At 57.9% G+C, this 57,671-nt stretch carries 42 protein-coding genes and 12 pseudogenes (1 of these 54 running past the window's edge); 19 read left to right on the top strand and 35 right to left on the bottom strand.

The features are described from left to right. Both EN925_RS00265 and EN925_RS00260 read left to right on the top strand, forming a co-directional pair. Positions 1–1,667: the 3' portion of a potassium transporter Kup gene (locus EN925_RS00265; RefSeq protein ID WP_063169287.1), read on the top strand. Its footprint begins 265 nt before the window's first position; only the last 1,667 of its 1,932 coding nucleotides appear in the window; its start codon lies off the left edge, out of view; its stop codon occupies positions 1,665–1,667. Between the two features lie 307 nt (positions 1,668–1,974). Further along, positions 1,975–2,435 (top strand): annotated as a pseudogene (locus EN925_RS00260) (OB-fold nucleic acid binding domain-containing protein); the annotation flags it as partial. A gap of 512 nt (positions 2,436–2,947) precedes the next feature. On the opposite strand, the pseudogene EN925_RS39545 reads toward EN925_RS00260, so the two are convergent. Next, positions 2,948–3,444: pseudogene (locus tag EN925_RS39545) on the bottom strand (aldehyde dehydrogenase family protein); the annotation flags it as partial. A gap of 611 nt (positions 3,445–4,055) precedes the next feature. Here EN925_RS39545 and EN925_RS00245 point away from each other — a divergent pair. Both EN925_RS00245 and EN925_RS00240 read left to right on the top strand, forming a co-directional pair. Continuing rightward, positions 4,056–4,394, top strand: coding sequence for a helix-turn-helix transcriptional regulator (locus EN925_RS00245; protein WP_063169282.1), 339 nt, complete (start codon positions 4,056–4,058; stop codon positions 4,392–4,394). Next, positions 4,384–5,700 carry a HipA domain-containing protein gene (locus EN925_RS00240; RefSeq protein ID WP_063169281.1) on the top strand — a complete coding sequence of 439 codons (1,317 nt, stop codon included), beginning with the start codon at positions 4,384–4,386 and terminating at the stop codon, positions 5,698–5,700. The genes EN925_RS00245 and EN925_RS00240 overlap by 11 nt, the downstream gene beginning before the upstream one ends. A 569-nt stretch (positions 5,701–6,269) precedes the next feature. Here the strand turns inward: EN925_RS00240 and EN925_RS00235 are convergent. Next, complete coding sequence (locus EN925_RS00235) at positions 6,270–6,629, bottom strand: hypothetical protein (RefSeq protein ID WP_126066776.1); 360 nt, start codon at positions 6,627–6,629, stop codon at positions 6,270–6,272. Between the two features lie 516 nt (positions 6,630–7,145). On the opposite strand from EN925_RS00235, the pseudogene EN925_RS40450 reads away from it, so the two are divergent. From EN925_RS40450 to EN925_RS39540, 6 genes and pseudogenes are all read left to right on the top strand, one after another. Next, positions 7,146–7,679 (top strand): annotated as a pseudogene (locus EN925_RS40450) (IS21 family transposase); the annotation flags it as partial. 10 nt (positions 7,680–7,689) lie between these two features. After that, positions 7,690–8,003 (top strand): annotated as a pseudogene (locus EN925_RS40445) (ATP-binding protein); the annotation flags it as partial. A 192-nt stretch (positions 8,004–8,195) separates the two neighbouring features. Continuing rightward, positions 8,196–8,825, top strand: coding sequence for a hypothetical protein (locus EN925_RS00220; RefSeq protein ID WP_127371024.1), 630 nt, complete (start codon positions 8,196–8,198; stop codon positions 8,823–8,825). Positions 8,826–9,527: 702 nt separating this feature from the next. After that, positions 9,528–13,061, top strand: coding sequence for an autotransporter domain-containing protein (locus EN925_RS00215; RefSeq protein ID WP_082826570.1), 3,534 nt, complete (start codon positions 9,528–9,530; stop codon positions 13,059–13,061). Positions 13,062–13,304: 243 nt separating this feature from the next. Then, positions 13,305–13,988 (top strand): annotated as a pseudogene (locus tag EN925_RS40440) (integrase); the annotation flags it as partial. A gap of 116 nt (positions 13,989–14,104) precedes the next feature. Continuing rightward, a complete protein-coding gene (locus tag EN925_RS39540) occupies positions 14,105–14,341 on the top strand; it encodes a hypothetical protein (protein WP_063169293.1) in 237 nt (78 codons plus the stop codon). A 161-nt stretch (positions 14,342–14,502) separates the two neighbouring features. Here the strand turns inward: EN925_RS39540 and EN925_RS00200 are convergent. Together EN925_RS00200 and EN925_RS00195 are read right to left on the bottom strand one after the other, a co-directional pair. Further along, positions 14,503–14,703, bottom strand: a pseudogene (locus EN925_RS00200) (SMC-Scp complex subunit ScpB); the annotation flags it as partial. Between the two features lie 93 nt (positions 14,704–14,796). Next, positions 14,797–15,057, bottom strand: coding sequence for a hypothetical protein (locus tag EN925_RS00195; RefSeq protein ID WP_095769041.1), 261 nt, complete (start codon positions 15,055–15,057; stop codon positions 14,797–14,799). A gap of 217 nt (positions 15,058–15,274) precedes the next feature. Here EN925_RS00195 and EN925_RS00190 point away from each other — a divergent pair, with 217 nt between their 5' ends. Beyond that, entirely contained in the window at positions 15,275–17,437 is a 2,163-nt protein-coding gene (locus EN925_RS00190; RefSeq protein ID WP_082826571.1) for a prolyl oligopeptidase family serine peptidase, read from the top strand. Positions 17,438–17,475: 38 nt separating this feature from the next. Next, the gene (locus tag EN925_RS00185) at positions 17,476–18,174 is read left to right on the top strand and encodes an OmpW family protein (protein WP_063169295.1); all 699 of its coding nucleotides are present in this window, start codon (positions 17,476–17,478) and stop codon (positions 18,172–18,174) included. A gap of 307 nt (positions 18,175–18,481) precedes the next feature. Here the strand turns inward: EN925_RS00185 and EN925_RS00180 are convergent, their stop codons facing one another. The 8 genes and pseudogenes from EN925_RS00180 to EN925_RS00145 form a co-directional block, all read right to left on the bottom strand. Then, positions 18,482–18,682, bottom strand: coding sequence for a hypothetical protein (locus tag EN925_RS00180; RefSeq protein ID WP_244514237.1), 201 nt, complete (start codon positions 18,680–18,682; stop codon positions 18,482–18,484). A 905-nt stretch (positions 18,683–19,587) separates the two neighbouring features. Continuing rightward, positions 19,588–20,243: pseudogene (locus EN925_RS00170) on the bottom strand (IS630 family transposase); the annotation flags it as partial. 68 nt (positions 20,244–20,311) lie between these two features. Next, a pseudogene (locus EN925_RS00165) lies at positions 20,312–20,546 on the bottom strand (aldehyde dehydrogenase family protein); the annotation flags it as partial. A gap of 308 nt (positions 20,547–20,854) precedes the next feature. After that, positions 20,855–21,103 carry an aminotransferase class III-fold pyridoxal phosphate-dependent enzyme gene (locus tag EN925_RS41405; RefSeq protein ID WP_063169297.1) on the bottom strand — a complete coding sequence of 83 codons (249 nt, stop codon included), beginning with the start codon at positions 21,101–21,103 and terminating at the stop codon, positions 20,855–20,857. Further along, the gene (locus EN925_RS41400) at positions 21,064–21,291 is read right to left on the bottom strand and encodes an aminotransferase class III-fold pyridoxal phosphate-dependent enzyme (protein WP_263485461.1); all 228 of its coding nucleotides are present in this window, start codon (positions 21,289–21,291) and stop codon (positions 21,064–21,066) included. The genes EN925_RS41405 and EN925_RS41400 overlap by 40 nt, the downstream gene beginning before the upstream one ends. 221 nt (positions 21,292–21,512) lie before the next feature. After that, positions 21,513–23,495, bottom strand: a complete 1,983-nt coding sequence (locus tag EN925_RS00155) for an argininosuccinate synthase-related protein (RefSeq protein WP_063169298.1) — start codon at positions 23,493–23,495, stop codon at positions 21,513–21,515. Beyond that, the gene (locus EN925_RS00150; protein WP_082826572.1) at positions 23,492–24,436 is read right to left on the bottom strand and encodes a DMT family transporter; all 945 of its coding nucleotides are present in this window, start codon (positions 24,434–24,436) and stop codon (positions 23,492–23,494) included. Before EN925_RS00150 ends, EN925_RS00155 begins: the two co-directional genes overlap by 4 nt. A 657-nt stretch (positions 24,437–25,093) precedes the next feature. Further along, positions 25,094–25,312, bottom strand: coding sequence for a helix-turn-helix transcriptional regulator (locus tag EN925_RS00145; protein WP_029354714.1), 219 nt, complete (start codon positions 25,310–25,312; stop codon positions 25,094–25,096). A 109-nt stretch (positions 25,313–25,421) separates the two neighbouring features. On the opposite strand from EN925_RS00145, the gene EN925_RS00140 reads away from it, so the two are divergent. After that, complete coding sequence (locus tag EN925_RS00140; protein ID WP_063169299.1) at positions 25,422–25,688, top strand: DUF2285 domain-containing protein; 267 nt, start codon at positions 25,422–25,424, stop codon at positions 25,686–25,688. 438 nt (positions 25,689–26,126) lie between these two features. Here the strand turns inward: EN925_RS00140 and EN925_RS00135 are convergent, their stop codons facing one another. Then, on the bottom strand, positions 26,127–26,360 hold the full coding sequence (locus EN925_RS00135; RefSeq protein WP_082826573.1) for a helix-turn-helix transcriptional regulator: 234 nt from the start codon (positions 26,358–26,360) through the stop codon (positions 26,127–26,129). A gap of 115 nt (positions 26,361–26,475) precedes the next feature. Here EN925_RS00135 and EN925_RS00130 point away from each other — a divergent pair, with 115 nt between their 5' ends. Together EN925_RS00130 and EN925_RS00125 are read left to right on the top strand one after the other, a co-directional pair. Then, entirely contained in the window at positions 26,476–26,757 is a 282-nt protein-coding gene (locus EN925_RS00130; RefSeq protein ID WP_063169301.1) for a DUF2285 domain-containing protein, read from the top strand. 438 nt (positions 26,758–27,195) lie between these two features. Beyond that, complete coding sequence (locus tag EN925_RS00125) at positions 27,196–28,152, top strand: IS481 family transposase (RefSeq protein ID WP_063169302.1); 957 nt, start codon at positions 27,196–27,198, stop codon at positions 28,150–28,152. 175 nt (positions 28,153–28,327) lie between these two features. Here the strand turns inward: EN925_RS00125 and EN925_RS00120 are convergent, their stop codons facing one another. The 10 genes and pseudogenes from EN925_RS00120 to EN925_RS00075 all read right to left on the bottom strand — a co-directional run bounded on the left by EN925_RS00120 (position 28,328) and on the right by EN925_RS00075 (position 40,880). Next, positions 28,328–29,065, bottom strand: a complete 738-nt coding sequence (locus EN925_RS00120; protein ID WP_082826574.1) for a LuxR family transcriptional regulator — start codon at positions 29,063–29,065, stop codon at positions 28,328–28,330. A gap of 870 nt (positions 29,066–29,935) precedes the next feature. Continuing rightward, complete coding sequence (locus EN925_RS00115; RefSeq protein ID WP_063169303.1) at positions 29,936–31,342, bottom strand: aminotransferase; 1,407 nt, start codon at positions 31,340–31,342, stop codon at positions 29,936–29,938. Between the two features lie 190 nt (positions 31,343–31,532). Then, positions 31,533–31,953: pseudogene (locus tag EN925_RS40435) on the bottom strand (transposase); the annotation flags it as partial. A 483-nt stretch (positions 31,954–32,436) separates the two neighbouring features. Further along, positions 32,437–32,943: a TIR domain-containing protein gene (locus tag EN925_RS00110; protein WP_063169304.1), complete on the bottom strand. Its 507-nt coding sequence runs from the start codon at positions 32,941–32,943 to the stop codon at positions 32,437–32,439. 9 nt (positions 32,944–32,952) lie between these two features. Further along, the gene (locus EN925_RS00105) at positions 32,953–33,813 is read right to left on the bottom strand and encodes a DUF4231 domain-containing protein (protein WP_063169305.1); all 861 of its coding nucleotides are present in this window, start codon (positions 33,811–33,813) and stop codon (positions 32,953–32,955) included. Between the two features lie 1,402 nt (positions 33,814–35,215). Continuing rightward, positions 35,216–35,713: an Lrp/AsnC family transcriptional regulator gene (locus tag EN925_RS00095; RefSeq protein ID WP_063169306.1), complete on the bottom strand. Its 498-nt coding sequence runs from the start codon at positions 35,711–35,713 to the stop codon at positions 35,216–35,218. A 493-nt stretch (positions 35,714–36,206) separates the two neighbouring features. Next, the gene (locus tag EN925_RS00090; RefSeq protein WP_063169307.1) at positions 36,207–37,730 is read right to left on the bottom strand and encodes a fumarate hydratase; all 1,524 of its coding nucleotides are present in this window, start codon (positions 37,728–37,730) and stop codon (positions 36,207–36,209) included. A gap of 27 nt (positions 37,731–37,757) precedes the next feature. Further along, positions 37,758–39,191 (bottom strand): NAD-dependent succinate-semialdehyde dehydrogenase, encoded by a 1,434-nt coding sequence (locus EN925_RS00085; RefSeq protein ID WP_063170369.1) that lies wholly within the window; start codon positions 39,189–39,191, stop codon positions 37,758–37,760. Between the two features lie 193 nt (positions 39,192–39,384). Continuing rightward, on the bottom strand, positions 39,385–40,311 hold the full coding sequence (locus EN925_RS00080; RefSeq protein WP_063169308.1) for a LysR family transcriptional regulator: 927 nt from the start codon (positions 40,309–40,311) through the stop codon (positions 39,385–39,387). A gap of 167 nt (positions 40,312–40,478) precedes the next feature. Continuing rightward, positions 40,479–40,880, bottom strand: a complete 402-nt coding sequence (locus EN925_RS00075) for a hypothetical protein (RefSeq protein WP_063169309.1) — start codon at positions 40,878–40,880, stop codon at positions 40,479–40,481. 1,485 nt (positions 40,881–42,365) lie between these two features. Here EN925_RS00075 and EN925_RS00070 point away from each other — a divergent pair. Next, on the top strand, positions 42,366–42,713 hold the full coding sequence (locus EN925_RS00070; protein WP_063169310.1) for a transposase: 348 nt from the start codon (positions 42,366–42,368) through the stop codon (positions 42,711–42,713). 48 nt (positions 42,714–42,761) lie between these two features. Here the strand turns inward: EN925_RS00070 and EN925_RS40430 are convergent. Further along, positions 42,762–42,898, bottom strand: a pseudogene (locus EN925_RS40430) (IS3 family transposase); the annotation flags it as partial. A 528-nt stretch (positions 42,899–43,426) separates the two neighbouring features. Here EN925_RS40430 and EN925_RS40425 point away from each other — a divergent pair. After that, a complete protein-coding gene (locus EN925_RS40425) occupies positions 43,427–43,801 on the top strand; it encodes a zinc ribbon domain-containing protein (RefSeq protein WP_063169311.1) in 375 nt (124 codons plus the stop codon). A gap of 55 nt (positions 43,802–43,856) precedes the next feature. On the opposite strand, the pseudogene EN925_RS00060 reads toward EN925_RS40425, so the two are convergent. From EN925_RS00060 to EN925_RS00015, 10 genes and pseudogenes are all read right to left on the bottom strand, one after another. Further along, positions 43,857–43,981: pseudogene (locus EN925_RS00060) on the bottom strand (integrase core domain-containing protein); the annotation flags it as partial. A gap of 24 nt (positions 43,982–44,005) precedes the next feature. Then, a complete protein-coding gene (locus tag EN925_RS00055) occupies positions 44,006–44,908 on the bottom strand; it encodes a CoA ester lyase (RefSeq protein ID WP_210326668.1) in 903 nt (300 codons plus the stop codon). 133 nt (positions 44,909–45,041) lie between these two features. Then, positions 45,042–46,193: a CaiB/BaiF CoA-transferase family protein gene (locus EN925_RS00050; protein ID WP_063169312.1), complete on the bottom strand. Its 1,152-nt coding sequence runs from the start codon at positions 46,191–46,193 to the stop codon at positions 45,042–45,044. A gap of 11 nt (positions 46,194–46,204) precedes the next feature. Then, a complete protein-coding gene (locus EN925_RS00045) occupies positions 46,205–47,458 on the bottom strand; it encodes a methylaspartate ammonia-lyase (RefSeq protein ID WP_063170371.1) in 1,254 nt (417 codons plus the stop codon). Between the two features lie 453 nt (positions 47,459–47,911). After that, entirely contained in the window at positions 47,912–48,907 is a 996-nt protein-coding gene (locus EN925_RS00040) for a succinylglutamate desuccinylase/aspartoacylase family protein (RefSeq protein ID WP_063169313.1), read from the bottom strand. A 319-nt stretch (positions 48,908–49,226) separates the two neighbouring features. After that, positions 49,227–49,400 carry a hypothetical protein gene (locus tag EN925_RS00035; protein ID WP_164548525.1) on the bottom strand — a complete coding sequence of 58 codons (174 nt, stop codon included), beginning with the start codon at positions 49,398–49,400 and terminating at the stop codon, positions 49,227–49,229. Between the two features lie 93 nt (positions 49,401–49,493). Next, entirely contained in the window at positions 49,494–51,272 is a 1,779-nt protein-coding gene (locus EN925_RS00030; RefSeq protein WP_063169314.1) for an ABC transporter permease subunit, read from the bottom strand. 20 nt (positions 51,273–51,292) lie between these two features. Beyond that, positions 51,293–52,381 carry an ABC transporter ATP-binding protein gene (locus EN925_RS00025; protein WP_224570037.1) on the bottom strand — a complete coding sequence of 363 codons (1,089 nt, stop codon included), beginning with the start codon at positions 52,379–52,381 and terminating at the stop codon, positions 51,293–51,295. Positions 52,382–52,571: 190 nt separating this feature from the next. After that, positions 52,572–53,678, bottom strand: coding sequence for an ABC transporter substrate-binding protein (locus EN925_RS00020; protein ID WP_063169315.1), 1,107 nt, complete (start codon positions 53,676–53,678; stop codon positions 52,572–52,574). Positions 53,679–53,740: 62 nt separating this feature from the next. Continuing rightward, positions 53,741–54,904: a M20 aminoacylase family protein gene (locus EN925_RS00015; protein ID WP_063169316.1), complete on the bottom strand. Its 1,164-nt coding sequence runs from the start codon at positions 54,902–54,904 to the stop codon at positions 53,741–53,743. A gap of 443 nt (positions 54,905–55,347) precedes the next feature. On the opposite strand from EN925_RS00015, the gene EN925_RS39535 reads away from it, so the two are divergent. Both EN925_RS39535 and EN925_RS00010 read left to right on the top strand, forming a co-directional pair. Next, positions 55,348–55,518 carry a hypothetical protein gene (locus EN925_RS39535; protein WP_164548526.1) on the top strand — a complete coding sequence of 57 codons (171 nt, stop codon included), beginning with the start codon at positions 55,348–55,350 and terminating at the stop codon, positions 55,516–55,518. A gap of 85 nt (positions 55,519–55,603) precedes the next feature. Further along, a pseudogene (locus EN925_RS00010) lies at positions 55,604–56,235 on the top strand (IS5 family transposase). 2 nt (positions 56,236–56,237) lie between these two features. Here the strand turns inward: EN925_RS00010 and EN925_RS00005 are convergent. Further along, positions 56,238–57,413, bottom strand: a complete 1,176-nt coding sequence (locus tag EN925_RS00005) for a Xaa-Pro peptidase family protein (RefSeq protein ID WP_063169317.1) — start codon at positions 57,411–57,413, stop codon at positions 56,238–56,240. Between the last annotated feature and the right edge of the window lie 258 nt (positions 57,414–57,671).

Below are 57,671 nucleotides of genomic sequence, written 5' to 3'. Positions count from 1 at the left end.
TCGTGCTCCGCGCCGACAATCGAGGCGAGGGCGGAGTGCTGTCGCTTATGGCGCTGGCGCGCAACAGTTTCCCGACCTGCTCTGCGGTGATCCTCGGCATCGGCATCGGCATCGGCATCGTCGGCGCGGCGCTTTTTTTTGGCGACGCCGTCATTACGCCGGCAATCTCGGTACTGTCGGCGGTCGAAGGTATGAATGTCGTCACGCCGACGTTCCAGCCCTATGTGGTGCCGCTGACACTGGCCATCCTGGCGATCGTGTTTGCGGTACAGCGGTTTGGCACCGGCGGCGTAGGATTGGTGTTCGGACCCGTTACCGCGCTGTGGTTCCTGGCCATCGGCCTTTCCGGGCTCAACCACATCATGGACGACCCGGAAATCCTGCTGGCAATCAGCCCGCATTACATCGTGTCGTTCCTGGTCAACTCGCCTGACGTCGCCTTCGTTACGGTTGGTGCAGTCTTCCTCGCCGTCACCGGAGCCGAGGCGCTCTACGCCGACCTCGGCCATTTCGGCCGCAAGCCGATCGTGCTCGCCTGGCTGGCGATCGTGTTCCCTTGTCTGTTGCTCAATTATGTCGGGCAAGGCGCCTTCGTGCTGGCAAATGGCGGCGTTGTCGGTCATCCGTTCTTCGAGATGAACCAGGGCTGGACGCTTATTCCGATGGTCGTGCTTGCCACGGCGGCGACCGTGATCGCCTGCCAGGCGGTGATCTCCGGCGCCTTTTCGCTGACCAGGCAAGCGGTACAGCTCAACATGCTGCCGCGTTTCGTCATCCAGCACACGTCGGAAAAACAGTCGGGCCAGATCTATCTGCCGCGCATCAACCTGATGCTGGCGCTGGTGGTGATGCTGCTGGTGGTCGGCTTCGGCGAATCCAGCCGGCTGGCCTCGGCCTACGGTATTTCGGTGACCGGCAATATGCTGGTGACGAACATACTGCTTTTTGTTGTGATGACGCGCATCTGGAAATGGCCGCTCGGCGTCGCGATAGCCTTAATGGCGGTGTTCGTCTTCATCGATACCGGCTTCTTTGCAGCTAACATCGTCAAGGTATTCGAAGGCGGCTGGGCCTCGCTTGCCATTGCCGCAGTGATCGTGATGACCATGTGGACTTGGATAAGAGGCAGCAGGTATCTATTTGACAAGACGCGCAGGAACCAGATTCCGCTCGATTTCCTTGCGGGCAATCTGTTGAAGAAGAAACCGCAGCTGGTGTCCGGTACGGCCGTGTTCCTGACCAGCGATCCCGCCAGTGCGCCGACCGCGTTGATGCACAGCCTGAAGCACTACAAGGCGCTGCACGAACAGAACGTCATCCTCTCTGTGGTGACGGCGCAGCAGCCCGTGGTGCCCGACAGCGAGCGGATCAAGATGGAAACGATCAATGAGCTGTTCATGCGGGTGACACTGACCTTCGGCTACATGGAACAGCCTAACATCCCGCGTGCGCTGGCGATCTGCCGCAAGCAGGGTTGGAAGTTCGACATCATGACGACGTCCTTCTTCCTGTCGCGTCGCTCGCTCAAGGCGTCACCCAACTCCGGCATGCCGGTGTGGCAGGACAAGCTGTTCATCGGCTTGGCGCGCACGGCCGCCGACGCGACGGAGTATTTCCAGATCCCGACCGGACGTGTGGTCGAGATCGGAACGCAAGTGGCCGTTTAGGTATGCCCGGTTAAGCAGAATCAATTGGCATTTCGCGAGCCGGTGAATGCCTGACCGGGCGGAGGCCACGATGCTTGCGCCAAACTGGGGTCCGGTTCCAGGCCTGAAGCTTCCGGCCCCGAAAGCCGTCCTTTACGCCTGCGATCATTTCCGTTCCGCATTGTCTTGCCGACCCACCAGTCGAGATGCGCTGAAACGACCTCGCCGGGCAGCAACTTATCATTTGAACCTAATCGATGTGCCGCAAGTCCGACCTTCATTCTTCAGTTCACAGGCTAGCGTTGCCAAAATCGGCGTGCCGCCTAACCGGCGCCGCACCGTGACCTGTCAGGATGCTATGCAGGCGCGAGGCAGAAGCTGGCTCGAGGCCGCCGGCCTGGTGCTGGTCCGGCAGCGGCCGGGCTCGGCCAAAGGCTTCATGTTCCTCTGGAGGATGAGACGGGTGCGGCAAACGTCGTCGTCTGGGTCAAGATCTCTCGAGAAATTCCGGCGCGTGCTTCTTGCTTCGGCCATGCTCGGCGTCCGCGGACGCATCCGACGGAAGAGGAGGTGGTGCACCTCGTCGCCCACGAGCTGACCGATCTGTCGGCCGGGCTGGCCAGCGTGGGAAACCGCAAGACGCCGTTTCCGTTGCCGCACGGCCGAGGGACGAGGCTCATCACGGCGGATCGGGCATCGATCCGCGCGGCATGCCGAAGGGGCGCGACATCGTCGATGCAGTATGACCATATCGACCCTATCAAGTTCAAGACGCGTAACTTCCGGTAGCGCTTCCGGAGGCCACTTCAGCAGCATGTTGTGCACACTTTTGTCGGACCCTGTTAACTGCCGATTGGCAGCAGGTCACCCCGTGCCGGATCCCAAATGTCGTCGCTCTCAAGCGCAACGACTGCCCGCACCCTTTTTAAGTCAGCGAGCACCTCCACCGCCGGACGCCGCCCCGTTTCCTGAGCCGCGGCGTAACGGGTGTATTTGTGACTGTCCGGCTCAAACCACTTCAACGATTCCAAAGTAGCCATGGCATCGCCCTTGCGGCTGCGCGTGATGCGAATGATCGTGATCCCATCCTAAGCGCTCGCGTCGAATGGAGACACGCTGCCAACGCTTCATCTGCTCTACCCCATCTTTGTTCCAAGGCGGTCGGATCATCTCAATGAGCCCTGCCTCGGGGTGGCCAAAGCATGCATATTTATCGTTCGGCCCCGCATCGAATTATCATCTGCGATGTGGGACTCGATCTTGGGTTGGCGACGGCTTCGCTCCGGGAGTAGACGTCGGACCACTGATAAGTGCCGGACCTTCTCCACAATTTCTCGGCGGACTCATCGTGAACGCTCGATTGGACGTAAATGCGGTTCGCGGAAACGCAGGTCTGGCCGGCATTGCGGAACTTCGCCTGGACCGCACCGTCAACAGCACCGTCAATGTCGGCATCATCGAAGATGATGAAAGGTGCATTGCCGCCGGTTTCAAGGCTGACCTTCTTGATCTGGTCAGAGCACTGACGCATCAGCAGCCGTCCGACCTCGTTCGAACCGGTAAAGCTGATCTTTGGAATTGGTGCAGAGTTCACGGCCCACGCGATCACCTTCGGACGCATAGATCAGGTTGACCACGCCATCGGGAAAGCCGGCCTGATGGCGAGAGCAAACATTGCACCTAGCCACGCCACGATAAGATCGAGCGCGGCTTCGTTGCGTGCGGGTCTGTGGTCAGTGGAGGGCGGAGGAAAAGCGCTCGGCGTGCTCGCCCTCGCGATACCACTGGTTCGCGCCGGCAAGCGCCAGTTTCTGAGGCAAATCGCCGAACAGCTGGTAGAGCCTTACTCTCAGGGCTTGGCATCTATGTCGCCTACGACCGCCACATGCAGCCCGTCGCGTGCGAAAGCGGCTTTGTGGAAGGCGCTTAGATCGGAGGGCGTTACGCTAGTCAGCCTCCCTTGGGCGGTCTCGAATACGGATGCGTGCGTAGATTCCGCGCCGCCAGGCCAGCTCGGCGATCGCATGAGGTTCGCGCTCATTGGCAATGATTTCGGAGAGAAGCTGGGCGCGTATGCGGTCGAAAAGTGCTGGTGTAGCCGGATGCGGGTCCCGCCGCCGAGAATGTCGGCCAGCAGTCGAGCGCCGCGGCCCCGCACCAGGGACCGCCCATGAATGACTCATGCGAGGCGTCTCAAGGCTGTCCGCGATCCAGCGCCAGATCTCCGCCTCGCCCGAGACGCGCAGAGCTGGCCGGTTGTGCAGGAGCCGTCGGCAATATCCGCCTTCCTCGTTCGGATGGGTAACGCTTGCGATACGGAGTCTTGACTTTGGCAGTCGCTCTGTGACATTACCTATATAAAGTTCGAAAGAAGGCGATATGGATCATGCATAGGTCACAGAGACCCGAATGAAGGCAACGTATAAACGCACCTATTCGCGCTACGCGATGGAAGCGCTTGGCCTTTTCGGTAAGACCATCCGGCTTGGCCGGATGCAGCACCGGTTAACCGCACAGGAGTTAGCCGAGAGAATCGGTGTTTCACGCAGCACCCTGCAGCGCATCGAGAAGGGCGATCCCAAAGTCGAAATCGGACTGATGTTCGAAGCTGCTGCCATTGTCGGTGTGAAGCTGTTCGATGCCGACGGCAATGGCATCACAGCCCTCACAGGCCGCATGGACGATCGCATCGCGCTGCTGCCGAAGCACGTCTACAAGGCCGGCAAGCAGATCGTCGATGAGTTCTAAGGTCCCCAAGTACGACGAAGCCTATGTCTGGGTCTGGCTGCCGGGCGAGACCGCGCCGGTTGTCGCCGGGCGGCTATATGCCCATGACGGACTCGTCAGCTTCAACTATGGCAGGAGCTTTCGTGAACTGGGAAGCGCGATCCCGCTTTATCTCCCGGAACTGCCCCTGAAGGCAGGCGAATTGCCTTTGCTTCCTGGCCTAACCATGCCGGGATGCATCCGCGATGCTGCCCCTGATGCCTGGGGACGACGGGTTATCCTAAACCGCAAATTCGGTGTGAAGGGCGATGAAATCGCGCGGCTCGATATTTCAGAACTGACGTTCTTGCTGGAATCAGGCTCGGACCGCATCGGCGCGCTCGATTTTCAGTTTTCGCCAATGCATTACGAGCCGCGCGCACTGGCCAATGCCACTCTCGAAGAGCTTGTCCAATCGGCGGAGCGGGTAGAGAAAGGTATTCCGCTCACCCCCGAATTAGATCAGGCGCTGCATCACGGCAGCTCGATCGGCGGCGCAAGGCCAAAGGCGCTGATCGAGGGTGACGCCGTCAAGCATGTCGCGAAATTTTCCTCGTCTGCCGACCTTTACAGCGTCGTCAAAGGAGAATTCATAGCCATGCGGCTTGCCGCCTTGTGCGGCATCAGAGCGGCATCCGTCTCGCTCGTTCGCGCCGCAGGCAACGACGTGTTGCTCGTCGAGCGATTCGACCGGATCAAGGTCACGGGCGGCTGGCAACGCAAATCCATGGTCTCAGCGCTGACGATGCTCGCGCTCGATGAGATGATGGCGCGTTACGCCAGCTACCAGGATTTGGCGGAGATCATTCGCCACCGATTCACCGCGCCGTCGGAAACTCTGCGCGAGTTGTTCAGCCGCATTGTCTTCAACATACTTTGCGGCAACACCGACGATCATGCCCGCAACCATGCGGCATTCTGGGACGGCGCTAAGCTCACCCTCACGCCTGCGTACGATATTTGTCCGCAGGCCCGCAGTGGCCAGGAGGCCAGCCAGGCCATGCTCATCAGCGGCAATAACCGCATGAGCCGGATAGCGTCCTGCCTTGAAGCGGCGCATCACTTCCTGCTCAGCGCGCCGGAAGCTCTTGCGATTGTTGAAGGCCAGCTCCGATGCATTGCGGAGAATTGGCCGCGTGTCAGCGAGGAAGCTACGCTATCCGGCACAGATCGCAATCTGTTCTGGGGCCGACAGTTCCTCAATCCCTACGCTTTTACGGCGCTGGAAGGAAGCGCCGACGTTCTCCGCGCTCTGGCTGACGAACTACGCAACAGTGTTCACGCCTGATCCGGCGCTGGATTTCGGACAAGCTCGGCAAGCGCAAGACGCCCACAATATCGACAACCCTTGCCGTGCCAGGACGAAGATTGAACAAACGGCTCTTCAACAGTGACAACGTGCACTGCGGAGAGATGTGGAGCTGACACCGCAAAAGCCCAAGACGCGCGACTTCCCGCGATACAACTCCACATAACTGAGCGTCTACAAGCGGTGCAGCCAGCCAAACATCCAGCCATCAAAGCGATGATCGTCTGATCTTTTGCCGATGACATCACGTCGGGGAAGCCTTGTTCGAGCGCTTGCCGCTTCATATCGATACCGGCCTGGGCGTAGCGCATCGTTAGTTCAGCCCGAGTGGCCTGGCCATCGACTGATGGTGGCGATGTCAACACCCGCCTTGACGAGGTGGATGGCCGTCGTGTCCCGCAAAGGGCGATGATGGATGCTTTTTTCCGCCATGGTGGTTCCTTCGCCCGCAGCCATGTGTGCGCAGCAAGTATGGAACACCGAACCGGGTGAGCAGTGTGGGGCGGTCGTTGCTTTGCTCGGCGGGACAGGGCGATACCAGACGAAGGTCACAATCGAAGATTCAGGATCCCTGAACTCGTGCATCCGTATTGAACATCAGCGAAAACAGAGCGTAATCCCGCTGTCCAGAAGGCGTGCGGCGGACGATACGCGCCAGGACGCTCTTGATTTCCGGGCTCATCGAGATATTCGACAGGTGCCACCCACGCGCCCTCTTGAAGGGAAGTGTCACCACCAGTTGCAGCGTATCCTAATATTCGGGGTGCTCCGAAATCAGGAACCGCGCAAAGGCATGCATCGCCGCCAGCCTTGCATTGCGGGTCGCAACTGCCACGCTCGACCTCAAGTGATGTGAGAAAGCTGCCCATCCTGTCGGTATTGATGTCGGAGACCGCTTCTTCTTTCAAGAATATCTTCCCGCTCTCCCGCGGCATGAGCCCGTGGCATGCTTCGGCCCAATGCTGTGGATTGATGTTTCTTCATGCCACAACCTCGCTGACGAGACCGCCGAAAGCCCCTTCAAAGCGGTCGGTGGCGATCTCTCGCAGCTTTGGAAGGTAGTGCATTGATTTTTCGTGGAATGGGGACCCTGTTTAAAGGGTGATTTTCGTCCAAACGGGACCCCTTAACGATGGGGTCATCAAGATGCCTCCGGCTTGATCGGAGGCATTTGTGTTTTGGATGTTGGTTTTAGAGACGATTGCAAAGATACGTCGGCTGTCGCTGGTCCAGGGGAAGTCGATCAAAGCGATCTGCCGTGAGCTGAAGATCTCGCGCAAGGTGGTGCGCAAGGTCCTGCGTTCTGAGGAGACGCAGTTCCGCTACGAGCGCAAGCACCAGCCCTATCCCCGCATGGGAGCTCGGCGTGAGACGCGGGACCGGCTGCTGTCGGCGAATGCGGCCAAGCCGCAGCGGGAGCGGCTGCCGGTCGCTTCGACGGCTTCCATTGCATTCCCCCGTCGGTGTCGAAGACCTGCACGGTGCGCTTCGACAACAACAAATACTCGGTGCTGTCGAGTGCCGTCGGTCGGCCCATCGAGATCCATGCTTATGTCGATCGGATCGCATCCGCCAGAGGATGGCGTGGTCGTGGGAGAACACGTTCGCTCCTTTGGCCGCAACGAGGTCGCCTACGATCCCTGGCACACGGCGCGCGCCGTTCCTTGGCTGGGTCGTGCGGTCGGCAATGGAGAAGGTGCGGCGCAGCTCAAGGCGGTTGATGACGTCGACCGGCAGATGGTGTTGATCCTCACCTGGGTGCTGACCGACGGATTGAGCGCGGTCGAGGCCGCCTGTCAGGAAGCCATCGAGCACGGTGCATCGTCGGCGCCGGTGATCCTCAACATCCTGGCCCGCAGCCGCGATCCGGCGCCGGGCACGATCCTTTCCATTCCCCAAGCGCTGAAGCTAGCTCACGAGCGGTCGCCGACTGCACCCGCTATGACAGTCTCAGGAGGACAAACAGCCATGGAACGCACCGAGGTACTGGAACTGATGGGAGCGCTGAAGCTCTACGGAATGCGCAGAGCCTATGACGAGATCATGGGCGCGTCGCCATCAAGCGACGGCACGAGCCGCCCAGGATTGTCGGTGATCTCTTGCAGGCCGAGATATCGGAGAAGCAGGCCCGCTCCATCAAATACCAGTTCGCTGTCGCCAAGTTGCCGCTGGCCAAGGACATCGACGACTTCGACTTCGCCGACACGCCGGTCACCCCCTGATGCGCGATCTCGCCCGGCCGCGCCTTCGTCGCCGATCAGCGCAACATCGTCCTGGTCGGCCGCCTTCACGGGTCACCCAACTCGCGCGGAAGGTCGACCGCATTGCGACGGGCGCGTGTCGACTTCCCAACAATGTCAGACAGGAGACGCAACGCTATCGGAGCGATCGCATTGCCCGAAACGATTTTCCCAGTTGGCACGACAATTGCGGTCCTATGCGCAAAAGCAAACTAGACCTGAGAGCCGCACCGCATGAATGTAGCCTCCCAATATCTGCCGCTTGTGGCGCATCACGAAGCCGGGCACGCGGTGGCCGCCATCGTTTTGCACCGTCAGACGTTCGACGACGACCGTGAACTCCCTGCTTTCTCAAGTGTTAGTATTTACCCCGACGTCGGTGACGGAGAGTGCGGTGGTGTTGTCGAAGGCGCGGGTTTTTATTCAGCGCAAGGATTCACCTCGAAGCGAAAGCCGATTTTCGAGGACGATATGGATCGATGTTTGGAACGCGATGATGCGATCCGGGAGATAGTTGCGTGTCTGGCAGGTCCTTTTGCAGAATCCGCATTCGAAGGCTATCTGGACCCGCGCGATATGGCGATGAATGCGTCCGATGGGAATGAGGGGAGCAGCGACTACGCGGATGCCAAGCGAATCTATGGTGAGTTGCGGTTCCTGATGCCGCGCCGCCCCCGTTGGAGGCGGATCGAAGATCGCACGGCCCGGCTAGTACTCGATCACTGGTCAGCCATCGAAGCATTGGCCGCGCATTTGCTGGTCAAGCATGATCTCCAATTCGATGAGGCTCTGACGATTGTTGCGCCGCATCTTCCGCCCATGCCAGCAGCTACGCCGCCAGAGCGTCATCCGCAGCCTGCTTGATCAGCCATTCGATGTGATTTGACCACATCTGCAACACCTCGCGCTTCTCCTTGACGTTGCTATAGAGATCGTAGATTTCGCCAATGTCTCCGGTGCGGGCTCACAGCCCGTCCATATAGCCGCCAGTCTGCTGCCTTCGAGTGGCCCATGTTGGCCGCGGCCAGGAAGTGGCGACGATTGAAAGGACAAAATCAGTTGCCGAAACTCATCGCAGGTGACGGTCTGGTGGCAATTTGGGCACATCTTGTGTCTCGTCGCCAGTAAACACGGATGCCCGGCAGGAGCTGAGCTCGCTGCCGGCGGAAATCGTAGAGCGCCAGCGACGCATTCTGATCTTTCGTCAGGCAGTCGACCGCCTTGGCATACGCCTCGGCCTCCATCTCGATCGACCTGAACCGGTATCTTGTGCGCCATCCGGACGATCTGGGAAAGCTTGGCCGGGCCGGCGCCTTCCCAGGCGCACGGGAAGCGCGACGACCCATGTGGACCTTGGATTTCACTCCGCACTTACGCTGCTTTGGCCTTGTCAGCAGCCTGAGCATAAAGCGTGCTCAGCTTTCAGGCCGAGCACTCATCCATTGTTGACAGCACCTGTCGTCATTCAGGATCGCCCCATTCTCGCAGGCCGCTTGCAGCTTTCAGGCTGTTGTCAGCCAGGGCCGCCATAAAGGGTCTCGTTAAACAATTCAGGAGGCCGTTCCAATGAACAATCAGTTTGCGAGACTTTTTCGAGGACCAGGTATGCAGGCTTGTTTCAGGACAAAGAACTTTCTGGCGGCAACCACCGCGATGACGACGGTATTCCTGCCGGCTGTGTCTCTCGGGGTGGGTCTGGTAGCATTTCCAACTGGAGAAGCGTTGGCCGACGACCCGATTTCGATCCCGCTGGAGTATGTCGGGGAAGGCCATGACCGCCTGGGCATCTGGGCCAAGATCAACAATGGCAACGCGCAGCGATACGTATTCGACACGGGCTCGGACCAGCTCAACACGCAGATCGGGTCAGAGGTGACCGGGGTCCGCCCGATTGCCGACACGCCTTACGTATATACGTACGGGGACGGAACGTATGGTAATAAGCTTCAGAACGTGGAAATTGATAAATTTACATATGTCGATCCAGATCAAAAGATAACAATCGACGGGCCGTCTGTAAGCGATAAGAAATACCGGGCTGCTCGCATTCTCGATTTTGTCTATACCCATGCGTATTGCAAGGACAACAATCTTAAGTGCACGCCGGGATCCGTGACGGATGGACTTAAAGATATGTATGGTCAGGATCTCCAAGAACCTTATCACGCCGATAAGGAGCAGCGGGCGAAAATGACCGCTGGCAAGATGGCAGACGAAGGCGGCGATTTCGCAGGTACATTCGGGGCCGGCGATTTTCTTGGCAAGACAAGTGTCTGGGGCATGATGGGCAGTGTCACCAGGTCTGGCTACGTGGTCTCCGCCAATGTGAATCCGGATTCCGAGAGCGACCAAACGCCTGGCTGTTCCCCCTGCACGATTGTCAACCTCAATCCAAGCCTCCGGGCCCAATATACTAATGCCATGCCATGGGGAGAACCCGAGGAAAAAGATCAGGATTCTTATCAGAATTTTCCTGGCTCTGGCGCCAATGCCTCGACCGAATACGAAGGCAGCTACAATCTGCAGTACACGGTTAAGGATGGAGCCCCACCAATCACCGACCCCAACAAGACCGCGGTATTGCTCGACACCGGCACACCGGGCGGTGGCAGTCTGGAGATCAGTGATGCGATGCTGAAGCAATTTCAGGATGCGGGCGTCAAACTTAAAAATGTTCGGAGAAATGAGCAACGCGAGATCGTAAGCGCATCGGGCAACATCCCGAGCGTTACAATCGCAGGAACGGATGGCGATCCGGTAAGGCTGGACAATATCGACTTCACCTACACCAGCGGCACGACGGAACAACCCAATGACCAGACCAGTTTTGTTGCCGGTCTTGACTTCTTCAAAAACAGATCGGTCATTTTCGATCTGGAGAAGAAGTATACCGCTTATACGTCACATTTCGTCACTGCCAGCAACTTCTCTACCGATTCATCCGCACCCGAAGGGACCGGTCTGAGCAGGATCACGACGAGCATGGGGAATGAGGGCGGGTTCGGCATAGCGGGTGTCGTCTCCGGCTCCGGATCGCTGACGCTTGATACAAAGACGGTGGTCCGGATGACGAATGTCAACACCTACACCGGCGAGACGAATATTGCTCAGGATGCCTATCTCTCGCTTGCGGGGCTCGGCAACATCCAACGGTCAGCGAAAGTCGTTGCAGACGGCACGTTCGATATCTCCGAACATGGAAATGGCAGCGACTATTGGGGAATCTCCGACGCCTACAACGATGCCCGTATTCGTAGCCTGAGTGGCAGCGGAACGGTCGAACTGGGCAAGCGTACCCTGGTGCTAACGGATTCGAACGACACGTTCGCCGGCAGCATCAACGACCTCGACGTTGATAACAATAATATGGGCGGCAAACTATTCGTTGCCGGTGGCGTGCAAACGCTGAGCGGAAAGAACAATTTTTCCGGCATGACGACGGTCGGTTCCGGCGCGGGATTGCTGCTTGCCGATACAGGTGTGCTTTCCCATGATGCGACCACGTCCGGCTTTCTCGGGAATGACGGGCAGATCGGGGGCACGGCTATCGCAAACAGCGGCGGTGTCGTCGCAGGCGGCGGCACCTACGGTGCGGTCACCATTTCCGAGGGCGGCACGGTCGCTCCTGGCAGTGCGACCGATCCGAGCAGGATCGTCACCACACTGACTGTCACGGGCGATTTCGCGCAGCAGTCCGGATCGATCTATCAGGTCGACCTCGCAAGGTCGTCCGATCTCATCGATGTTGGCGGAGCAGCGGCGATCGACAGCGGCGCGCAGATCGAGCTGCTGCGGCAGGGAACGCTATCGGTCGATGCCCGATATACTCTGCTCTCCGCAGCAGGCGGCGTAAGCGGCACCTATGGCGGGCTGACGGGGGCTCTGGCGACAGACGCGACGCCCTTCGTCGATTTCCAGCTCGTCTACGATGCCAACAATGTCTATCTCGATATCAGCCGCACATCGACGGCGTTTGCCGATGTAGCCAGCACCTTCAATCAACGCTCGGTCGCCGCAGCGGCTCAGGCGCTTGGAAGCGGTAATCCGATCCAGGACAACATCCTGTTCCTGACGGCGCCGGAAGCCCGCAACGCTTTCGATATGCTATCAGGCGAGGTTCATGCTTCCATTCATAGCGGCCTCATCGAGGACAGTCATTCTGTACGCGATGCCGCGAGCGAACGGATCCGTGCGGCGTTCGACGGCGTCGGTGCCTCCAGCGTTCCGGTGATGACTTATGGGCTGGGTGGTCTGGAACTGGCCCCGGCAACGAGTGAGAATTTCGCCGTATGGGGCCGTGGCTTCGGCGCCTGGGGTCATCTCGACAGCGACGGCAATGCCGCCGGTCTCGATCACTCGACAGGCGGCTTTCTGGCTGGCGGTGACGCGGCTGTCGGCGAAAGCTGGCGGCTCGGCCTCATCAGCGGCTACAGCCATACCTCCTTGGAGGCGGACGATCGCGCGTCGTCGGGCTCGAGCGAGAATTACCATCTCGGTCTTTTTGCCGGCACGCAGAACGGCAATCTCGGTTTTCGTTCCGGCCTTGCCTATACCTGGCACAGCATCGAGACCGGCAGGTCCGTGGTCTTTCCAGGCTTCGCCGACAGCCTTTCGGCCGATTACGACGCCGGCACGTTCCAGGCCTTTGGCGAGCTCGGCTACCGTATCAATACGGCTTCGGCTTCCTTCGAGCCCTACGCTAATCTCGCTTATGTGAATTTTGACGCCGATGGCTTCACCGAGAATGGCGGCGCAGCCGCCTTGTCGAGCGGGGATCGCTCGAGCGACACGGCGTTTACCACGCTAGGTCTGCGTGCGTCGACGGTACTGACCCTCGGCACCGTGACTGCTACCGCGCGCGGCGGTCTTGGCTGGCGCCACGCCTTCGGCGACGTCAGGCCGGATACCGCTCTTGCCTTTGCTGGCGGTTCCTCCTTCGCCATCAAGGGCGTGCCGATCGCAAAGAACGCAGCTCTGCTCGAAGCTGGGCTTGACGTAAACATCACCGAGAACGCGACGTTCGGCATCGCCTATCAGGGACAGATCGCCTCGGATGCCCAGACACACGGGTTCAGCGCCAAGCTCGGCGTCCGTTTCTAAATCACCCGCAAAAGAGATTGGTTATGAAGTCAGTGAGTGCATTTTCTTTTACCGTCGTTCTCGGCTCAGCGACGGTGATGTCTGTGTCCGCCGCGCGAACGGACGATGCCTGCTACAACAAGGCACAAAGCCTATGATGACGCAATGTTCAATCGACGACCTGAAGCCAGTCGATGGCGAGCTTGACAAGCTCTACAAGGAGATGGAGACCCGGCTCAAAGAGTCCCGGCGCATGTCCAGGAACTGGTCGAGACCGCGAGGGGCTACAACGCCACCTCGGAGAACACGCGCGACGCCTACCCCAAGGATTGGCGGCATTTTTCCTCCTGGTGCCGGCGCGCTGGCTTCGATCCCCTGCCTCCGGGCTCGAAGGTGATCAGGCTCAATATCAGCGCCTGTGCCTCGGGCACCGCCGCCGGCGATCCGAAGCGTGGCGCCCCTGCCCTTTAGTTTGCGACCATCGAGCGGCGGCTTTCCGGCCTCGCCTGGAACTTTACCCAGCGCGGCCGGCCGTTGGACCGCGCGGAGCGGCATATCTATAAGGTTCTTGCCGGCATTCGCCGCAAGCACGCAAAGCCACCGCGGCAGAAAGAGGCGGTCCTGGCGACGATCTGCTGGCGATGATCGCCACGCTCGGCCACGACCTCAGGGCCTGCGCGACCGCGCTATTTTGCTCCTGGGCTGTGGCGGCGGCCTGCGGCGCTCCGAGATCGTCGGTCTCGACGTCATGCGCGACGACAACAGCGATGGCGCCAGCTGGATCGAGATTTTTGACGGCAAGGGCTGCTGGTCACCCTGCGCGGCAAGACCGGCTGGCGCGAGGTCGAGGTCGGCCGCGGCTCCAGCGACCACACCTACCCCGTAGTCGCGCTCGAGAGCTGGATCCGCTTTGGCCGCATCGCACGTGGACCCCTGTTCCGCCGCATCTTGTCGATCAGGTCGATATAATACGAAAAAGCCGCCGCCATTCGGGACGGGCGTCGGCTATCATGTCCAGCCATTATGCGGCGAGCGGATAGCTTTCGCCGGACCAGGCAGAGAACTTGGCGGCAAAAGCCTTCATCTCGTCGACCGCGAATGTGGTGCGCGGTTGCGAACTCGACTTGCTGGGCGAGAGGGACCTCGCCGAGAAAGGCGCTGACATGAGCGGGATGCTGCTTGGCCAAATCGAGATCCGCAAAGCAATCGGCCAGCGCCGCGTCGTCCAGCTGTACGCTGCAGGGCGCGTTCACGTCGTCAAGACGGATGCCAAATGCTTGCTCATAATGGCCGCAAGGTAATCGTTTCGGGTCGGAGACACAAGTTGCCGCCTCCTTCGCCGTAGAGTGGCCCGATACAATCACGATCGATATTGCCACCTCTTATCGATAGTGATCGCATAGTTCCCTGATTCGACTCTCAACCGCTCATATCAAGCGATTACTTCCATGTATCTGCTGCGCTAGCCCGTCCTGGCCTTGGAGTGTCGCTCCTCACCTCCTCCACCACTCACCAGCCCGATGGGAGTATCGCCCGCCAGCAGCTTCTCCTTGCTGAGCAGCGCGGCAACCTCAATCGCCTCGAAATCGGGCAAATCCCGCAGTGTGTCGAGGCCGAAGTGCAACAGGAAGGTCTTGGTCGTGACGTAGGTGTAAGGCGTGCCAAATTCAGCGGGCAGGCAGACGTTGACCCACAACAATCAAGGGGACGGTGCAGGCCAAGATTGCGGCAGGGCTTGGGCCCCCCACCCTTCTCCTCAGAACTCCGCTGCTTCCAGCTGGCGGCTGAAACTCACAGGCGCAGCCAGCTTGGTCTCTAACAGCATCGATCGCATCATGGTGTCTGCCATGAATCCGTGTGCGTGAAGCGCTCCAGAGCGAAGATGTTGGGCGTCAACCAGGTTCACTCCAATGAGCTTCACTTCTCGAGTTCTGCACAGTGTCCACGACTGGCGCCGGAGGTTGATCCGGTGATTAGGAGGAGCACTCGTTGTCGGATTCTCGACGATGTCGGACATGTGACACAACGCTTCCAGAGCGATCGCATTGTTCCGAAACGATTTTCCCAGTTGGCACGAAGGTTGCGGCCCTATGCGCAAAAGCACTGCGATGCCGCACCGACTGGAAGAACTCATCAATGATCACGCTTTTCGAACATGTGGGCGCCGCTACCGACACTGAGCGTTCCCGAGCCGACGGAAGCCTCTATCCCTTCTTTCTGAAGGCTGTCCGGACATGAACGCATTTGATGTCCGTCCAACGCTTGATGCTCCCGACGACGATCCCTATGTCTGGCTTGAAGATGTAGAGGGCGAGCGGGCACTTGCCTGGGCCGCCGGCCAATCGGCAAGGACTCTGAAGCACTTCGGTGGAACGCAGTTCGAGCGCGACCGCGCGGCTCTGACAGCCATTTTCGACAATCGCGACAATCTTCCCCTGATCGCGCGCCGTAGTCAGTACCTCTACAATTACTGGCGAGATGACGGTAATCCACGCGGACTGTGGCGCCGGACCACCCTTGCCGCCTACATGAAGGCGGATCCCCAATGGGAGCTACTGCTCGATCTGGATGCTCTCGCGGCTAGCGACGGAGAGGACTGGATCTGGGACGGCGCGTCCATCGAGCCGGAGAGACGGGAAAGAGCCGTTCTGCGCCTGTCGCGCGGCGGCAGCGACGCGGTCGTGCATCGCGAATTCGACCTGATTTCTCTGAGCTTTGTCGCCGACGGCTTCAACCTCCCCGAGGCCAAAGGCTACGTTAATTGGCTGGACCCTGACACGCTTCTGCTTTCCAGTGCGCTTGGTAATGGCATGGCCACCCGCTCCGGCTATGCGCGCACAGTTCGACTGTGGAAGCGTGACGCGGATCCCCTCACCACGCCGGCAATCTTCGAGGCCGGGTTCGAAAGCTTCCAAGTGTCTGGTCATTCGGACCGCACCGGCCGCAGCGAGCGCCTTTGGTTCATCGAGCAGCCGGCCTTCTTCGAGAAGATCAGCTGGATCGGCGATAGGAGCGGGCCGAGGAGGCAGATCGATCTTCCTCGCGACGCGTCGTGGCGGGTCTTCGGCGACTGGCTGGCGGTAAGGCCGCGCAAGCCCTGGACGGTGGGAGGCACCACCCATCCCGCCGACGCGCTGATCGTCATCTCGCTTTCCACTTTCCTCGCCGGCGGACGCCGTTTTGAGACCCTGTTTCAACCAGGGGAAAGGCGCTCCATGCAGTCATTCTTCTGGAATGACGGGAAGCTCATTATCTCTTACCTCGTCAATCTCGCACCGCGTTTCGAGATGTTCACTCCCGGCCACCAGGAATGGACGCGCCGAGTCCTGAACACCCTGCCCGCCGAAGGTACTGTCGACGTCTGGTCATTCGATGCGGCAGTTCACGAGACCAATGGAGAGGTCCTGATCTGTGCTCAGGATCCGATCACGCCGCCGCAGCTCTTGCTGTTCGATCTGAATGCCGCGCCGTCTCTCAGCGCTTCAGCAATCCTGAAGCGCAGCCCGGAGAATTTCGATGCATCCGGACTGGTGGTCACGCGCCACGAGGCAGTCTCTATCGATCATGAGCTGATCCCCTATACGCAGGTTGGTCCGGCGAACGGGAACGGAGATGCTCCGATTCACCTTTCCGCTTATGGCGGGTTCGGCGTATCATTCCTGCCCTACTACAACTCCCCGCTGGGCAAGCTGTGGCTCGAGCGCGGTGGCACGTGTGTCGAGGCGAACATCCGCGGCGGCGGCGAGTTCGGCACCCGCTGGCACGAAGCCGGGCGCAGGGAGGGCAAGCGTCTCGCCCACGACGATTTCGCCGCCGTTGCCTCCGACCTCGTGCGAAGGGGCATCACCCTGCCGAGGCGGATTGCCGCCGAGGGTGGCTCAAATGGCGGCCTGCTGATCGCAAACATGCTGACCCGCTATCCTGAGCATTTCGGGGCTCTGTTCTGCACAGCACCGCTTATCGACATGCGTCGCTACACCAAGCTCTTGGCGGGCGCGAGCTGGATCGACGAATATGGCGATCCGGACAAGGTTCACGATTGGGCTTTCCTGAAGGAAATCTCCGCCTATCACGCCGCAGCGCCGGGACAGCCCTATCCGCCTATCCTGATCGCCACCACGAAACGCGACGACCGCGTCCATCCGGGCCATGCGCGCAAGATGGCCGCAAAACTGCAGGCTCTTGGCTATCCCGCTTACTTCTACGAGGCCAGCGCAGGCGGGCACGGCTGCGGCGAGGACAATCGGGAGCAAGCCGCATTCATCAGTCTAGGCACCAATTTTCTCCGCAGCGCAATCGGCTTCAACGATCACCCTCCGGAGACGGCGGAACGCGTTGCAACGCAAGAGGGGCATTTGAGGTCCATCAACAATTCATTCGAGCAGGAGACGAAATAGTGCAGTGCATCCTTTCTGAACATCAAGGAGTGAATCTCATGGCGAGAACGCGAATGGGCGTAGCGCGGGCAACAGCAGCGGCGGTGGCCCTGATCATGGTGGGACAGCAGGCCGTCGCCGCGGAGCCTGCGCAAGCAGAGACCGTCCTGGCGGAGACGGGAGCCTCGGTCACCGAAGCGCCAATCCCTTGGCAGGTCCGCCTGCGGGCGTTGGGCGTCGTTACGAAAGATCTGGGCTACGTTGATACGCTTCCCGGCTCCGGTCTTTCGTATTCGGACACGGTGACGCCGGAACTCGATATCTCGTATTTCTTCACCGACAACATCGCCGCCGAACTCATACTCGGTACCACTTATGCCAACATCGCGGGCCAAGGGACGATCGGAGGGTTGGGCAACATCGGCAAAGTTTGGCTGCTGCCGCCGACACTCACGTTGCAGTACCATTTTACCGATCTCGGCGCGTTCAAGCCTTATGTCGGCGCCGGCGTGAACTACACGATCTTCTACAACCAGGACACTGGCAGCGCTGATGCTCTCAAGGTGAAGAACACGTTCGGCACGGCGCTGCAGGTCGGATTCGACTACATGGTGGACCAGCACTGGGGCCTCAACTTCGACGTGAAGAAGCTTTTCCTGAAGCCGGACTTCGACGTCACGGTGACCGGCGCGAAGCTGACGGGGAAGGCGGAGCTCGATCCCTGGCTGATAGGCGCAGGTGTCACCTACCGCTTTTGAATATCAGAGTGAAGTCTGCTTCCCGACTGCCGGTTTAAATGAAGGGCGCCTCGCGCGCCCTTTTTTACGGTCGACACTGCAGCGCAAGACCTCATGAAGCTATTGTCGGGCGGGGTTCTCTTCCGGCGGACCAAGAAGATGCACTGGCCAACCGGCCTTGCGCCTGAGGTGGAGTGCTTAGAAGCGCTTTGGATCGGGACGGGCTTTGGTATTGTGGGTGGAATGCTTCAGCCAGACCATTTGCCAGCATCGTCTCCCGGACGTCATGTGTGAGCTTCTTTGTCAGCGCAAGGCGAACACGGATCTCCTAGCAGGCCGTTGAAGAAGTGTCCCGTTTGGCCTTGAGGATTGCCTCGTCGCCGTTGTGATAGAAGGTGATGTCGATGGAGCCGTCGTCGAGCAGTTCAGCATGGCCGTCGCCTGTGACCTCGTCCATTTCGTCGAATCCGACCCATGTGAAGAAGACCGTCGACGGGCCGTAGCCGAGTTCGAGGGTTAGATGAGCCAAACGCCAGTGGGGCGTCCTGGGGACGACGCGCGCGAGATTCTGGTCGTGGTGGCCAGCCCAATACGATGTGAGAAGTTGCTGCCGGTGCGGGTACCGGAGGTCGCCGATAGTGACAGCCGATGTTCGACAGCGGCAAGGACATGCTCAGCCGTCAACGCGCCGAGGGCTTGGCCGGGAATGGTGGTGATGGAACCAATCCAGAAAGCGGCGGCTGCCCAGGAGAACGCCTTCGCGGGACTTTGACTCCAGTCCGCACACCCTGCTCAGATAGTCCGAAAAAGAGGTCAGAAGCGGAGCATCCGGATTATTATCTACACTGGGAACAGAAGCATGGAAGCGTTCTGGAGCCACTCGCCGCGCGTTTACCAGTGCCGACACTGCTCCAAGCTGACTATCTGCCATGACCACCTGCCGAACGTAGTCCGTTGATGCCACCGGTACCCTTCGCGGTCTGCTCCAGCGGGAAGATCGGGTCTGATCGACCCTGCTGACCTGTGCGGCGGCCTCTCTCGCTAGGGCGTCCCCCTTCCTGTCGTCCTCCTCCGCCGCTTTCGGCTGCTTTCGGCCCGCCGCCCTCGCCAAGGCGTCGTAGTCGGTAAGCGCGTCCTCCGTCTCCTTTAGGGGCTTCATCGCGTGACTAGAGTTTAGCGCGTGTTTGTAGGCGGCGGACCGAATGGTCGTCGAAATGCCACTCAGCGCCACCGCAAGATGCCCTAGGGCTTCCGCCTCATGATCTGACAGCGGCACGTCACGATTAGAGCCGATTGCCCTGCCTTCTTCCAGTTTCACAATGTTTGTAGTCATTTCCTGCTCCATCGCGTTGACTGAGATACGATGGAGACGGAAGTGGAGAACAAATTTTTACAAGCAACTAAGATGATATTCTCGTCAACGGGACAATAGTGGACGTTGAGGGCGGCGAACAGGGTGGTGGTGCCGTTGCGCTTGTAGTCGTGCCTCATCGTACCGAGCCGCCCCTTCTTCATCGGCAGGCCGGGTGGGTGCGGTCGAGCGCCGGATCTGGCTCTTTTCATCGACCGACAGAACGATGGCATGGGCCGGCGCATCGAGATAGAGGCCGACGACGGCGCGCAACTTGTCGACGAACTTCGGATCATTGGAGAGCTTGAACCTGGCGCCAGCGGTGGGGTGCGAGACCATGCGCCTTCCAGATGCGCCTGACGGCGCTGGCGCTGATTGCGGCGGCTTGCGCCATCATGTCGGCGGTCCAGTGGGTCCTCTCGCCCGGCGGATCGGCAAGCGTCAGTGCCACGACGCGCTCGCCGACATCGGGACCGAGCGGCGGAATGCGCCACTGTCGCGTCTTGTCGCGCAGCAGCCCGTCACAGCCTTCCGCGGCAAAGCGCTCCTGCCAGCGCCAGACGTCGGTCTTCGACTTGCCGATGCGGCGCATGACCTCGCCGGTGCCGACGCCGTCGGCGGGCAAAAGCACTATCTCGGCGCGCCAGACATGCTTTTGCGGGGCGTTGCGATCCCTGATCAGCGCCGTCAGACGGACGCGATCGGCCGACGAAACGGTGAACGATCTTCCTGTGCGCATGCGCCAGACTCGCACGCGCAGGCCAGAAAGGGAATCTCTGATTGGACTCCTATGTCAGGCGGGAACCACTAGACGCCGAGACCGCCGATGCAGACATGTTTGGTGTCGAGATAATCCACGATGCCCTGGAGGCCGCCTTCCTTGCCGAGGCCCGATTCCTTGACGCCGCGGAACGGCACCTCCGGCGTGGTGATCAGGCCTTCATTGACGCCGGTACTTCAGTCCTTCCATCACGCGGAAGGCGCGACCGAGATCGCCGGTGTAGAAGTAGGCCGCGAGGCCGAACTCGGTGTCGTTGGCGAGCGGCGTGCCCGACCTGAGACATGGGTGACGTTTTGTACCGGACACGGATGAAGTGCACCCCTCGGGTGAGCGTTTGCTCGATAATATCCACTGAAGTGAAGCAGTCGGTCTTAATGCTGGAACTCATGCCACCCGACCGACCCGGGAATTCGCAGCAGCGGCGCCGTCGAGTGCAGAACGAATGCCGTCAACCAAGGGGTCGATCTCGCTTTCGGTGATTATATAGGGCGGACAGATTCCAAGCACTTCTCCCATATTGCGGATCATGACGCCGTGCTCGCGGCACCGCCGCTCGACATCGCCGATCCTCAGCTCGGGCGCGAAGACGCGACGGGCGCACGATCCTCGACGATCTGAACCCCCGCGATGAAGCCGCGGCCGCGGGCTTCACCGACAAGCGGATGGTCGCCGAGCGCGTCCGCGAGGGCTCCATGCAAGTGATCGCCGAGACGACGCGCCTGGGTCACGAAATCGATCTCGCTGTAGATCCTGATCGCCTCGGCGGCGACGGCCGCTATCACCGGATGACCGGAGTAGGTGAAACCGTGACCGAACACGCCGACCTTGTGGGCCTCGTCAGCGGCGCATTGATAAATCTTGTCGAGATAATGACGCCGCCAATGGGCAGGTGACCGGATGAAAGCCCCCCGGCGATCGAGAGCATGTCCGGTTCCATCCCAAATGTCTGGCTACCAAACCAGTTCCCGGTGCCTCCGAAGCCGCAGACCACCTCGTCGGACAGCATGAGGATAATTTCTCACTTTCTTGCGAAGATCGGGGGTGTCCACGGTCATTCGTATTACGCGAGATCCGCGAGGCCAAAAACCATCATACCAGAGAGGCGAAACTGCTATCTAGGTGTTTAGATGCAAGAAATTAATCCTGCATTGTTCCCGCACCAGGAACACCCGAGAGGATACCAAGCAGTATTGAACCTTGTTGAAAATGCTCTCGGCGCGCTGGGCGTTATAATTTCTCGAAGGCGATCACAAGGACGTCGCGATAAGCGTACGGCATTTTCAGGTTTTCGGCCACAATCGACGATACATCGTGAAAGGTTTCGCGGTCGTTGCAGATCACAAAATCATTCGGGGAGTTCATTTCGACCTCGCCGAGGAACTCCTTTGAGGCGTCGGTGATCATGCTCATGCCGCCGGTGACGTTGACCCGCCCAATCATATAGCAAGCAATGAAGTCCACCCCGTCCTGGTGAAGGCCCTCGGGTGCCGGTTTGCCATTTACACCATCGCGCGCGACAATCCGGTAGGGATGGATCTTGATATTCCAACGATCATGTCGGGCGGCTTCACATAGAATTCTGCAGAAACCTGTCAGAATCTTTTCTAAGACGGGATGGTCTATAAAGGAGTTTTCAAGGGGCTCGAAGTGGCGCTTGAAGCCGCCATTCAGATGATTGACACTTTTTGATTGTTCGTAGGGGGCGTGGGGTAGGAGCCTAAAGATTCCGTCAGTCGCGTCATATTCAAAAGCGCTATAGCGCCGGTAACGATATGTTCCGCCGTCACGCATGTATTCATCGAGAAGAAGTCGATTCCAATGGTCAGCAAAGTTCTTCCAGGCTGCATCAATTTCGATGCCAAAGCAGGCTTCGGCGCGCTCGCCTTTTGAAAACCACCATCCATTTGTCACCAGACCGTCAGTGCATTGTTGACTGAGGTTGGCCGGCGCCTGGGGTGCGTTGTTTTCCACGGGTGTCTCCCTTTTGGTGACTTGGCGAGGACGGAACGCTTTGGACAACGCTATGTGGGTTGCGGCTTGGTATTCCCAAAGGTCGCGGTCCCTAATGTATCTCGGCGTCCTGGCTCGGATCGACCGAGGTAAAAAGCGTGTGTGATCGACTATGTAGCTGACGCTCCCGCTAACGCCCTCGAGGGCGGATGCAATGGCCCGTTCGCACATCTGGTGAATAGTACTGCCCCATGCACCTGAAACCGCCTCTTGGGACCAGGCTTGCTCAAGCCCTTGCTTCAAAACGATTGATGCCACGTCAAGAGAAGCGGTTTCGAGGTGACGCAGCGCGTCGAAGATAATGGCCGCGGCAGGGGCCTCGCGGACTTCGAGAACCTTTTGGCCGGTTGTGATGTGTTCAAGCCCGACAAAGCGGCCGTGCCCGAATTTGCCGACCGTGTTATTCAGGAACGGGATTGCGTCGACCAATGCAACATCACGGTCATCAATTGACACGAGACTTCCGTCTGCAAACCCGAGTTTGATCTCTACCGGCTGCTCTGCGGGAATGTGGCGCGTCCAAGCAAATGCCTCCTCGGGGATGGAAAAGTTCTCGGGATCTTCCAAAGGCCCCGACTCGAATTCCCGACACCAGAGGTTTTCGTCCGCGCTCCACGTGCGGTCCGCCACAAAAGTCGCTCCACACTTGGACAGGTCGGAGGTCTTCTGTTGTCGGGATATCACAGAGCATTCATACGGACTGCCGAAGTTGCCGGAAAATCCTGAGCGCTTAATGCTATTGTTAAGGCGCGGAAGACTGTTTTGAGAAAGGTTTGCTGTATGAAGAACCAGCCGTGAGTTGATTGACCTAGCATGATTAACAACCAAAGATGCGATTATGGGACGGCTCAACGAACTGCTCAACGGATAGATGCCAAGGTACTTGGCGTGGGCTCGAATGGCTGATTTCACGCCTTGTTCGACAAAGGCATCCCGCCCTTCGAGGCAGACAAAGCGCGCGCCGAACATGGCTGCCGTCCGTTCCAACAAAGGCTGATCGATGCGCGTTCCGACATCCGCTGCGACAGCTTCAATGTTCGCAAAGCCAAGGCTTTGCAGCTTGTAGAGAAGATAGGTGCTGTCGAGACCGCCGCTGAACATGGTTGCAACTGGTGCGGTTCGGTCCGGAAAAGCCTCCAGATCTTCAAAACTCGAAATGCCGCCGATGGCGGGTTTGGTGGAAGCCAAGATGGGGTTCATTTGGATGTCCTGCTCTCAAACCAGATGCCAGCAAACGTCGCAGCGAGGACGAGGCCTGCGCCTATCAAGCTCGGTACTGTCAAAGGCTCATTCAGAAGAAGGTGCGCTAGAACGAAACCAAAAAAAGGTTCTGTTCCCATCAAGAAGCCAACCCGTGTCGGTGTGGATTTTCTCACTGCGGCATTTTGAATGTAGAATGCAGCGAGGGTGCAGAAGAGTGCAAGGAAGGCAACAGCGCCCCAAAACTGAAGGGTGGCCCTCACAACAAGGCCTGAAATTCCGAACTGAGCGACGGCCAAAACGAAAGTAAGTGTTGCCACCGTCGATCCTTGGATGGCCGTCAGGGCTGCAGATGAAATCTGCCGGCCGGCCAGAAGGCGTTTGGTGGAAACGACCATAACCGCTCGCAGAATCGCGGCCCCCAAGACAAGCGCGTCACCCGGGCTGAACCTGCTGATCCCGCCAGTGAGAATGCCGACACCGATGCACGCTATGGCAGCACTTGCCAAAATGCCCGTAGGTGGAAGTCGCCGTGATAGCCCATAGTCGATGCTCGGCGTGAAAATCACACAAAGCGATATGATCAAGGCCGTGTTCATTGCGCTTGTCGATGCAACGCCGTAAGTTTCAGCAATAAAGATGCAAAAAAGTATTGTTCCCAATGCGAAGCCGCGGATGAAATCGCCCCAGGAGACCAATGCGATCTCATGTCTTGCAGCCACTGCCGTAATGATCGTAGTAATCAGGAAGCGATAAAGAACAAGTATCGAAACCGGCGCGTAGAACAGTGCGCCTTTCCCGACCGGATAGCTCGCCCCCCAAACGAATGCGACTCCCAGCAAGGCTAGATCCACCGAGAAAGATGGCGTCCGTGTTTTCCTGACAGGTATTGGAGAACTTTCGAAAACGTCCACCTTCAAAGTTTCCTTTGTGTTAGCCATCCACCCCTGCTGCGAGGGTCAAACAGATCAGGTCGTTCAGCCTCTTGGGCGATCCGTGCCGCGGCGTACTTGTTTTTGGTAACGCAAGTGCCGTGCCGATTCGGAAAACCATTGCTAGACAACAACCTGGTCGCCTTGATAGTTCGGCGGTTCATGTCCATTGTTGTCAGAATGCCGACAATGACTTCAACTGCAGGGATCCTACCGGCAGGGCCTCAAGGCGAACACGCGGCTCCAAGATGCCGACACGATGGCTGGTTCAGCCATGCTTCGACAGTTGCCTGTTTTTTCAGTTCCTTTGCTGTTCGTGCGCTAACCGCAACGCTCCATACTAGTCTCGCGTGGCTGTCCCCGTGGGGTGGGCGGCAGAAAGCGATTAGGCCCGCTGAAAGAGGCGAACCGCATCCGAAGGATCGTAACCAAGAGAAGGACCTGAAGCGAGAGCGAAGGTTGCGGGAGGCCGCGGCGGGCCTAAAAGGCAATGCCGACCGCCCCAGGAAAGGCTGACAAAAACCGCAGCGGCCGACTGTCCAATAGGGTGCGCCGGGCCAGGGCGAGCCAAATGGCAGGGGCTGCCGGGGGACCCTAAGAAAAGCCTGGGTTCACGAGCACCCGGCGCGCGCCATCAGGCGGCCAGCTACTTGGAGGGCGGGTGTATCATGCCTGTTTGTCGGGCCGAACCAGATCCATGTGGCTGACGCCGAGGGCCAATGCCAGTTCATAGATCGTGATAATTGTCGGATTTCTTCGGCCTTTCTCCAAGCCGCTGATGTACTGCTGACTGAACCCGGAAATCTCCGCAAGCTGCTCCTGCGTCAGGCGCTTCCTTTGCCTGATCCTCTGCACATTCCGTCCGACCAACTTGCGCATATCCATGCACGCAAGCCAGCGGATCAGGCGGCTTGAGTTTATCAACTATAATATGTAATCCACATTTAGCAGGCACAGGGCTTCGCGGGTCCATTGGCCGGAGATAGAATTAGCGATGTTGCAGCCCAGATCGAACACGCCGTTCGCCGACGAGGTCCCCTGGTCGGACCGCATTACAGCCTACGACAAGGACCACTTTACAACCTATATGAGGCTCCTGGACGCCTCGGCCGACAACGCCACTGAAGAGGAAATGGCCAAAGTGATCCTCGGCATTGATCCGGCACGCGAACCTGAGCGCGCACGCAACGTTCTTCGCAGTCATCTCGACCGTGCAAACTGGGTGGTGACGAGCGGCTACAAGGATTTGTTCGCCAGTTGACGAAATGGGCGGTGCGGTCGCTTCGCTTCAAGCAACGAAGTCGCGCAACCGCCATGCATCGACGTATCACCACAGCGCGGATGGCCCAGCGCTTCGCTGTCTCATCATTTTGTCCTCCGCTCGCCAATGGCTGCTTCCCAGGAATGGGTGCGGCGGCGAATCATGACAGGAACGGGTCCGCCGTCTGAGCCGCACCGCATCCGAAGGGCCGGATGGACAACCTACTGAAAGCTCACAGCTGGCTAAGGGTTGCGGGACGCCGCGGCGGGCCTAGAAGGATGCGGCGCCACCTGCTGAGAAAGGCACAAAACAGAGCGAATTGCGAGAGTCTAACGACGCGCTAGGAGGCGCAGCGGAATGGTCGAGACGCCAGAGCCAAGAAAATCGGGGCTCGACCCACCGGCACACGGCACGCGCGGTGATGGGCGCGGGCGCCCACTACGTGCGCAGGCTCAACAGAATCTCACACGGATCAGCATCGAGGGCCGCAGTTACGTCGAGAAACTCAATGACATCGAGACGCCGTTCGCCACCCTCATATTTCGCCACGAAAGATTGCGGACGACCAAGCTTCTCAGCCACCTGCGCCTGCGTCAGCCCTTTGACATTGCGCAGTGAGATCAACTGGGCCAGAAACCGCTGGTGGCGGGGAGATCGAAGAGATTTGGGCATTTAGGTGAACCGGCAGGTAGAGACCGGCTCAGCGACTAATCCCCGTTTCGGATTATCCCATTTTGGGATATTCTGCCTTGGATCCAGCGATCAACATGCGAGGTTCGCGGCAGACATGAATCAATCAACGGGAACAGATAGGACTCAAAGCTCAACACTGCTCGACGAAGTCCCTTGGTCTGACCGTCTTACCGCCTACGACAGGGCGCACTTTACCATCTATATGAGGCTCCTGGACGCCTCAGCCGATGAGGCGCCCGAAGAGGAAATGGCCCAACTGATCCTCGGCATTGATCCGGCACTTGAACCGGAGCGCGCCAGGAAGGCGCTTCGTAGTCATCTCGACCGTGCGAACTGGATGGTGACGAGCGGCTACAAGGAATTGTTCGCCAGCTGACAAATTCGCAGTGCTCGGTCATAGAAGCGTTCCTGTGCCATTGGTCAGGCTGATCGGGGCCTGCACCACAGACGCGCCGGCAAAATGGACCCGGTGGCGAGCACAATTCAGTTCCCAGGAAATCGGGGTTTGGCAACTGTCCGAGCGTCTGACGTGATAGAAGGTTCCGCTCTGTCTGGATGGGTATTAGCCCGGAGCAGCACTCCATATCGTACCGGCGCTCGACGAAGGGTCCACCTCTTCGCTTTCAAGCCGCATAACCGATAGCCATCGCCCTAAGTCAAGGGTTAGAGATTACCGGCAGGCAGGTATGCAAGCGGGCCATCCTCGGAAACTATATAACCGCACGACTAGCTGTGAGCTTTCGGGAGGTTGTCCATTCGGACCGGACCGGGGAGACTGGAGTTACCAAGCTTCAGCACTCACCGGAGGGTCCGAATGAACATCCATAAGAATGCCCGTCTCACACCGCTGCGTCGAGAGGAGATGGCGCTGTCGGTGATAGAAGGCGCTTTCTCCAAAGCCCATGCGGCGCGTGTCTACGGCGTGTCGGCCAAGATCGTGGCGCGCTGGGTCGAGCGCTACAAGTCCGAAGGGCGGGCCGGCATGATCGACCGTTCCTCGCGGCCCGCCAATATGCCGCAGGCCACCGCTGCGTTGATCGCCGAGCGCATCATGGCGCTGCGGCGGCAACGTTGGACCGGCAAGCACATCGCCCATGAGGTCGGCGTCTCGCCCGCCACCGTTAGCCGGGTTCTCAAGCGTGCCGGACTGTCGCGGTTGCGGGATATCGAACCGGCCGAGCCGATCCGACGCTACGAGCGCGAGCATCCTGGCGAGATGATCCATATCGATATCAAGAAGCTCGGTCGTTTCGAGCGCATCGGTCATCGCATTACCGGCAAGCGCACCGGCAATGCCAGCTCGCGCGGCAGCAGTTGGGAGTTCGTCCATGTCTGCATCGACGACGCCTCCCGCATCGCCTTCTCGCAGATCCTGCCCGACGAGAAAAAAGAAAGCGCCATCGCCTTCCTCAAGGCGGCGGTGGCCTACTACGCCAGCCTCGGCGTCACGATAGCCCGCGTCATGACCGACAACGGCTCCTGCTACAGATCAAAGGCCTTCGCCAAGGCCTGCCGCGATCTCGGCCTCAAGCACGTCAGGACAAGACCCTATACACCCAAGACCAATGGCAAGGCCGAGCGCTTCATCCAGACAGCACTGCGCGAATGGGCTTATGCCATCGCTTATCCGACTTCAGATCACCGCGCCGCAGAGTTGCCGGTCTGGCTGCACAGATACAATTGGCACCGTCCCCACGGGAGCCTAAAGTCCAAAACACCTATCAGTCGCCTCGCTCTAACCGAGGACAACCTGTTGAGGCTCCACAACTAGCTCGTCAGCGACGACACACCCGCTCGAGCACCCATAGACTATGATCACCGGCGCGGACTGGAAGAATACGGCTGCATCGCCCGAGCCGGCGGAACAGAAGATCTCGGCATCCAGTCAACGCTCGATACAAAGCGCGCGATCGAATGGCCCGAGCACAAGGGGATCAAAAAGCTTCTCAGACAATTGAGGACCCTTCGGACCCCAAAAGGGCTATAGCCTGATTTTGGGTTCGCACGCCTAGCTTCTTCTTGGCATTGTCCAAATGAAAAGCGATCGTGCGTGGCTTGATACCCAAGATGCGGCCGGTCACCCAGGCTGAATTACCCCGCGCTGCCCACCTCAGGCACTCATATTCGCGGGATGTCAGCGAAACCCCATCCACTGTTCGATCGCTCGGCAATTTGCGGCGAACGCAACGATGAAAGCAGGCCGCCATCAGTTGAAGAGCTTGTTCGTACCGCTCAGCGACCCGAAGAAATACTGGACGAGGCTCATCGGCGGCAAAAGTAACCGCAGCGATGCGGCCGCGGAGATCGACAATTGGGATCGTCAAACCGCAGCAGATGCTGAATTGAGCCGCCTCATCGAATAGCTGCTGTTGAGCCGGCGACATTTTATCGCCTCCCAAATTCGATCCCCAGTGAAACGGGCAGCCGCCATTTCGAGCACGCAAGACCACAGGATCGAGTTTCTCATACTGATTTTCCAGATACTGTCTGGTCCAGCGGGGTGGATAGTTTGAAATTAACCTCGGTTTGCCGGAAGGCCGTGCTGGCAAGGAGAGGTAGGCAAAGAAGATTAGGTCAAGTCGTCCGGCCGCCTCAGCCATGGCATCCCGGAAATCTGCCTCATCGATACTCTGTGACAGTCTTTCAAGGAATGTCTCGAAAACAAGTGGCATGTGCCTCGTCATCGTCGCGCTCGATTCTTCCTCTTTCTGCACGCCTTCCGGCTGCGTCGTGTATGTCCCGACAAACGTGATTGAATTCGCGGGCGTCGCTGGGCTGACCGGGCTCCAGAATGCTGCCACACTTTCGATCTTCGTCGGTCATCCCAATCATGCTGGGCTCACCCGATGGGCGTCTGGCAGACGCCTCATGATCTCAACAGCTCAATCAGAGAATCTCCATGCATTAAATCATGACCGCCCCTGCACCGACCAAATCAGGAGAAATCATCCTGCGCTGACCAAAAGCCATCATTGACCCCAGCTTTTGCAGGAATTTGGGTCGGCATTAGCATAACAATTCGGATAGCCGCTCATCCCCCACCCGGGGCGCCGTGATCCGCAAAGAAGTGTTGCGATGCTTTCTTTTCTTTGATAGGCAAATCGTCTCAACAATATTAAAATGCCTTTCCTTGTGAACGGGGTGGCGTGTGAGTATCGTCCTTCTATATACCTGACGTGATAAAATTCACCGCAATGATTATGGCCCGCTGCAATGATGTAAAGGGCACGTCTAAGCTCAATCTGCATCGGAACGTGCAGATGACCTTTACCAGACCCTCGATCCCGCACGGGCCATAATGATACTGATTACGTGGGTCAAAAAGGGCGCCCTGCCGGCGGGGAGGTACACCCGCAGGGCGCGCCGCACAGAGGTCCTGGTCGTTGGGCAACAGGACAGCGGCGGCAGAACTGATTCGGTTACAAATCGTGACTGAAATAGCCCGGAGCATGCTCAAGATCAGATATCTGGAATTCAACAGTTTTGGGTCTGCTCGGCGCAGTAGCGCGCAGGGACATGCCTGCCTCCGGACTCGCTCCTTCGCGATCGCAAAATCATACGGCACCCTCGGCCTTCAGCGCGCGATAGGTGGTATCGACCGACTTTACCGTCGCGTCGACAATGATGTCGATCTCTTTTCGGGTAATGATCAGGGGGGGGGCATAACCGAGGATGTCGCCATGCGGCATGGCCCGTCCGATGACACCATTCTCAAACAGAGCAGCTGCAGTGCGCACCCCGACCTGAAGGTCGGGTTCGAATGGTATCCTTTGTTTTGGGTCCCGCATCATCTCTACGGCCGACAGGATACCCACTCCGCGAACTTCACCAACGATGGGATGTCCCGCCAGCTCGGCCTTCATCCGGTCTTGCCAATACGGTCCAACATCGCGGACATGCTCCAGAATATTTTTTTCTTTAAGCAGTCGAATATTGGCGAGCGCGGCTGCGGCACAAAGCGTGTGCCCCGAATATGTCCAGCCGTGGCCGAGTGCGCCGTGCTTCTCAGTTCCTTGTTCCAAAACCGACCAGACACGGTCGCCAATGATTGACCCGGAGATGGGGAGGTAGGCGGAACTCAAACCCTTTGCGATGGTCACGAAATCCGGACGCATGTTATACAGGTGGGAACCGAACTTCTCGCCGGTTCGCGCGAAGCCACAGACCACTTCATCCGCGATTAGAAGGATATCGTATTTGTCGAGCACCGCTTGAATGGACGTCCAGTACCCTTTGGGGGGCGGCACAATACCTCCTGTCCCAAGTACCGGCTCTCCGATAAAAGCTGCAACCGTTTCCGGTCCTTCGGCCAGGATCAAGGCTTCAAGCTCATCGGCACAGCGCCGGGAGAACGCTTCCTCGCTCTCCTCGACACGCGCCTGGCGGTAATAGTGCGGCGTGGTTGTATGGCGCACCAAATCCAGAGGCAGGTCGAAGAAATTGTGAAAGAAGGGAAGGCCAGTTAGGCTACCCGTGACCAATCCAGACCCGTGATAGCCGCGATTTCGCGAGATGATCTTTTTCTTTTCGGGCCGGCCAAGAATGTTATTATAGTACCAGACCAGCTTGATGTTGGTTTCGTTGGCATCGGAACCGGAGAGGCCGAAATAGACCCTTCGCATGTTCTGACCGAAATACTCGACCACGGCCTCTGCCAACAGGGCGACCGGCTCCGTACCTTGGCTGGCATAGACGTGCGCGAACGGCAATTCGTGTGCTTGCCTGGCAATGGCCTCGGCGATCTCCGTGCATCCATATCCCATGTTGACGCAGTAGAGTCCTCCGAAACCGTCGAGGCTCCTTCGGCCTTCGGTGTCCCAGATATAGACGCCTTCCGCACCGGCCATAATCCTATTTGGCGTTTCGCCTCGGCTGTGCTTGGCCAGATGCGTAGAAGGATGGAAGACGAAGCTTCTATCCTTCTCCCGGAGTTGCTCGGTTCCCAGATTGCTCAAGCGCATGTCCCTCTCCTCGCGATAAATTGGCGGAGGGCACTCGGCCAGCCACCTGTTTAGCAAATAGCATACCGGAAACGTCCCTTGAGTTTCTCGGGAATGCAGGTTATTCGCCGTGAAATTCGCGGGATCGGCCCGAATTGCCGTGAAAACTAAGGCGTCACCTTCGCCTTAGCCGAGGGTCGGGGGCGCGTCCTGCAAACACGAACAGCTTACGACGCGCATGCGCCCAGCATAGTGCCCGATTAGCGGGCGATATTGACGGATGAATAGCGCTCGGGACGCTGTTCCCGCCGGCCGCGCGAGGCACGATAGAGCGCCGGCGGCCATGTTCCGCCGAACTGCCGGTCATCCCTTACATTCTGACGGTCCGGATCGGTCTTGCCCTTCCCAAGGGTGGTAATGAGGTGATCAGGGGCAAAGCACATTCGCCTCGATCAGCAGGCAGCGGGTTCCGTGCCGCGGCACAGGCTCCAACCTGGTTGGCCAGCGCTGAGAGGCTGAGGTCGTGCCCTCGCGCATATTGATAGCTTTGGCGGTGCGGCGGCTGGTGCTCGGCAGACTTCTCGAAGGAGCATAGCCAGAAGGTTCGGCCCGGCAAAGACGCGCGGCGAGAGCTCCTTGCCATTGACATCTTGATTCGCAGCCGACCAGCGCCGCCAAGTTCTATCGTCAGCGTGTTGCCTTTCTTGCGATCGCAAATTCGTGGTTGCTGCGCAGGGCGAGCCGAGCTGCGGCTCGCAGGAGGGGGCGAGCCGACAGAATTGCGCGGCCTGAAAAGCTGCCTCCATCAATGCTGGCCGCTCGTGCAGTCTCGAAACGCTGGATCAAGCCTCAAACATCGAACAGCCGCTCCTTTTCCTCGCGAAACCAGCGCCCTCGCGCGACATGATCTTGTCTGACGATCCGACGCTTCGAGCGGGGCTCCTCTAATAGGTTGCACATGACCTGCAGCTTTCAGCCAAACTCAGCAAATCGGACGTCGTGCTCTTCTTATCATCGCTCGGCAAGCTCGGAACACGCTGGCGGACGTTGCTAAGGCTAGTCGCCGCCAGCGGATGGCGAGGATGTTTGGGCGGCTAAGTGCTTTTAGGTGGCGATTATAAGCCGAGATCGCGATAGGTGCTTTCGCCATAGCTCCTGGCGCCATCGCCACGCTGAGCGTTTGAAAGCCGATGAAATTCGCTCGGCCAATTGGCTAGCGCGTGCTTGATGGCCTTCATCTTGAACGGCACGTGCACAACACATTTGTCCCTGATGATAGGCGGACAGCTCACATCTTGTTGCCGCGAGCCGTTAAGGTTTGCTGCGATTATCGGCAGACCTAGATCAAGAGCCAATTCCATTTCCCAGCGCACGAAGCGAAAAAGGTTTTTCGTCTTCTCACCGATCAGGACAAGTACCTGGCTCGATCCATTCATTCTGTTGCGAAGATTGCGTTTAACATAATCTTCGTCCTGTGCTCGGCTCGTCATATTGTCCAGATCGTGAGCGTTCGCGAATTCAAAACTCACATTCTCGCTGGCGTTCCACCCTTTCATAAAGCGGTATGCCCAAGCGTCTTCATCGCCGTCAAATATTACATAGGTCGGATCGCTGTATGCCATTGTTGTCTCTTAGTTGTTTTGACGAGCAACCCACTGGGTGTGCTCCCGTGAGAAAGCCAGTTCGGCTTCGTTCACCGCGGCGGAGAATGCCTCATCCGAGTTGGCGTCCGTAATAAGGTCGGCAGTCAAGCCGATCTCGTGAGCTGTCAACGTGTAAGCCGATGCCAATTCGTTAAATTTCTTGATCTGGGTCCACCCAATAAGGGAGGCGGCGATGACAATTAGCGGCTCGGTCGGCCAGCCTGGCATCGCGGGGTCAGCGATGCGTACTACGATGAACGAGAATCCCAGAGCGTATGCAAAAATACCAAGGCCCATCCAGACTTTCGCGGACCTCTTGTTCGAGCGCGCCTTCTTCTCGTACCACTTCCGTTGGTCGCAGATTCGTCTCTGCAGATATAGGTCTTTTCTTTCTTTTAGCGGGGAGTCCCTTATCGACATCATCTGGTCGGTTGTTTGGGGGGATGCTGAATCGGTGCCGCTCAACGCGCTACCAAGGTGACGATTGCTATCAAGGATACCTTCCATGAGCTTTCGAAAATCAGCTCTGGCGTCAGCGGCGCGCGCGTCATCGAACGGCTGTGCTCGCATCGCGAAGCGCCAAGTCAATGTCTTCACCGACTCTGCCAGAGCTCGAGCCTGATACCAGACCTGCTCGGGCTTTGTGACCGACCGGAAAATGAGGACTCCCATTGAGCAAAGAAATACCGCAGCATAGACACCGAAATAGGCTTTTGATGGCGACAAGTCCAAAGAGAGCACCGACGCTAAAAAAAGAAGAACGTACTCTGCCCGGATCAGGCGCAGAAACGTCGCCTGCTGCTCGTTGGATGCCACGTCGGCGCTATTATAGAGTCCAGGATATTTCATTTTTGAAGCACACCAGTCTATTTTGTGGCGGTAAATTCTTTAAGCCAGGATTTGGCAAACGTGAGGTTAGCAGTCGAGCTTACAGAGCCTATTCTTGAGCGAGGCGCGGTCCCTCTGTTCATAAACAGGAATGCAGGTCCTGTCCCATCAATGTAAGGGTATAGGCCCAAAAATTCTTGCCCGGAGAATGTTTCCGAAGAATTTTTTGCCACGGGCAGAACCGCTACCGCGGTCCGAAACCCATCGAAAAAGCCAAGCTCCCAAGGCATCCATCTGGATCCTGGAGAATTGTTTGAATGCACATAGATTAGCGTCTTTGACTGCCTCATACGGGTCCGCAGCAACTCGGCGGTGGCCGAGGAGACTTTTGTGCGGTCCAGTTGTGAATCTTCGACCCAATCTACGTAAGCAGTGAACCCAAGCTCCTCGAAAATTCGCTTCACACCGAGAACGATCTCTGCGTCCTTGAAAGAATGTGACAGAAAAACGTCGAATGACGATCTGGCTGTAGCTGCGGCCGTCTCTTCCTTTAGAACGATCGATGCGGCTCTATGTCCTCGACTGGCATTCGCAACTCTTTTCAGCTCTGCCTCGGTCAGTAGCACTATTCAAATCCCCCCATGATCTGTTCGCAATCTATGAACTTGACGCCCATTCGATTAAGCGACCCTTGTCTTGTGAAAACTGGCACCATGCTCTCCAGCCGGTAGCGCAACCTCCACCTTCTCAAAGACCACGTCGGGTGGCAGGAGTGACCGGCCTTGTCACCCACCTACGCGATCCCGGCACAGCCATGCTCCTCGCTTAGAAGGCTGCGGAGACCAGCAATGTCAAACAGGACAGACGATCTCCTAATCTCGAACAGCAACGAACTTAGGACGTAAAAACGCGATCTCCGAATGTCCGCAGGCGTCGAGGGCCGGGTTGGTCGCCAAGGCCGAGCGGGCCAGCTTGCACTCCCGCTACCCGTCGGCTTGCCAAACCCTCGCTGTAGATTTCGCCCCCTACACGGATGCGCTGACCGCGACTAAGCTCAATCGCCACTGATCGCCAATCCAGGGCGAAAGTTCCCCCCTTGAAGTAGCGGTAGAGGCATTTTTCGGCACTTCGCATCTTAGATATGGACGCCTCCTCAACCAGGCACGATCCGGTTTGGCTTCTCGCCGTAACCGTGCTGGGCAAGTGCGTCCGATGGCTGCTTCGATCCTCTCCTGGAATAGATCGGTTCCAGATTGCTCAAGCGCATCGTCCTTGCTCGCGATCAACTGGCGGATAGCGCTCGGCCACCTTTTTCCAGCAATTAGTATACCGCAAATGTCCCTTGAGTTTCGTCGGAATGGGTGCCTTTTGCCGACGAATCTACGGGATCCGTGCCAAACGCCGTTGAAACTTAGCTTTTGGGTTACCGTTGCCTCAGGGCGGACAAAGGTATCGGTGAATTGGACTTCACTGGTTTCGTGACGACAAGGCTATAGTATTGATCAATCCCCAAGCCTGCCTGCAGCAGTCCCTCCATGAAATCCTGATAGGCGGCCATAGAACGAGATGCGACCCGCATCAGATAATCCACGCGCCCCCCAATTGCCCAGCAGTCCAGGATTTCCGGAATGTCTTGGATAGCAGTTTCGAAGTGTCGTTGGTCCTCAAGACGATGACGATCCAGCACGACCTCCACCATCACAAAGATCATGCCGCCGATGAGGGCAGGACTCAGCCGCGCATAAAATCCCTCAATAATCCCCGCGGCCTTGAGTGCTCGGAGCCGCTCCGAACAGGCGGACGCCGAAAGATGAACTCGTTTTGCAAGCTCACTTTTTGAAATCCGACCGTCTGCCTGAATTTCGGAGAGGATCCGCAGGTCCCAACTGTCGAGTTGCACGGGATCGGGTTTCGACTTCATAACCTATGCTCTCAGCGATGACATCGCGTTGTGTGCCGATCAATTCTATCATCAATTGAAACGAGCGAATGTAGCAGTGGAAGGCATCCGTTCCAGGCCCGAGATGTGCCAGAATGGGGTACGAAAATCAGCTGAGGGTGAGCGATCCGCTGAGAAAAGCTGCAGAAGTAATTTGGCTATCGCCCCAACGCCCAACGGGGCAATGGTGCAGCTGGAGAGAATAGTCGGCGGCGGCGGAGACCATGATAAATAGATAACCGATTTTCTTGAATCTCGCTGCCGTACTTGATAGACGCGCGACTGCATTCGACCCTCGATCGCATGGACGGCATACTCAATGCAGTATTCACTCGCACATTCAACTATTAGGGTGAATTGAAGGCCTTGCTTGGCCGGCTCGCCGAGGCGCAGGGCACCGCAAATGCCGCTCGTCTTATGGCTTGCCCGATAATTTGGCGCTCGGGTCTGGCCGAAATCGCCCAACCGGAAAGACTCAAACACCGATGTTGCGTGCGATGCTGTCGGCTGCCATACGCTTACGCCACTCAAGAGGCCCGGAATTGTGAATGGAGTTTCCCTCAACATCGACAGCCATGACGACGGGCATGTCCTGCACATCGAATTCATAGATGGCTTCCATGCCCAGGTCTTCAAAGGCGACAATCCGCGCCGCCTTAATCGACTTTGAAATCAGGTACGCAGCGCCACCCACTGCAGCAAGGTATGGCGTTCTGTGTCTTACAATCGACGCGATGGCCGCCGGTCCCCTCTCCGCTTTGCCCACCATCGCGAAAAGGCCGGTTTCGGCGAGCACCTTGTCCGTAAAATCGTCCAAGCGGCTGGAGGTTGTTGGACCGGCGGGTCCAACGACTTCATTCCTCACTGCCCGGACGGGACCGACGTAGTAGATCACGCGGCCCCTCAGATCGACTGGGAGCGGCTTGCCGGCATCAATCAGTTCGACCATTCGTTTGTGGGCAGCGTCACGGCCCGTCAGCATCTTTCCAGAAAGCAGGAGCGTTTCACCGCAGCGCCACGATGCCGTCTCTTCCTTCGTAAGCGTATCTAAATTGACCCGCCGGACGCCGGCTGGGTTCAATTCGTCGGCTCCGATGTCGGGCCATTCGCGCAAATCGGGCGGCTGGAGGCTGATGGGTCCAGAGCCGTCCAAAGTAAACTTCAGGTGCCGGTTGGCGGCGCATTGCGGGATGAGCGCCACAGGCTTGGACGCTGCATGAGTAGGATAGGTCGCAACCTTGACGTCAACGACTGTCGTCAGACCACCAAGGCCTTGGGCGCCGATACCAAGCGCGTTGATCCGCTCATAAAGCTCAATCCGCAGCCCCTCTTCTGCGCTTGACGCCCCCCTTGCGATCAGTTCCGCCATATCTATGGGCTCGTTCATGGCCTCCTTGGCCAGCAGCATCGCCTTTTCAGCGCTACCACCGATGCCGACAGAGATCAGTCCAGGTGGACACCACCCGCTGCCAAGGGTCGAAACGGTATTGACCACCCAGTCGGAAACGGAGGCGGTGGGATTGAGGGTGGTAAAACGTGCCTTGTTCTCCGACCCGCCGCCTTTCGCGGCGATGGTGATCTCAATCTGGTTACCTTGCACCAGGTCGACATGGACAACTGCCGGTGTGTTGTCGCGGGTGTTGACCCGTCTAGCGAGGGGATCCGCAACGATCGATGCCCGAAGGGGATTGTCCGGATCGAGATAGGCTTGACGTACGCCCTCATTCACAAGATCCGCGAAACTGGCTGTTGACTTAATGCGGGCATCCATGCCGACCTTTGCGAAGACAACCACAAGTCCGGTGTCCTGACAAATCGGGCGCCGCCCAAAGGCCGCCATGCGGGAGTTCAGCAGAATCTGACCTATGGCATTCTTCGCCGACGGGCTCTGTTCTCGCGTGTATGCGTGAGAAAGAGACCGGATATAATCTGGAGGATGATAGTACGAGATGTACTGAAGGGCGTCGGCGACGCTCCTTGTGATGTCGCTACCGGCCATGGTCCGTGTTCTGTTTCCCACCGGATTTTATCCAAATGAACCGAGGCCATTGACCATTTTCAGAATCTGGAAGCTTCGCACCCCCTGCTCGCCGCCTTCATATCCATAGCCGCTTTGTTTGACTCCTCCATAAGGGGCATCAGCGGAAACCCCTTTCAGGTAATTCACACTAACAGCGCCCGCAGAAAGACCGCCCACAAGCCTCTGTTGCGTATCGGCCGCGCCAGTAAACAAGTAGGCGGCCAGACCGTACTCCGTGGCGTTGGCTTCATCGATCGCCTCTTCGATCGTATCGAAAGGAGCCACGGTGAGAATTGGTCCGAACGGCTCTTCATGAAGCACTCTCGCTTCCTTCGGTACGCCAGTCAGGATGGTTGGCGGCCAGTAAAACCCCGGTCGGTCAAGGGGGATGCCACCGGTCTCGATTTGGGCGCCGCCCTCTACCGCATCTTTGGTCAGGCGTTGCATGGCCTCGATTCGCCGCGCGTTTGCCATGGGACCCATCTGCGTTGCAGGGTCATCCGGTGGACCGATCCTGATTTTTCGGACCGCCTCCGTCATCCGGAACAGGAATTCCTCATAGCGGGATCGGGCGACAAGAATCCTGCTGGGCGCATTACAACTCTGGCCCGCGCACTCGAATTTGTATTCCGAAATAGCCGGTATCGCCGTTGCCAGGTCGGCATCTTCGCACACAATAACCGGGGAATGTCCACCGAGCTCAAGGATGCAGCGCTGCAGATTATTCGCGGCCAGTGTGGCCAGCTGTTTCCCAACAGCGGTCGACCCCGTGAACGTCAAGACTTTGACAATTGGCGAACTGAGCAGATGCCGTGATATATGCACAGGAACACCGAACACCAGGTTGACCACGCCTTCCGGTATCCCTGCTTGACGCAAAGATTCCACGACATGGACAGCCACGCTTGGCGTCTCTTCGGCCCCTTTGAGGATCACCGGGCAGCCTGCCGCCAGCGCGGGGGCGAGCTTGCGGGCGATGAGAACGGCTGGATAGTTCCACGGCGTAAAGGCAGCGACGACACCGAGGGCCTCCGGGACGATCATCCTGTTCGGACCCAACGGAATCGGGGTCGACAACTCATCGGCATGCCGGCCATTCCATTCCAGCGTTTCGACTGCGCGCGCGTACTCTCCTGTTGCTTCGGCAATCGTCTTTCCCTGTTCGGACGACAGGTCCCTGGCTGCGGCGCCAGCTTTCTCAGCCAGATTGCTGGCGGCAGAGACGAGGATCTCGCCACGCTCTTTGGCGGGGCGTGAGGACCACGCCTTGCGGCTGCGTTCTGCCGAAGCAAGAGCTTCATCCAAGTCTGGAACCGTAGCCGAGGCCACTGAGGCAAATACCTTCTCCGTCGCCGGGTTGATCACCGGCAAAGTGGCTCGGCTACCACCGGCTCGCCATTTGCCATTAATGAAGAGCTCGTAGCTCCTGGCGTGGGACATCGCGGGCTCCACTTGTGATTCTGGCCATGCGAGCGCCGTTTCAATTTTCGAAGCCGCTGAGCTCGCTTGAGCCAGTTTCATCGCGATGGTCGCAGCGGGTCAAATATCGATTAGTGCCTAAATCCATCTGGAATCCAGATCGATCTGTTCCGACAGGAAGGAAGTCATGCCGTTGTTTACAGATCGATGGTTCTCAGGTCGCGTCAGGAGCCGATGCTACCCAGCCCCGGCTCTCAATCAATTCTCTGGCGACCTTCGGAATGAGCTTGCGGACCGCAGAAACGGCCGCAGAACGCTCATCTTTGGGATTTACAGCAAGCACCACGGAGCGGGTAATTACCGGATCGACTATCTTGACCGTCCGGACCAGCCCTTGAGAGGCTTCTTTCTGAACGGCAGACGGGGCGAGAATAGAATGCGCTTTTCCCTCTACGACCATGTTGATGATCGTTGAGAGCGAGTCCACTTCAAACTTGACGTCCATCGCGCAACCGTGTTGTGCGACGACATCAGCCACCGAACGCCTGACATTGTTGTTGCGCATGGGAACCGCCAGGGGGAATGCATGCAGGTCGGCCAGAGATATCGCATCTTCAAACGGTGGCTCGCCGGACGGAACCACCAGACAAAGGTCTTCGCGCGCTAGCACAGTCATTCGCCCCACACTGTCCGCAGTGCGGTACAGAACCGCCAGATTGAAGCGTCCAGCCGCCATCCATTCCTCTAGCGGTCCCGTCATACCCTCGACCATCTTGAGGGACACCTTGGGCAGTTCGTGTCTTACCGTCTCAAGCAGCGGACCGCTCAGGACGCGAGCAGCTCCAGACGGAATGCCAATAGTCACCTCCCCGGCGGGGGAAGCGGCTGTGTTGGTCAATTCCACCTCGGTAATTCGAATTTCTTTGAGAATCGCCCGCGCCCGCTCCAGGAGTTTGGCTCCTGACGCCGTCACGCTCACGCCGGTCCTGTCGCGTATCAGCAGCTGAGTGCCGAAGCCTTCCTCCAATTGGCGCACATGCAGACTCAGCGCACTCTGGGCGACATTCAGAAAGCCAGCGGCCTTCGTGAAACTGCCTGCTTCGACCACGCCAACAAAGTATCTTAACTGCCTGATTTCCACGGGTACTCTTCCGAGGGCGGACTGCAATGATGTAATCTATCTCGAAATGTGATGGCGCGACAGCAATAATTGCAGAGCGACATGACGCCTAACTGTCGTGTCATCTCAGTGTGGTTTGACCAAAACCGTAACCTATGTGTCCAGAATGGACCCAACCCGCCGAGGCTTCAACCGGCCAACTCGGCGCCCTGATCCATGGAGATGATTTCTCGGACCCTTCGAATAACCGGTAGATCGACCATCTTCCCGTCCAATGTGAACGCGCCTTTGCCTTGCGCCGTCGCATCTTTTTCGCCGCGAGGACACGACGGGTCCCTCGAGTTCTTGTGCGCTTGGTGAAAAGCCCCATCGATGTTTAAATGGATCGCCTGCGGCCCCACGAAGTTATCATTGTCTAAGAATCGCCGATGCTTCCTATCGAGCCGAGACTGCCGCATGGGGAACAGAACGGAAAGGTTCGGCGTCAAAAGCAGGTCGAGTTCTGGGGCACCGCCAACAGCTGCACTGAAGTCTTCAGTACCAAGCGCCATTGCAACCAGCGGCGCTAACAAGATGGGAAAGGAGGTCATTGCTATTGCCGCTGGCGGACTTCGGCCGGCCACCCCATTTCCTCTTCCGAGAGGTGAATTGTCCAACCAACCCTGCTGACTAATGACGAGCATGATCGTATCGTCAACGTGTCACAGAATTGCTTGCAAGCTCACGGCCTCAGCTGGGCCAACGAACATTGAACTCCGTGGACGAAGCCTGGACCCGTCGTCATCCAAGTCAATCCGCGCCTCGATGAGGGGACAGATCCTCAATTGGTTCAGCTGGCTTGCAGTATTGCACCTAGCAGTCACGGCGAGGACTGGGATTTGCGAAGAAGGCATTCTCGCAGTGCGGCCGTACGGTACCTCATTCCTGGCACACTGGATTAGATCGCTGGCGACATTAAGATCAGGTGTGACCGAGGTGAAATTTTATGTCGAAAACCTGAAGGCAGGGCGTCAGGCAGGGCGATTACAGAGATCCTATCGGACATGTCATCGCAGTTTCATCCACCATTGCTCGACCGAGGCGACACTCATCGTCCCATCAACCTAATCCATTGGTCGATCACGCCGTTCACGACCCTTGGCGAAGAAGGAATCAGCAGCCCCTAGGCTCAATTGGAAAGCGGGGCGGGGTCCATACGTATCTTCGTTTCCGGGCACCTCATGCTAATGAAGCCGCGACAACAGGTTGGTTATGCACCCAGGTGCTGGCCAATCCGGCTTGACTGGAAAGTTTCATACCCAGGCCTGGCACAGGCGAGCGTGATGCCGCTCTCGCTATGTTGGACCGCAGACGCCGCGACGGCGCATCGACTGGCGCTGGCGAAGCCTAGGACGCGCCAGTCAAGGACCTGCAAAGAGCAAGATCACGCCGCGCGTTGCCTTCAACGCCCATTTGAGCAGAAAGCAACAAGCCTCGCGTATAGCGATCGATGACCGCACGAAGCGCCATCCGGGCTATGATCTCAGTCAGCACTGCCCTAAGGGGTCAGAGGAGGGTTCGGTCAGTCAAGACCTCAGACGGCATGGCCAAGGTCAAGCTGCGAGGATGTGCCACCGCGGGCGCGGCATAACTTGGCGGGCTACAATTTGGTTCGCTTGCCCAGGCTGCTGGCAGCGCCGGTAGTCGGCCGCGCCGGACTGGCACCTACGTCTGGTCCATGAACGGTTGCTTTAGCAAAACCGAAGTCCTCGCCAAAACTCTTCGCCGACGTGCGACGACCGCGCCGGTGCTCGTTCCGGGGTCGGCAAGACGAAGACAGGCCTACTCTGGATTTATGCCCGCGATGACTGATTAGGGAGGGAGCGGACCGCCGGGCGTCTTATGTCTATGCGCCGGACCGAAAAGGCCCAGCGTGCGATCGCTCATCTCGCAGGCTCTCTACCGGAACTTGCAGGTCGACGGCTATAGCGGGCCATCGCTTGCTGGCCGACGAAAAGCGGCTTCACGCTCGCCTTCTGCCATGCCGCGCCCGATCGAGGCGCTAAGAAGGATCCGCGAACTCTAAAAGATCGAGGATGACATCCGTAGCCGAGGCCAACGAGGCCTTGCTGCACGCAGGCAAAAAGTGCTCAACCATCACGGCACTGGACCCAGGGCGGCTAGAGAAGCTCGGCCAAATCAGTCAGAAGACCAAGCTCACAGCGGCGATCCCCTACACGCTCTCGCGCTGGGAAGCGCCTCTCGCGCATCCTGGACGAGGCCATATCAAGATCGACAGCAACGTGGTCGAACGCTCAATCATACGCAACTCTTTTTGCAGCTCCGGCGGTGGCGCTGAGCACTGGTCAGTCATCGTGTCGCTGGGTGATCGCCGGGATTGGCCGGATAGCCTGAAGCTAAGGCCGTCGAGCCAGACCCTCTGACCTGCCACTGAACTTTCAACCAGTGGCGATTAGCCTCGGCCGTTTCTGTTATGGCGCGGTTTGAGCAACGGGCGGAGGCGCGAAGCCTTCATTGAGTGCAGCGTCGGAGCCGGTTGCGGCGAGGGTTCCGGCGAAGACCGCCGGGGTCAAATAGCGAGCGAGGAATGCGGCCTCACGGTGTTGAACAACACCAGGAAAGAACACCCACAGGACCGAGGAACGCAAGTTTCTTTATCCGTGGCATCCTTGGGCCGGGCGTTGTGTTCACGTTCATGAGGTGATCGAGAACGCCGACCGGGAGGTTTTCCGCTGCAGTCTCTCCCGCCACGCCTCCGATCGGTGGCTGGAAGTTCCGGCCTGGATGTTTGATCGCGGTCTGCACCGCGTGGCGCATTGCCCTGCCCCACATATCGATCCCAGAACGCTTGGCGTCTTGGTGACACTGCTGCAGGACCCGACGGCCAATTCCCACACCCCATCGCAATTGGAGGATTCGGGCGCAGCATCGGGTCCTCACGAAGCGAACCGGGGAGAGGTCCATACCGCGCCAGCCTACGACATATCAGTTCGATCTTCTCCAACCCGCACGACGCGCAGACCGCGCAGATGCCGCCATTCGCTCGCGCAGCCGCCGTAAGGCGCGAGATGCTGGCGCTGATTCCGGGTGCACACGAAGGCTACGTCGGCTGGGAAAGGCGGAAGCGATCCGCAAGATGGTGAGCGACCACGTGCCCACGAGCCGGCATCACGGGGCGCCCAAGCATGGCGACGCTCTGCTCGCCGACCTTGTCCGCTGCCGGCGCTGCGGCCGCGAGCTGACGGTCCGCTACACGGGAACCAAGCACAACATTCCGCGCTATTCCTGCTGGCGTGGTCTGCTTGACAATGGCGAGCCGCGTTGCATCGCCTTCGGTGGACTCGCGTCGATCGAAGGCGTTCATCCTCTGCCGGACGGTCCATGGGTCTTCAGCCGATCAACGCTTGACGAACCGGCGGCTCAGCGCATCGTTCATCGCGCGCGGCAAAACCCAAAATACCCCATGGGATCGCATCCAGATCAGCAAAACCTATTCACTCAAATGACATAGACAGATGAGTGTTATGAACAGGATTTAGGTCCTGCCTCCATTCGGCAGTGGCACTGCGGGCGTGGTCGAGGCCGAAGAACAGGCCATCGTTCAACAGCTCGTCTCGCATTCGGCCGTTGAGGGAATCGCGTAGCCATTTTGCATCGGCTTGCCCGGCGCGGTGTAGTGCCATTCGCTCCTGTTCAGCCGCTGATAACAGGCCAGTCAGTTGTTGCCCACAAGAATCAGGATCTCGTGGGCGCGCCGCACCACTGGCGGATCTATCATTTTGCCATTCAACGAGAATGCGGACAGTCCACGCGTGGCGGCATCATTTGCCGCCGCGACAACTTTATGGGCCCACTCGAGCTCCTGGGCGCTTGGCGAGAAAGCCTCATTGAATATGGCCACCTGTGTCGGATGGATCGCCAAAGCTCCGGCAAAGCCAAGCCGCCGCGCCCGCACCGCGGCCTCACGAAGTTTATGCGTGTCCGAGAACTCGCCGATGCTTCCTATGAAGCCCAGCGGGAGCAAGCCGGCCGCGCGGGCGGCAAACAGAACAGAAAGGTTCGGCGTCAAAAGAAGGTCGAATCCTGGGGCGCCGCCAACAGCGGCGCTGAAGTCTTCAGGGCCAAGCGCCATTGCGACCATCCTTGGATGCGCCGACGCAATGGCCGCAAGCCTTTGCAAGGCGCCCGGGGTCTCAATCTGGGCAAGGAACCGGATGCCTCCCTGCGGAAGATTTCTTTCACGTTCTAGTTCCGAAACCGCATTCGCGATCTCTATAACCCACTCTGCCGAATCCGTCTTCGGAAGAACCAGTGCGTCAACACCCGCCATCACGGCTGCATCGAGATCGGCCGCCAAGGCGCGCAGACCATGATTCACGCGGACCAAAACAGATGCGCCTTTCCGGCCCACCTCTGCCACGCATTCAGGAAGCTGCTGCCGTGACTCTCCTTTCCGATCCTGGGGCACGGAATCCTCCAGGTCGAGAATGACGCCATCTGCGCCCCGCTCATGGGCCGTCTCTACAAAGCGCGGAACGTGAACAGGAACGAAGAGCAGGGATCTCCAGCGCGGTACAGACATCGCGCCTTCAACGGCCGCAAAGGTGTCCTTGATCATGGAGACGCCTTTGCGGCCGATTTTAGCGCGGGCGCTGCCAGTGAGCTTTCTAGGCGGCCGGTGCGCTGAAATGATCCGAGGTACACAGGCATTTTGTAAACCGCGAGCAGTCTCACCTTACTGAAACGCGCGCTCACGCTGACGCGGCTCTTTCGCGCAAAAGCGCCCGCACCTCCTCGCGGACAGCCTCGGTATGAGAGCCAAGAGCCGGGACTGGGCGAAGCGAGGGGAGCTCCGAGTTGAAAATCGCCGCCGGCGCTATCGTCTCGACGGCTCCATCGGGTGTTCCAACCTGCACCCTGCGAATGTGTGGATGCTTTGAAACATCCACCACTTCGTTCAGTCGGCCATATGCCAGGCCGGCCGCCTCGAGCTCCTGCATCGCATCGTGGCAGGATAGTTCAAAAAACCGCTGTTCAATGATCTCATCAAGTTGCGCACGATGAGCGAGGCGCTCCATATTGTCAGCAAAACCAGGTGCGCGTGTGAGCCCGGACTGCTTCAGGAATTTCTCGCAGAAATTCACCCATTCGCGGTCATTCTGAACCGAAAAGATGACCTCTTTGCCGTCGGCACAGCGATAGGCACCATACGGCGCGAGCGACGGGTGTTTCACGCCTGCGCGTACCGTCTGGTAGCCGCTGTAATCATTTTGCAAAACCGGCACGTTCATCCAGTCGGCGACGGCATCAAACAGTGACACCTGGATGCTGGTCCCTTCGCCGGTGACCTCGCGGTGGTACAGTGCCTGAAGAATGGCGCTGTGCGCTGTCATGCCCGCCGAGATATCGCAAACCGAGACCCCTACACGCGCAGGCCCCTGTTGGTTGCCGGTGATAGCGCATAGACCTGTTTCGGCCTGGACGATCAGATCGTAGGCCTTCAAATGGGAATACGGCCCTGACTCCCCGAAACCAGAAATGTCGCAGGTGATCAGCCGCGGATATCGTCGACGCAGATCAGCGGACGCGAACCCCAGTTTTTCTATGCTGCCCGGCTTTAGATTCTGGATGAAGACATCAGCACTGGCAATGAGCGTGTCGAGGACGGCGCGATCCGCCTCCAACCTCAGGTCTAGACAGACCGACTCCTTACCCCGGTTGAGCCAGACGAAGTACGCGCTCTGCCCCCGCACCAGCTTGTCGTAGTTTCGGGCAAAGTCCCCTTCGGGCCTTTCGACCTTGATCACCCGGGCGCCTGCGTCAGCAAGGCGAGACGATGCGTAGGGAGCTGCAACGGCCTGTTCGACCGCCACAACCGTGATGTCCTTGAGACTGTTTAGCATCAGGGCGCTTCCTACGCGGCTTTCAGGTTTTGTGCCCGACGCCGATCAAGCATGGCGAGCAACCGATTTTGTTCGTTGCCTACAATGGAAAGACCTTCGTCGATGCCCATGCCAGGCTTCGCGAGCATCATGTCCGCCTGTGTTGCCACCGAAATGTGAACCGTCGCTCGCGCGGAGAGATCCGTCTCGCTGCAGCTGCCTCCCACATAGGCGTCCACGTTGTTCTCTTTGCACAGAAGCACCGCACGGGCGCTGTCGGCGATCGAGCCCACGTCCGGCGTCTTGATCTGCACGAGATGGGTCGCCTTAGCCTCCGCAAACAGACGCACATCCTCTAAGGTGTTGCAGCGTTCATCGACAACGATGCGCGCACGTGACGCGCGCGCATTCAGAATGCCGACGATCTGCCCGTAATTTTCGACCTGCGCCGGCGTAGACCCGAAGTCGGCTGGCGATTCGATATTCACCGTGAACTCCGGAACCGCGTCAGCAACCTTACTGATGAAGTCGGCGATGCGCTGGACGTCGAGCCCGATCTCCATACCGATCCAGCCGTACACATCGAAATGCAGCACCGGAGAATAGTCTGGTTGGCCGATTTGCTTGACGCGGTGCGCCACCCATTTGACGAAATCCAGAAAGGTTTCTCCCCCAACGCCGAATTTGCTACGCGAGTTGATGAGGCCATGCGGGATCACATCCACCCCCTTCAGGATCATTTTATCGACATTGATTTCGCGCGCATCACCGCTCTGGCAATAAATTGGGACACGACGATGCGGCATGGATAGGCAAAATTCCGAACAAACCACCTCCGCCATGGTACGACGCGCAGCATGGGCAGCAGCGCTTAAAAGGGCTTGGCTGACCCCATATTCGATGCATAGTGGGAGTCGTTTCCCAGTATGGAGATCGAAGACACTGGAGCAGGCTGTCAAAAAGCTGGACGCATCAATGTTTAAGAGCCGCGGGACAACAACACGTGACGTGAGATCCATGATGGCTCCGACGTCAAACAGGGGGTCACGCCCGCCAGCCCCTGAGTATTGCACTCCCATCATATCGCCCCAGGCGACCATATCGTCTTCCAGGACAAGCCCGACGCTTAAGCAAGCTGCCGGAACACGGATATCACGGAAGCCGGGCGTCAATGGCTCGCCGACGTAAACAAAACCGTCCTGGCCAACCCCTGCCCTAATGGCAGCTTGATCGTCATAAAAGAAGGCGCCGTTGCCGGGCGTGAGAATGACGTCTTTGATCTGCACTGAATTATACTCGAGTTTGGCCAAGCTATGAGCTGCGGCCGGATTTGCGCGCTCTGTCCTAAGTTATGCCCCGTTCGGAATCGGTTTTGCCAATATAAAGCCCCGAACGTGCCCATCTCGTTTTAAGATACGATAAAGTTGTTTTACGGGCGTCAGCGGGGACGGCACCGTCCGCCTCCCCTCTTGGTCGCGGTGCGCCGGATCGTCGCCCCTGCTTCCATAACAGAAGCTAGGCGATCAATCCGTCCGGCCAGCTCCCATCTCGGACCGCCACTTTCAACCATGGTTAGTATAAACCAAGCGATCAAGGATCAAGCAATCTTTTTGGCATGATTTTGGAAGACAGGATCAGCCGCTGATCGATCCGAGGAGCTGGCCTATAAGCTCCAGTCGAGGCCAGTGCCTTCATACCGGAGTTACTACAGCTGGCCAAGGCGCGGCTAATCTGTACCTCTAGTTATGCAGCGGCCGCGCAAGGATGGCTACCCCTTCATTGCGGTCGACATGCGCGCCCGATCCTATGGCTAGGACGATTGATGGCCCAGGCGCTCGGATGTCAATGGACGGAGCGGAAACAGAATCCATAGAGTGTAGGATACCTATAAGATCTCCCGACCTCACTTCATCCAACACAGAGCAGCGAGGTTCGAAGATACCCTGCGCGGGCGATTTCAACTCGTCTGATATCAGCGTCTCAAGGGTCTGACTGGACCTTTTGTTACGGAAAGACACGTCCTCGACTTTTCCTTCGACGAGTCCAAGCATAACGAGCGCGTTGCGAACTCCAGCTTCATAAATCGCTAGAGCTTCTGCGCTAACCGTACCACCGCCGAATTCCGCGCAAACGAATACCTTCCCTAGGCTATGTGCCCAACTGTCGAACATCCCAGCCGTGTCGTCATGTTGCCAGAGCAATGTTACGGGCAGCTTAAATGCCGCTGCCATTGCGAGCGTCTTAGCCATGAGATCCGCATCAGCAATTGGATGCGTGATGACCGCCGGGGGAAAATCCCACGTTGGGCCGAAGCTGTGCAGATCGAAAACGATGTCGGCATTTGGCAACAATACGCGTGAAACCGCATCCGCGATTCGTTCCGTAACAGACCCGTCGGCACGGCCCGGAAACACGCGGTTCAGATTCAAACCATCAAGCGGAGTATTGCGGCTCCATGCTTGAACTGCCAATGGATTAAGCACTGGCAGCACGATGATCCTACCACTGGTTTGCGCTTGTGGCAGCCACTCGATAAGCCGCCGCGCGACTAATGGCCCCTCCATTTCATTGCCATGATTCCCACCGGTGATAAGAAGGCGCGGTCCATCGCCCTTATTAAGACTAAAAACCGGAAGCGAGAACTCTTCATGGTCGGCGCCTCCCGGCACAACGAGGTGTCCTCTGCTCACGCCATGCGCATCGAGATCAAACGTAAGATGTGGTGCTTCGTTCATTGCTTAACCTATTGCGGGTGATCTGGCGACTTTGACCGGGCATATGGTCTTGTACACGGCTATTTTTTTCGCCTGGAACTATGCACACGCGGTCACCACTTCGCCAATATAATGTCCGAGACGGCACCATCGCGTTTTCAGATGACCAGGGCTCGCTCTGCTGACCTGTCCCTTGGTTCGTCACCTTGATCCCGGTGCACTAAGGGAGGAGGAAGGTCAAAGTCGCGGTGGGTAGCCGATTTCAGAAATCGCGCGATCAGCCGGTTGACGTTGGCTAGCTGTTCGTTGTTCAGACGGGCGAAGGATCTGTGCGATCCGGTCAGCGCCGTTGACCTCGAATTCCATCCTGGCGCGCAGCAAGAGGATCGGCAGGTCTGAGCTTGCTGGCGAGCAAGGCCGGCCGATCCCAGACATAGTCCGAATCCTTGATCCGCATGTGCCAGATGATAATTGCAAGAGCTTTACTGGTTTCCGTTTTGGACCAGGTGGCCATTTTATCCGCCCGTTGAAGCCCCGAACAGATGCTTGTCGCCAGTCCGTAGGAATAGGTCGGACGCATCATCAGGAAGTGGATCTGCCACGCCAGTTAGGCAGCGGCTTCCTGTAATGTTCGCTGCATGCTCGGTCGAGAACGCCACCAGACGGCATAGAGGACAAGCATCCAGATTAAAGGCAGAAGCATCAAAAGAGAAGCGACTGCAGCAATCGTCGGGTCGATTTGGTGGCGGATATTCTCCAGCATCTTCAAGGGCAACGTCCGCACCGACAGACCGCCGACCAAAGACGTTATGACCGCTTCATCGAATGACTGGAGGAATGCGAACATGGCGCCGCCGATCACTCCCGGCCTGATTAACGGCAGTGTTACGCGAAAAAACGTTTGCAGTGGTCCGGCACGCATACTCTTGGCCGCCTGCTCTAACGTCCGATCGAAGTTGGCCAACGTCGCAGAAACGATCACCACCACAATTCCAACAGCGCCGATACTGTGAGCGAGGGCGATACCACCCTTTGTGCCGATTAGACCAATCTGGATGAGACCCAGATAAGTCGCGATACCGACCACGATAACTGGAAAGGTGATAGGCGTGATTATGATCATTGTCAGCACGCCGCGAAGTCTTGCGCTTATTCGGCTCAATCCGAAAGCAGCAAGTGTTCCCAATAGAGTAGAAATAACAGCTACCTCGACACCAATCTCGACGCTGGTCCAAGCTGCTCCGCTCCAAGATGCATCGCCGAAAAACGAGCGATACCATTGAAGCGACAGGCCCGAAGGCGGAAATTGCAAAAATGCCCCGGAACTGAACGACATGATGACAACGATTATCCCTGGGAATAAAAGAAAGGCCATCACCAAAACGATAAAAACGATCGCGACGACTTTAGGCCATCGCCTTTCCGCCCCAGGCACGTAGCGCCGTCCCGTCCACCGTTTGACACGATAGGGACGCAGAATTTCGCTGAAGTTTCGTTTGATAACAAGAACAATGGGTAGTCGGGACATCGAGCCCTTCGGAGCTCGAGTTTGGCTTTGCTCTTGTTTGCCGGAGAGGTCAAGCCCGACCATGGAAAGCACCACAATGGCAAACCCGAGAAGGATGAAGGACGCAGCGGCAATGCGCGGAATATCGAACGAGCTATTCACCTCGGCCGCAATGAAGGTTGAAAGCATGGCATCGCGCAATCCCCCAAGTGCCGCCGGCGTGATATAGAATCCTAGGCAGAACACAAAAACTAGGAGCGAGCCACTCCGTGCGCCTGGAATGCTAAGGGGGAGAAATACACGCCTGAAAGCGGTGAAAGGTCCCGCTCCCATACTGCGTGCAGCAGCCATCAAGGACCGATCGATCCCCATCATCGCACTAACCAAGGGAAGTATCATCATCGGCAGCATGATGTGGACCATGCCAATATAGACCGCGGTTCGGTTATAGATGAGTTGCAGAGGTCGATCGATCAATCCGACGTCCAGCAAGATGTTGTTGATGACCCCGCGATCCCCAAGAATAACAATCCATGCGTAGGTACGCGCCAGCCCACTGGTCAAATAGGGGATGATCACGAGAGCGATGAGCGTCATGCGCAGAGTCTTGGATGCCGTGACGATCAGATACGCGGTTGGATAGCCTACGATTAAGCAGATGGCAGTTGCGACCAGACTTATTTCTATCGTTTGAAAGAGCACCCGCACATTAGCTGGCTGGGCGAAAAACGCTCCGTAGTATTGGAACGAGAAATCGGGGGCATTGACACTGCTTAGGAAAAGCAAGGTTATAGGGGCACCGAAAACCACAAGCAAAAGCGCGAACGCGGGCGCGGTTAACCCAAGTGGCACCTTGGCCATTCTGCGCAAAAGCTTCATGGATATCCCTTATCAATCGCTTATGGCGAAACGAAGCGAATGTCTGACCGCAGCCACGTGAGGCAAACCTCCTCGCCTGGCTGGAAAACAGGTTGGTCTGCCGCGACATGTTCCCGGACGATGAGAACATTGTTGCCAACGCGAACATGGTATTTTCGCAGAGGGCCGGCAAAAATCATATCGTCGACCGCACCGGCAACATATTGCCGCTGGTCCGTTTGAGCCCACTCCGCAGTCTTCGGAAGTACACTGATGCGCTCTGGCCTTATCATCGCAACGGTGCCGATTTGCGGCGCGTTGCCCCCTCTGGCCAGCAACAAGGCATCCTCGAGAATGTTCGCCTCACCCAGAAATTTAGCGACAAAGCACGATGATGGCCGATCATAGAGGGCCTCTGGTGTATCGATTTGCTCGACACGTCCTGCGCGCATTACAACAATCCGGTCTGACAGAGTAAGCGCCTCCTCCTGGTCATGCGTAACGCACACCGTCGTGATACCGAACTCCTTGTGCAAGCTCTTCATCTCGATCTGCATCTGCTCACGCAGGTTACGGTCGAGTGCGCCAAGCGGTTCATCAAGTAATAGGAAGGGTGGATCGGCAATCAGCGCGCGGGCTAGCGCCACGCGCTGCTGCTGACCGCCACTCAATTGGGATGGCATGCGACCGCCGAATTCCCCTAGATGCACGCGCTCAAGCATACGGGCTACCCGAACCTTCCTCTGATCGGGAGCCATGCCCCGCATTTCGAGAGGGAATTCCAGGTTTCGAGCCACTGTGAGATGCGGGAACAGCGCATAGCTCTGGAACACAATTCCTTGATCGCGCCGGTAGGACGGGACCGAAGCCACTGAATGGCCGGCGATCATAATATCACCCGAACTCGGGGCCTCAAAGCCGGCCAAGAGCATCAGGGTAGTGGTCTTACCCGAGCCGCTCGGGCCGAGAATCGTCAAGAACTCGCCGCGACGCACGGTCAGCGACAGATCCCTGACCGCCGGAACACTCCCGTACATCTTGGTAACACTGCTGAACTGAATTTGTGGCACCGATTGGTTCACATCTGCAGCGTCAACTTCCGAACGGGGGGCGGTATTCATTGCGTGCATGTTCACTGTGGCTCCTCCACCATCGCTGGCGTGCATTAGCAGGCATTTGCCGTACCTTCTGCCGTCGTACCCGATGCCGTGAGCGGAGAGGCTAGTGGGCTACCCCGCTCCCCGTCACATTTTCAGCATCAGTTTCGACTTTAGCCCGGTATGGAGTTACCCCGACCGGACTTTCGCACTTCAACCAACCCTACTGCAGGATCCACTCATTCCACCGCTGGATAAGCATCTCAGTGTTGGAAACACCGCTGGGGCCTACCTCATTGTACCATTTGCCGTTGATGGAAACGCTGCTCTTGATGTAATCTGGGTGGGTAGGGAGCTTGCGCGCAACTTTCTCGGGAAGAAGTTTGAACGCATTGCCGTTGCTTGGTCCCTCAGGAAACAATTGGCAAAATGCTGCCTGACGTTCCGCGCGAGTGGCGAATTCGATAAACTTCTGCGCAGCCTTCGCGTTGGGTGAACCCTTTGGAATGACCCAATAATCCCACTGCAGCTTCGCCTGGTTTCGATTGATCTCCGTCGCGGCGCCCTGATCGATCAACAGTAGAGCTCTTCCGTCATACGATTGAGCGATGTCAACGACCTTATCATGCAACATCTGTTGAATCTCTGATCCGCTGCTCCACCACTTACGGATGTGCGGCTTTATTTTGTCCAAACTGGCAAACACCCGGTCGATATCCATCGGGTAGAGCTTATCGGGAGATACACCGTCCGCTAACAGGGCCTCTTCCCAGGGTCCTTCTGAACCAAACTGGCCGGACACCAAGGTGCGAACGCCGGGAAACTTATCAGCATCCCAGAATTCAGCCCAGTTTGTCGGCCGGGGTTTATCAGCTGGGAATACGTCTGTGCTATATACCATATTATATGAGTAAATCAAATTTGCCACGCCAAACGGTTGCTTGGCAAATTCATAAATTCCGTCTAGCTCTTCTTTCCTGAACAAGGAGTAATCAATTTCTTCAAGAATTCCTTTCTTAGCTGCGACCAAGCCGGACCCTTGCGTAAGCGCCCCGACATCTACCGTGACATTGCCCGATTTTACCATCAACTCGACCTGTCCCATACCCATGTCGTCGGTGATTGGGTTGACCTTGATACCGGTCTCAGCTTCAAATGGCTTAGCGTAAGCCTCAATGTTAGCCTTTCCCCAATCGCCGCCGCCTAGCACTACGTTGATCTGGTTGGGTGTTTGGGCCGCAACGCGGCCCGCAATTGAAGACAGAGCGCCAGCCGCCATGGCGGTCGATGTCGCCTGCAGCAATCGTCGGCGATTTATTTCGTATTTCATGTCGTTACCCTCTTCTTGTGATCTCAGCCTTGATTAGCCAAGGTTGTTTTGCTTGGACAATGTCATGGTGCTAGAGCAGCCTCGGCCAAGTTGACCCAGTATCCAATGCCGTATGGCAGTGCTTCATCGTTAAAGTCGTAGGTTGGATTATGGAGAGCAGCAGTCGATCCATTTCCAAGCAGTATACATGCCCCCGGCCGCGCCTCTAGCATGTACGCGAAGTCCTCTGACCCCAAACTAGGTTTGACTTTGGGGTTCACCGATGAATGGCCGACCAGAGCACGCGCCACCTCTGTTGCCCGACGCGTTTGATCGGGATGATTGACAGTGAGGGGCTCCAGGCGGCGATGCTGAAACTCGACCTTCGCCCCGGAAGCGCGTGCAATATTTTCCGCGCACGCCTCAATCTGTTTTTCAGCGAAGTCGCGCAAAATCGGTGACAGTGTCCTGACTGTTCCGGCAATCTCCGCGCGTTCGGGAATGATGTTGTAAGCTTGTCCGGCGTTCAGCTTTGTGACGGAGATCACCAGGGACTCGGTGGGGTCCGTGTTGCGTGAGACTAGTGTCTGCAAGCCTAAAATGATCTGAGCTGCAACAACGACGGGGTCAATTGTCAGATGGGGAGCGGCCGCGTGACCCCCTCTGCCTTTGACCACAATATCGAACTCGTCGAGCGCGGCAAAAATCGAACCTTCGCAAATGCCGAACGCACCAACCTCCATGCCTGGCCAATTGTGCATGCCAAAGACCTGAGATATCCCGAAACGGTCCATGATCCCCTCCTGGACCATTCTTTGGCCGCCGCGGCCATCTTCCTCGGCAGGTTGGAAGATCAGGGCAACGGACCCTTTGAAGTTCCGGGTCGCGGCGAGGTATTTCGCGGCGCCAAGGAGCATTGCAGTATGCCCGTCGTGACCACACGCGTGCATCTGTCCGGACCTTTTCGACGTCCAAGGTTTGCCTGAAGCTTCGAGTATAGGCAGAGCGTCCATGTCGGCCCGCAACCCGATAGTGGGCCCATCTCCGAGTTGACCTTGGATCAACGCAACCACGCCGGTTTCAGCTATCCTGCACTCGATGTGGTTAATCCCGAAGGAAGCCAGCTTTTCCGCCACAAATGCCGCTGTGTCATTCACCCGATAGTCAAGCTCCGGATTCTCGTGCAGGTACCGGCGCCAAGTCATCGCTTCGATCTCGATCTCCTTGAACCTGTCAACGCCAACCATAGGCACGTTCCCGCATTTGAGTAATTTGGATCAGGCGCCGGTGCGTAATTAATGATCGATGCCACCGGTGTTTTCGTCAAATGCAGTTTGGATATCGTAACCATCTAGAACCGAGATAGCCCCGCGTTCAGGCCTCGGTGTTGGCGCCGGCGACTGCGACCCGATAACAAGCCGTTTGCCCTCAAATGGATAAGCTTCGGCCTTAGAGGACCAGCTGCGAAGTGCTGGCAATCATAAACTCTGGCTCTGCTGGCAACGGCCAATGGCAAAGGTCTGAGTAGGAAGAGCTGTCACCATCGCGACACTCCTCCCCCTCCCACGACCTACTTTCCAGGACTGCATGCGCTTTGCCACTCAATCCGCAAACCGCAGACCCTAGGCGGCGTGGACAAATTCGATGTTAGCAGGGTCGCTTTCCTGCGATCGGGTTGTTAGCATTGGGAATGACACTGGAAGAAGAGAGCGAACGAGCTACGTCGATGCTGATTGGCAAGGTTGTTCGCCGTGTCATGCGCCACCGCGATGGAGAGGTGGTGATCGAGTTTGAGGATGGCAGCCGATTTTTCGCGGATAGCGACAGCCCTCTCGAACTGTCCATCACCTTGGCGGAATAGTATATCCGCCTTACGGAATTTCGGACGTCGATGCGATTGACGTAGCCCAAGAGGATTGATTCAAGGCTGCTTTTTGGAGGCAGGTTTGAGCAGGGGCGATCTCACCGAAGCAGAATGGCGTGTTCTCAAGGGCTTGCTGCCCATCGACCCTGACAAACGCGGCCGAGGTAGACCTCCCAAGCAGAATCGTTCGATCATCAACGGCATTCTCTGGCGGCTCCGCTGCGGCGCTCCATGGCGGGATGTCCCGCCCAAATACGGCAGTTGGAACACCATCTATCGTCGGTTCCGACGCTGGAGCGAGGCCGGGGTCTGGGAGACCGTGGCGGTAATGCTCGCCGAGGTCATGGCGGACAGCGGCCACTACAGCATCGACAGCACCACAGTTCGCGCCCATGTCTCGGCAGCGGGCGGAAAAGGGGGACTCGTGCACCGGACGCCTTCCTTGCGGACAAGGGCTACGATGCCGATACCATTCGCGCCGATCTCGCCGAGCGGAAGATTAAACCCGTCATACCCGGCCGATCAAACCGCCGCGTGAAGATCGAGTATGACCGGGCGCTCTACAAGCAGCGGAACCGAATCGAGCGCATGTTCGGCCACCTCAAAATCAACCGGGCCATTGCCACCCGCTACGATCAATTGGCCAATAGCTTCCTCGGAATGGTCTACCTAGCCACCGCCAGATACTGGCTCAAATTTGTCCACGCCGCCTAGCATCACGCCCGATAAAGTGTTGGCGGGATTTCGCTCAGGAGTTCCGCGCCGCGCTCTGTCACGAGCACGTGTGCGCCGGCACCAAATAGGTAGCCACTTTCGCTGCACAAAATGTTTGGCATGTGCAGGGTCATGCCAGCTCGGAGTGGTTCATTTACATCGGGCTCCAGGCTTAGGTCGCCGCGCTCAGTCCAATTGATGCCAGTTTGGTATCCTGTTCGTTGGCGGAAGACGCCCTTGCGTCCAGATCGCTTCAACACCTCGCCCCCAGCAGCGTGAACGTCCGCCGGCGTAGCACCTGGTCGAATCGAGGAGACAAGGGCCGCAATGACCTCTTCAGCCAAGCCGTGCAAAGATTCGGTTTCGGGATGTTTGCCAAGGACTGCGCATCGAACCATTCCCACTGTATACCCGTGTTTCGAAGCCCCTATCTCCAGAAAGGCAGGTTCGTTGTTGCTGAGAGGATGATGGGTCGCTGGCGCATGGGGCAACTTCACTCGCTCTCCAAACAAAATGGTACCCGGCGCAAGCCCGATATCCCCAGCGGCGTTGCTGGGGTCGTTTGTTACCGCCGCAGCTAGGGCCGCTGCCATTTCGATCTCCGTAATGCCGGGACGAAGCGATTGCTGAAAGGTTCGAATTGCCACGTCAGTGAGTCGAACAGCATCGCGCATACACGCCAACTCAAGTTCTCCTTTCACTGCTGACACTGACGAGACCAGTCGGGTGACGTCAGTAATCTTCAGATCCGGGAGCTGGTCTTGGACTGCGCGCACGTCGGCGGGCGCGAGATTCCAGCAGCCAAGCTCGAAACCGACTCGCTTATTGTCCAGTCCGAGTCGACGCAATACATCGGCGCAGACCCTGCCAAAATCAGGCTGATGTGTATAGGTTTCAATTTCCTCGATGCAGCTATATGAACGTACTGCCTGCTCGTCATATTCTCGGACAACAAATATCGGGACCCGACCCGGCATCAGAATAAGAGGGAAAGGCGCGAAATATCCACCGCTCCCATCGTAGCCGCTGAGATACTTCAAGTGGCCGTGCGCCGTTACTACGATTGCGTCCAAGCCTGCCGTAGCAACCGCATCCAGCACATTGTTTTGCCGGCGCTCATACTCTGATATCGGAAACGGTACACCAGTCAGAGGAATTGCGGAGCGTGTCGTCGCCATATCTCACCTCAATCAGTGTGTCGTGGTTTGGTTGCGCAAAACGCGCGATCGCGTCCATGTTCGAAATTGAACAAAAGCTTCGCCGGCTCATGCGGGGTGACAATCCCCTTTCCTGGCGGCTAGCGTCAAATGCTGTTTTTATATCGGCTGCATCTCGCAGCGAGATGCGCATAGTGCCTTCATCGGCCGCTCAATGCAGGCAACGCTGATCTCCGACAGCTTTGTTCTCGCCAGAGGATCGCCGACAAAGGCGCCGAG

The organism is Mesorhizobium sp. M7A.F.Ca.US.006.04.2.1, assembly GCF_004022915.1.
GTDB classification, from domain to species: Bacteria; Pseudomonadota; Alphaproteobacteria; order Rhizobiales; family Rhizobiaceae; genus Mesorhizobium; species Mesorhizobium ciceri.
Note: the sequence above shows the minus strand (reverse complement) of the source record. Positions and strands in the feature narration are given on the sequence as shown.

Bases quoted from the DNA above. Each gene is read 5' to 3' on its own strand.
- EN925_RS00245 (WP_063169282.1), top strand. From the start codon at position 4,056: ATGAAGGCAACGTATAAACGCACCTATTCGCGCTACGCGATGGAAGCG.
- EN925_RS00240 (WP_063169281.1), top strand. From the start codon at position 4,384: ATGAGTTCTAAGGTCCCCAAGTACGACGAAGCCTATGTCTGGGTCTGG.
- EN925_RS00220 (WP_127371024.1), top strand. From the start codon at position 8,196: ATGAATGTAGCCTCCCAATATCTGCCGCTTGTGGCGCATCACGAAGCC.
- EN925_RS00215 (WP_082826570.1), top strand. From the start codon at position 9,528: ATGAACAATCAGTTTGCGAGACTTTTTCGAGGACCAGGTATGCAGGCT.
- EN925_RS00195 (WP_095769041.1), bottom strand. From the start codon at position 15,057: ATGTCCGACATCGTCGAGAATCCGACAACGAGTGCTCCTCCTAATCAC.
- EN925_RS00190 (WP_082826571.1), top strand. From the start codon at position 15,275: ATGAACGCATTTGATGTCCGTCCAACGCTTGATGCTCCCGACGACGAT.
- EN925_RS00185 (WP_063169295.1), top strand. From the start codon at position 17,476: ATGGCGAGAACGCGAATGGGCGTAGCGCGGGCAACAGCAGCGGCGGTG.
- EN925_RS41400 (WP_263485461.1), bottom strand. From the start codon at position 21,291: ATGCTGTCCGACGAGGTGGTCTGCGGCTTCGGAGGCACCGGGAACTGG.
- EN925_RS00155 (WP_063169298.1), bottom strand. From the start codon at position 23,495: ATGAACCCCATCTTGGCTTCCACCAAACCCGCCATCGGCGGCATTTCG.
- EN925_RS00150 (WP_082826572.1), bottom strand. From the start codon at position 24,436: ATGGCTAACACAAAGGAAACTTTGAAGGTGGACGTTTTCGAAAGTTCT.
- EN925_RS00145 (WP_029354714.1), bottom strand. From the start codon at position 25,312: ATGGATATGCGCAAGTTGGTCGGACGGAATGTGCAGAGGATCAGGCAA.
- EN925_RS00140 (WP_063169299.1), top strand. From the start codon at position 25,422: ATGTTGCAGCCCAGATCGAACACGCCGTTCGCCGACGAGGTCCCCTGG.
- EN925_RS00135 (WP_082826573.1), bottom strand. From the start codon at position 26,360: ATGCCCAAATCTCTTCGATCTCCCCGCCACCAGCGGTTTCTGGCCCAG.
- EN925_RS00130 (WP_063169301.1), top strand. From the start codon at position 26,476: ATGAATCAATCAACGGGAACAGATAGGACTCAAAGCTCAACACTGCTC.
- EN925_RS00125 (WP_063169302.1), top strand. From the start codon at position 27,196: ATGAACATCCATAAGAATGCCCGTCTCACACCGCTGCGTCGAGAGGAG.
- EN925_RS00120 (WP_082826574.1), bottom strand. From the start codon at position 29,065: ATGACGAGGCACATGCCACTTGTTTTCGAGACATTCCTTGAAAGACTG.
- EN925_RS00115 (WP_063169303.1), bottom strand. From the start codon at position 31,342: ATGCGCTTGAGCAATCTGGGAACCGAGCAACTCCGGGAGAAGGATAGA.
- EN925_RS00110 (WP_063169304.1), bottom strand. From the start codon at position 32,943: ATGGCATACAGCGATCCGACCTATGTAATATTTGACGGCGATGAAGAC.
- EN925_RS00105 (WP_063169305.1), bottom strand. From the start codon at position 33,813: ATGAAATATCCTGGACTCTATAATAGCGCCGACGTGGCATCCAACGAG.
- EN925_RS00095 (WP_063169306.1), bottom strand. From the start codon at position 35,713: ATGAAGTCGAAACCCGATCCCGTGCAACTCGACAGTTGGGACCTGCGG.
- EN925_RS00090 (WP_063169307.1), bottom strand. From the start codon at position 37,730: ATGGCCGGTAGCGACATCACAAGGAGCGTCGCCGACGCCCTTCAGTAC.
- EN925_RS00085 (WP_063170369.1), bottom strand. From the start codon at position 39,191: ATGTCCCACGCCAGGAGCTACGAGCTCTTCATTAATGGCAAATGGCGA.
- EN925_RS00075 (WP_063169309.1), bottom strand. From the start codon at position 40,880: ATGACCTCCTTTCCCATCTTGTTAGCGCCGCTGGTTGCAATGGCGCTT.
- EN925_RS00070 (WP_063169310.1), top strand. From the start codon at position 42,366: ATGACATCCGTAGCCGAGGCCAACGAGGCCTTGCTGCACGCAGGCAAA.
- EN925_RS40425 (WP_063169311.1), top strand. From the start codon at position 43,427: ATGGTGAGCGACCACGTGCCCACGAGCCGGCATCACGGGGCGCCCAAG.
- EN925_RS00055 (WP_210326668.1), bottom strand. From the start codon at position 44,908: ATGATCAAGGACACCTTTGCGGCCGTTGAAGGCGCGATGTCTGTACCG.
- EN925_RS00050 (WP_063169312.1), bottom strand. From the start codon at position 46,193: ATGCTAAACAGTCTCAAGGACATCACGGTTGTGGCGGTCGAACAGGCC.
- EN925_RS00040 (WP_063169313.1), bottom strand. From the start codon at position 48,907: ATGAACGAAGCACCACATCTTACGTTTGATCTCGATGCGCATGGCGTG.
- EN925_RS00035 (WP_164548525.1), bottom strand. From the start codon at position 49,400: ATGGCCACCTGGTCCAAAACGGAAACCAGTAAAGCTCTTGCAATTATC.
- EN925_RS00030 (WP_063169314.1), bottom strand. From the start codon at position 51,272: ATGAAGCTTTTGCGCAGAATGGCCAAGGTGCCACTTGGGTTAACCGCG.
- EN925_RS00025 (WP_224570037.1), bottom strand. From the start codon at position 52,381: ATGCACGCAATGAATACCGCCCCCCGTTCGGAAGTTGACGCTGCAGAT.
- EN925_RS00020 (WP_063169315.1), bottom strand. From the start codon at position 53,678: ATGAAATACGAAATAAATCGCCGACGATTGCTGCAGGCGACATCGACC.
- EN925_RS00015 (WP_063169316.1), bottom strand. From the start codon at position 54,904: ATGGTTGGCGTTGACAGGTTCAAGGAGATCGAGATCGAAGCGATGACT.
- EN925_RS39535 (WP_164548526.1), top strand. From the start codon at position 55,348: ATGACACTGGAAGAAGAGAGCGAACGAGCTACGTCGATGCTGATTGGC.
- EN925_RS00005 (WP_063169317.1), bottom strand. From the start codon at position 57,413: ATGGCGACGACACGCTCCGCAATTCCTCTGACTGGTGTACCGTTTCCG.